The following is a 55,012-nucleotide window of genomic DNA, read 5'->3' as shown; positions in this document are numbered from 1 at the left end:
AGGCGCGACTTCGTAAGAGCGGACAGGAAAGCGATCGGCGCATACGACATGAACAGGAAGTGATCCCGGATGTTCTGCGTGAAATGCTGCATCGACTTGTCGTCCTTGTCCACCGCGTCCCACTTGTTGACGACGAAAATGGAAGCCTTGCCGGCTTCATGGGAATAACCGGCTATATGCTTGTCCTGCTCGATGATGCCTTCCTCGGCATTGATCAGGATCAGAACGACATCCGCCCGCTCGATCGCCTTGAGCGATCTCATGACGCTGTATTTCTCCGTCGTTTCGTACACTTTGCCGCGCTTGCGCATGCCGGCCGTATCGATAAGAACATAACGCTGGCCGTCCTTCTCAAACGGGGTGTCGATCGCGTCGCGGGTCGTTCCCGCCACATCGCTGACGATAACGCGCTCTTCGCCGAGCAGCGCGTTGACGAGCGAGGACTTGCCGACATTCGGCCTGCCGATCAAGGCGACCTTGATGACATCCTCGTCGTAATGATCTTCTTCCAGTTCGGGAAGCTTCGATACGGCTTCGTCCAGAAGGTCGCCGATGCCGGTGCCATGGGAACCGGAAATGGCGATCGGGCTTCCGAAGCCGAGTCCGAAGAACTCATAAATGTCTTCCATCCGGCCCTGATTGTCCACCTTGTTGACGGCTACGACAACCGGCTTGCGCGAACGGAACAGCATTTGAGCCACTTCTTCATCCGCAAGGGTAAGTCCGGTTTTGGCGTCGACCATGAAGATGATGACATCCGCTTCCTCGACAGCCAGTTCAGCCTGCATCCGGACTGATTTCATGATTTCGTCTTCGCCGTCGATCTCGATGCCGCCTGTATCGACGATGCTGAACGATCTTCCATTCCATTCACCGGTTCCATAGATCCGGTCACGCGTGACGCCAGGTTTATCCTCAACGATAGCCAGGCGGTCGCCTATGACCCGGTTGAAGATCGTGGATTTCCCCACATTAGGCCTGCCCACGATGGCTATAACGGGTCTTGCCATAGTATACACCCTCTCAAAAATACTCACGCCATCCATCATAGCAAAAAACAGCCTGGTTGGCTAACTTTTCAATGGTTTCCTATGGAAACGCAGGGTTCGCCTACCGGCTTCTGTCCACCAGGATGAACGATCCGTTTTTCAGATCATGCGCGGTCGCGTCCATGATCTTCTCCAGGAAAAATGCCGTTTCCTGGGCTTTTTCAGCATCTTTCTCAATAAAGATCGGAGCTCCGCCAGCCACGGATTCATGGCTGGTGCTGATAATGGCGACAATGCTAGCCATTCGATCCGCCCTCCCCCTGGTTGACTCCCGCTTTGGACGGCATTCGGACCGCCATCTCCAGCAGCGGGACACGCCCGGCGATTTCGCACGCCTTGGACAGGTCTCGCTCATGCGGAATGATGAAGACGCCGAGGCAGCCGCTGTCCAAATCCAGCTTGGCCAGAGGCACCAGGGCCGGCTCCCCTGTGTCGCTATGGAGGCCGAGAATCGTGGACAGATCGTAGAGAATCGCCTGCCTCTGTCCAAGATTCGACAAGGTGACCCGGCCGTTGGCGCTGCGGGGCTTGACGATGAGACCAAGGCCATGCTTCGCGATGATGTCCCGATTGCTCTGCAGCCCGACATTCATGATATAGATGTTGTCGACATAGAGATCCGGACCTTCGATCCTGACCTTGCCGGGAATAATATCCGCAATGGCAGAGATCGATTTTCCGGACTTCAATTTCCAAACGATAATTAAGGACAGCAATCCTCCTGCGATCCCGATCCAGAGATTGAAAGCGACGGCGAACAGGCTGGCGGCCATGGCGGCCATGATGACCAGATAATTGCGGCCTTCGAAAACCATAGCGATCCCCTCGATGTACGAAGTCCCTCTGGAGACGATTTCCATGGAATCCATCTTGCTCAGCGTCTCCCTTTCCATATTGCGCACCTCGCGGAACTGCTGGGCGGCAACCGTCAGAAAGGTGAGGGCCGTCAGGTTTTTCTGGTAAAGAGCCGGAACCGCCACCGCTCCAAGCGCCGAGGCGATCACTCCGAGCGAGATATGGATGATCTGGCCGTGCGGGTAAGTGGGATACTGCCTGTAATCCGTGCGCAGCAGCAGGATCCGGGCAAGCAAGCCGAAGGCGATGCCGGCCATCACGCCGACGACCATTCGATGCTCATGCAAGTAATTCGACAAGTCGTCCATCCTCATATATCCCCTTCCCTGTTATCCATCCGCTGAACGAACAAGCGCGAGAATCCGGACGCTGCCGCGGAAATGACAACGGTCAGAAGACGGCATGACGCTGCGGCTGCGGCAAAGCCGTCCCACCAGCCGGCCTTGCCGATGACGGACGCGGCACCAATCGTTGAGGGAAGCCATGCGGGAAAAACCGAGGCGATCCAGTAGCCCACGGCGATAATGACCAATTGATTGGCCGCCCGCAGAGAGAGCAGGGCAGCGAGCATGCCGCATAAGATCGGAATGTCCCAGCCCGCCCTCACGACGGTCAGCAGCGGGCTTGAAGCATACATTGTGTTCATCCATGCCATAAGCAGCCCCAGAAGCAGGGCGCAGCCCGCCGTATAGAAGCGGTCTCCGCGCGGAACTCCGAGCCGCCAGACCGCCAGGCAGGCCAGCAGCAGGGCAGCGGCCGACGCGCTTGCCCTCAAGCCCCATGGCAGATCAACCTCGATCCGGGACAGCATGATCATGCCGGCGATGCCTGCCGCCGCCATCCTCCAGCCCAGTCCTCCAGCCGCTTCCTTGTTCCAGCCGGTCGCAAGCAGGATGAGCCAGACGGCTGCGAGCTCCAATGCCAGAAATCCTTCTTCCATTCCACTCATTGCCTGCACCTCCTACGCGTATTATGCGCGAAGTGCCGAGGTTTGAATCGCGGAGCGGAAGCAAATAAAAAAGCCTTTCCGACCTGAATCGGAAAGGCTTTCGAGCCGATGCGGCCCTAGCGCACGAGAAGCGCGGGGCTGCATCGCCTGGATCACTTGAATTTGCTCAGCTTGTCGCCGAAGCGCTCGCCAAGGTTGAAGCTCATGCTTTGGTTGCTCAGGGAGACGTTCGGGTTGTCGATCTTCTCCTTGAATCCGCCGCGGTCGGAACGCTCGCGCTGAGGACGCTCGGCGCGCGGAGCTTGCTCCGGAGCTTCTTCCGTTTCTTTGATGCTCAGGCTTACGCGCTTCTCGGACGGGTTGAAGTCAAGGATTTTGGCTTGAACTTCTTGGCCTTCCTTGAGCACTTCCTGAGGAGTCGCCACGTGGCGGTGAGCGATTTGGGAAATATGAACGAGGCCTTCCACTCCAGGAGCGATCTCAACGAAAGCCCCGAAGGTTACGAGGCGGCGAACGGTACCCGTTACGATGTCGCCCGTTTTGAATTGGCCGCTTACGGATTCCCAAGGTCCCGGTTGGGCAGCTTTGATGCTGAGGCTGATTTTGCCGGCGTTAGGGTCCAGCTTGAGGACTTTGACGCGGACGGATTGGCCTTCCGTTACGACATCCTTCGGATGCGCAACATGCTGCCAGGACATTTCGGAAACGTGAACAAGACCGTCAACGCCGCCGATATCGACGAACGCGCCGAACGGAGTCAGGCGTTGAACCGTTCCGTCAAGCTCTTGGCCGACTTCAAGGCCGGAAATGACGTTTTGCTTGTTTTTCTCGAATTCCTGCTCCAAGACATCTTTGGCGGAGAGGATGATTTTGTTGTTTTCGCGGTCGATTTCCTTGATCTTGACGTTCAGGGTACGGCCCTTGTAGTCTTTGAAGTCCTCGACGAAATGACGCTCCACCATGGAAGCCGGAATGAAGCCGCGCACGCCTACGTCGACGACGAGACCGCCCTTGACGACGTCAGCCACGGTAACTTCAAGAACTTCGCCAGCTTCGAATTGGGCTTGCAGGGAATCCCAAGCCTTTTCGCCGTCGACGGCTTTCTTGGAGAGAACGAGCTTCTCCTTCTCGTCGTCGATCGTGATGACCTTCAGCGTGATTTCCTCGCCGAGCTTCACCGCGTCATTGGCGCTGTCCAGTTGTACGGAGCTGAGCTCGCGCAGCGGAACGACACCGTCATATTTATAACCTAGGCTTACGGTTGCCTGGTTGTCTTCAACTTTCACAATCGTGCCGGTCACGATGTCGCCCTTTTTGAGGGAAACGATGTTCTCAAGCTCATCTTGGCTAAGACCTTGCTGAGATTCTTGGACAGAGTCCTGGATCTTTGTTTCTTCTGACATTGAAATAACCTCCTCAGTTCATACCCCAACTTTATTTAAACCCATATTGCACCATTGAAACGGAAGGGCGGGAACTTGGGCTCCCGATGGATCCCTACCCTGACAGGAACAAGGGAATAAAACATGCTTACGCTTGCTTGCGCAGTTCTTCGATTCGCATCATGATGGCTCTGGTCACCTGTTCCAGCGCATCTCCGGATGAATTCATGAATTCGGATAAGTCCACTGGCTTGCCGTAGGAGACGACCGTCTTGCGGAACAACTTGTAAGACCCCGAGATGGCGACCGGTATGACGACCGCTCCGCTGCGCATGGCGATCATGGCCGCGCCTTTTTTGGCCGCGTCGCCTCCGCTGTTGCGGCTTCCTTCGGGGAAGATGCCCATGACGCTGCCTTCCTTGAGAAGCGCGATCGCCGTCTTGATGGAGTCCTTGCTCACTCCGCCGCGCTTGACGGGGAATGCGCCCAGAGCCCTGATCAAGGGGCCGAACAGCGGCACGTCGAACAGCTCGGCCTTAGCCATATAGTGGACCTTGCGGCTGAGCTTGATGCCGACAGTCGGCGGATCGAAATTGCTGATGTGGTTGGAGCAGAGAATGACAGGCCCATCGGCTGGTATGTTCTCCAGTCCCCTGGCTTCGAGACGGAACAGCAGGGCGTAGGCGCCTCTCAGGACAGCGCGGCAAAAGGTATAGATCATGGCAAGTTCGCCTCCGCCAGTTTTTTGCGGCTGAGCGATGCGATCGTGTCGATGACCCCGCTGGCAGAAATGCCGGTCGTATCCACCAGAATATGATCCGGCGTGCGGATCAGAGGCGAAACGGCGCGCTGCATGTCCTTGCGGTCCCTCTCCTCGATCTCCTTCTCCAGCTGCTGAAGCGTCAGCCCCGAAGCGGGATCCGTCTCTCGGAACCTTCTGAGCGCCCTTTCCTCGACGCTGGCCGTCAGATAGATCTTGAGCTCGGCATCCGGCAGCACATGCGAGCCGATGTCCCGGCCGTCCATGACGACGCCCTTGCCGTCCGCGAGCTTGCGCTGCTTGTCCGCCAGCAGCATCCGGACCCGATCGTTGGCCGCGACTTGGGAAACATTCAGATTGATGTCCCTCGAGCGGATCAAGGCCGTGATATCCTCTCCGTTCAGCAAGACGATCTGGCCGTCGGGTCCCGGAGCCAAGGAAATGTCCAGCCCCTCCGCATGTTCCGCCAGCGCGCCGTCGTCGCCGATGTCGATGCCGGCGTTACGCGCGCTCCATGTAACTGCGCGGTACATGGCGCCAGTATCGATATAAATATAGCCTAATGCCTCGGCAACGCTCCGGGCAACGGTGCTCTTGCCGGCACCGGCGGGTCCGTCGATCGCGATGTTGATGCGCTCGCCTCCCCCGTCGTGATGGGTACTCAAAGGGCGTTCCTCCAAGCGATGTCCATGAGAATTTCTCGTTCAAAATCAGTAAAAAAGCAGGCTGTGCCTGCCAAATAATTATATCACAGTCGACTGTTGGATGCAAAACAGTAACCGTCTATCGGAATTCCTCCCCCTCCTGGCTGCGGCGGCTGACGATATCCCCCCGGTCGGGAAGCAGGCATGCGGCAGCCTGGACGGCCAGCAAAGCGGCGAACAGAAGAAGAGCGCATGCGGCAAGTCCCCAAGTGACCTTGTCCTCCATCCTCCTCATCGGCCCATCCCTTCCAATCGTAGGAATATAGGCCTATGTTGCCCATTAAAAACTCCGTTATGTATGCCCGGGAACGAGATTACTTCCGGAATTCCAATTGCCGTTCGAAGCAGAAACGGATGATCCTTTGCCGGTCCGGCTCCGAGATCGTCGTGAATTTGATCATCGCCTGCTTCTTGCCCGTCTCCGTCATGTCGACACGGACAATTTCGCCCTTGAAGAAGGCATGCTCAAGCGTCCCGTTCTTGTAGGGCACGAGCAGCCAGCACTCCAGCTCCATTCCCTGCTCGACCGGCTTGGCCTTGTCGCAGAGGAACGAGATGCCACCGCCGCCGATATCGTCCGTCATCGCCACGAACCGGATGCGGCCGCGGATGGACACCGCAAGCTCCAGATCGGCCGGCACCCGCAGGAAGCTGCGCCTCTGGATTTTCGTCATGCTGTCGGGATCGGCCTTGCGGATTCGAACGAGGCGGATGACGTCTTCCCGGAAGCCGAGAACATGGGAGTTGAAATAATGCTTGATGCCTTCCGAGCTGATGACATGGGCCGAAAGCTCGTCCCCGATATAAAGCTTTTTCAGCTTGCGGCTGGGCTCATGAAGCGGAACCTCGATGTATATGGCCTCGGCATCCTCGTCCGCGATCCGGGACTTGAAGACCATCTGAGCTTCTTCTTCGTCGGAAGAAGCCACTTGAATATATAGATTTTCGTTAACCCTAGGCAGCAAAATAGGCTCCCCCTCCCGTAATGCCATGATTATAGCATGTCGGATGATGGGGAGCCATATCGAAAAATGGGCTTTTTTGCCTGGAAGGCGGTCTAGGAGCGGCTCTCTCCAGGCAGTTCCTCCACCGCTTCCTCGAGCCCGCTGTCCGCATTCAGGTAGATGCGGTATTTGGTGCCGTTGCTCTCGCCTTTGAATTCGTAGCAGAGCACTTCCTGATTGTCGTCGTTCTTGATCAGGGCCAGCTTGGCCGGCGACTTTTTCATCGCCTCGCTCAGGCCGCCGCGCACCTTGGCCTCCGTCATCGCCGGCTTGCCGAGCTTGCGCTCCTTGTGCGAGAAGACATAGTCGCTAGCCTGCAGGCCGATCACATCGCCTTTGTCCAACGCGACCTTCACGCTGAGCTTGTCCGGATAGATCAGCACGCCGTTGTCGTTACCTACATAAGTGAATACCGCTTCCTTGCCGTATTCGTCGTAGGTGACGGGCGTCATTTTCTTGTAGCCGTGCTTGTCCAGGAATTCATCGGCTTTGTCGCGGGCTTCCTTCATGCCGATCTTCTTGTCGGCCACATCGCGGGGATGGACGAACCAGATCAGATCGCCTCCGCGGGAAGTAAAGTCCATCGCGATGTTTTTGCCTGTCCCCTTTTCCTTGACGACGGCGGAGAAGGATTTATAGTTGGTGTCCTTGCCGTTCTCGACGACCCGGATGCCTTCCGTCGAAGGCATGTCGAGGAACCTGGCCGCCTTGGTTTTGATCTCCTCGGCGGTAACGGGCCTGCCGCTCAGCATGCTCACGGATCTCTTCTCATACAAGCCGCTTACCGTCGGTCCCCAATCGACCGAAGCCATTTTGTCCATCCGGGAATCGACGTCCTTGAATCCGTCGACGATGACGTTGCCGGATTTCTGCTTGTCGGCGGCCATCGCCAATTCGACATCCATCCAACGGAGCTTGTCCTGGAGCACTTTATCCTGCACTTTTCCGAGCTCGTGGGCGATCTCGGCCGATTTTGCATACAAGGTTTTCATCGTGCTCATCTCGCCGTCGCTCAGCGGCTGCTTCGTCAAATCCCGCATGGATGCCTTGTAGGCGAAATTCGAAATATGCGACAGGAAGTCCTCGGTTTTATTGAAAGGAATCATCCTGACCGGCAGCTGGTTGATCTCGCTCTGCGCCTGGCTGGTCAGTCTCCACACATTGACGAGGCTTTTGCGCTGGTAGCCCTGGGAGGCGGCATTGACGGCCAGCGTGCTGCCGAGCTGGTGATGGAGCTGGTCCACATGATAGCTCAATTCATGGAATGCTTTCTGATACTGGTTCTCCGCCTTGACCAAGACTGAATTCTTCTCTTGATGCTCCTGGTAGCCCCAATAGATCGCGCCGACAAAAAGCAGCGTCATAACGGGAAAAAGCACACGGCTTAAACGTTGGTACATACGGCAAAAGCTCCTTTCTTATGCCAAACCTGGTGTTAGTTTGGTTGAAGGAAAGGAGCTTTATGCATGGGGCTATGACTTTATACCGGCAGCTCTTCGATTTCGAAATCATCGGTATTGCTGCACAGGCATTGCTTGAAGCCGGTATCGACTCTTCCCTGGTCCCTGCGGCCGCGAAGAACGAATTTCTCTCCGCAGAGCCGGCAGCGAATGCTGATCTTCACTCTTGCCTCATCCATATGCTTGCGTCCTCCCGCATTGAGCGTTTGTCTCTACAAGCAAGTATGGACGGAACGGTCAAAGCTTAACCTCTTCCTCCCTGCCCACGATCCGAAACGGAGAGCGGGAATTGGCCCTGCCGATCTTCCGGAGGCCCCAGATCCACAGCACCGCCATGAACGGCACGATGATCCATGCCCATTCCCTCGCTGTCGAGGTCAGGATCCAGTCGTACAAGCCGTGCCACAAGACAGGCAGAATCAAAGACAGCAGCAGGAACCTGCGGATATGGCGCTTGGGAGCGAACTTCGCCTTGCCGAAATAGTAGCCCATCATGATGCCGAACAAGGCATGTCCCGACACGGGCAGCAATGCCCTCAGCATCATCGTTCCGAAAGTGGACGGATAGAATACGGCGTACATGATGTTCTCCAGGGTGGCGAAGCCGAGGGAGACACTGGCCGCATAAACGATGCCGTCATACGGCTCGTCGAATTCCATGTGATTGTAGATGATATGATAAAGGACGAACCATTTGAACAATTCCTCGACGCCTCCGGAGAGGGCGAAGGAGAACAGAAGCGGATGGCTGCCGAGCCAGAGCTCCAGTCCTCTTTGGATGACCATGATCGGCACGACGACCAGCATGCCGGTGACGAACAGCCTGAAGACAAGATGGATGGGCTCGCTGTCGTAACGGTCCTTCAAGTACAAATAGGTGAGCAGCGAGATGCCCGGAGCCACTGCGGCCGTCAAAATTGAGAAAAGCAGCAAGGGATCCCCTGCCTCCTTCTTGTTGATGAAAGTATAGGTTCAGTCCCGTTCAGCACAAAAGAAGAGCATTCCCGATGGATCGCGAATGCTCTTGGCAACTGGGGCTAGGATTTAAAATGATGGCAAAGCCCGCGAACAGCATCGGCCGGCATGACTATCTTGCCGTACTCCTCCAAAACCGCGTAGGTAACCGAGGTCGCGTCTCCAAACTCCGCCAGGATGGCAATCATCGCATTCTGTCCCGCCGGTTCCGCCGAAGCGGTATCGAAAGCGAGAATCCAGCGTCCGTTGTATGCGTACAGTCTTCCTTCTTCCGTCAGTTCCGAGGCCGAAAGCTGCTTGGCTGCGGAGATGACATCCTCGAAATCCTTGAACATGTACATGATCGTGTCGCTGGATTCGAGCGTCACTTCCATCTCGTACATATCCTCGTCCGCATCGTCCTCGTCGGCACGTCCCGCGTCCGAGCTCACATTCATCTTGCCGCGGGTGACGATCACCACCATGCCTTGAGCCGGCATCGCGATGACTTCGACCGCAAGCGGTCCGTTCGCATCGAAGCCGAGTTCCGAATAGGCCTGGTCCATCATTTCGCTGAACAGCTCATGCACTTTCGGTATCTCGCGCCACATGTCGTCCTTCTGGATCCCGCGCTCCAGCAGGTCGTCGAACGTCAGAAAAATGCGAATTTTGTCTTGCCCCAACCGTTCGATCTTCATGACAGGATCCTCCTCTGCAGCATCGGATATAACAGCGTATGAAGCGCAAGCCATAATGTGCGGCATACGTGCCATATAACTATATTACCATCTATGAAGGAGGAATGCACGAGCAGGTCAAAAAAACAGCCGCCTCCCAATATAGGGAAGCGGCCGGGAAGATTCAATGGGCAGCCGGGGACGACGAAGCTTCTGCGATGATCTTTTCCGATTCCTTTTTGACCTCCGGATCGCTGTTCACGAGCGCAGCGATCCGCTCCCAGGAACCGCTGTCCGCGACCCGGCCGGAGCTTTTCGCCGACGAGGATCTTGCGGGGCCGCGGCGCGTCGCCGCGCCGCTTTTGTCTCGGATCATTCCAGACATCGCTCTTCCGGCAGCCTTGGACCACAGCTCTCCGGCAATGCCCGACGCTACCGCTGCCGCCCCCGGCCTTTTGCGGGCAACATACAGGGCTGCCGCCGCTCCAATCAAACTTCCGGCAATAAATCCTCCCAGTTTCATTTCATTCTGCCTCCTAAGCGCCGTATCCGGCTGTTCATGATGGGAGTAGTATGCCCGGCCGACTCCTTCTCATCCATTCCGATTGGGTAAGCGAAGCAAGGTTTAATATGATAAAATGGGTGTCTTGGATCCGTTTTCCCGGTGTAGGGAAGGCTGGATCCCCATGAATACAGCTTTGCTTGTGGAGGTTGAAACGCACATGAAATCCTATGCACTCCAGTCCATCGGACTTGCTGCCGCGGCAGCCGTCCTGCTGTCCGGCTGCGGAGGGAAGACGGACGGCGCAAGCGCATCCGGAACTCCTGCTCCCTCCTCGCCGCCTGCCGTATCGGCCTCTCCTGCGCCGTCGGCGGCAGCGCCTTCGCCGACCTTGTCGCCGTCACCTTCGCCGCAGCCTTCGGCAACCCCGCAGCAGGCCGAAGCCAGATTCAAAATGAGCTCGAAAACATTCCGCTTCTCCCCCGTCGATCCGGAAACGTCGAACAAGGCCGTCCTGCTCACGTTCGATGACGGGCCGAAGGAAAAGGAAGAGCTTACGTCCATGCTCGACACGCTGGACAAGCACGGCGCCAAGGCGATCTTTTTCGTCAACGGGTACAGGGTGAAGCAAAATCCCGAGCTGCTGAAGCTCATCGACGAACGCGGACAGACGATCGGCAACCATTCCTGGGACCATATCGATCTCCATAAAAAAAGCAAAGCCGAGGTGCAAAAGCAGCTCGGCGATGTATCGGATCTGGTTGAGGAGCTGACGGGCAAACGGCCGCAGTTTTTCCGGCCACCATTCGGAACCGGCGGAGATGTCGGCAAGGAAGTCGCCAAGGAAGACGGCATGCTGTACATGACCTGGTCGAACGGTTCCCTTGATTGGGATCTCAAGGCGACGAAGAAAGATCCCCAGCTCGTCATCAAAAACGTGCTGGAGCAGCTGCATCCCGGAGCCAACATCCTGATGCACGAGCTTCCGTGGACGAAGGAAGCCCTCGACAGCCTCCTGACGAAGCTCGAGGAAAAAGGCTACGGCTTTATCGACCCTGCCTCGATCGACTTGGAGCAAGGCTGATTGCCGCGGGTCAGCGACAGCAGATGGATGACAGGCGGACAATTCCAGCGGATCGGCGCTTTTGAAGTGCCGTATCCAGGACTCACCAGCATGCGGACCCTTTCGGGTCCGTTTTTGTCTTGGCCTTTTCCGCGCCAGCCCGCAAGATCGAACCATCCGGACGGAAACCTGCGGACGCTGGCCGTTCTCATCGCGGGTCCGATCCACGGCACGATGATCTGCCCGCCGTGCGTATGCCCGGAAAGAACGAGATCGGCTTCGATCGTAGGATTGCGATGCGCGATGATGGGATCATGGGCAAGCATAATCGTAAATGGAGGATCGGACCGATTGTCGCCTTCGGCTCCCGCTGCATCAAGCGGCGTCTCCAAAGCAGCCTGCAGACGGTCCTTGCCCAAGCGCGGATCATCGACTCCGGCCAGCTTGAACGGCATCGCCCCGACTTGAAGCCATACATAACGATTCACAAGCACGGTGACTCCGCACCGTTCCAACAGCTTCGCCAAGGAGCCGATATCCTCGTCGTAATCGTGATTTCCGAACACCGCGTATACGGGAGCTATCCGAGCGAGCAGACGCATATTGTCCTCCACTCTATCGAGCGGAACGCCTTTCTCCCTCATATCTCCGCCGATCAGCACGATGTCGGCTCCTCCCTCGCCGCGTGCCTGAAGGAGGACTTCTTCATTGAGAATACGCCTGTGGATGTCGCTGATATACAGGATGCGATAGCCATCCAGCGCCTCGGGAAGGCGCTCGAGAGCAACCGTCTCAACTTCGATCCGGCTGCTTGCCGCTTCGGCCATCATCCGTCTGATCAACAGGACTGCCAGCCATGCAGCAGCGGCGGCGAGAATGGACAGCATCAGGTAGAAGCGCAAAGGCAAGCTCCTTTCCATGCTTCTGCCGCATCGTGGGTGCCTTCATGCGGGGCGAACAGGCTGCGTCCCCAGAAAAAGAGCGTGCAGGCCAGGACGATGAACAGCAGCATCAAGGTATTGACAAGCCATTTCGTCAGCTTGGGCTGCAAGGACGGATGTTTTTCCCGCCGCGGAGGGTAACCGTCGCCTTCAAGCTCAACCCCGGCTTCAACGGATGCCGTTTTCTGCTCCTGAGGCCTTCGTCTTCCGAATTTCTCGATCCTGCTCATGGCTGTCTCCTGTAGCGGATGATCATGCCCATGATGAAGTCGACGGCGAAATGGGCGGCGATCGGAGCCAGAAGCGTTCCGGTGCGGATATAGATCCAGCCAAGGCCGTAACTGATGCCGAAGACGAGCGCGGTCGGAATCCAATGCTTCAAATACCGGACGTGGATAGCCGCGAACAGGATGCTGGTCCAATAAGCTCCAAGCGAATGCTGGATCGCGCCCCGGAACAGAAGCTCCTCGCATACGGCGACGACCAGGGACAAAAGGGCGATATGCCAGACCGGCCTGTTGCGGAAGATGCGTTCGTTCACGCCGCCGTCATCGGCCGCCTCCTCTGGCACCCAACGGGAAATGAACAGGTCTACCGCTAGAATAAGGAGGGCGAAACCGAAGCCCCAGTATAGAAAGGCGAGGCTGTCGGGCCAGCGGAACAGCGCAATCGAATTGCGGCCCTGAAAAAAACACCAGACCAAGCCGATAATGAGGGTAATAGCTTGCGTCATGTACAAGTTGAGCAGCAGCATCCGGTCGTCGAGCTCGTCTACCGAAACGCTCCGGACGCGAATGTTGCGGATGTCGAATTTTTTCATGTAGTCCCGCCTGTCTTGAAGGAATCGAAATCCGTTAATCTTTATCATCGAGGAGAAAACAATGGACAAACATCTCAGCCGCTATCAAATGCTATTCAGCCTCGGTTTCATCTTCATGCTCGTTGCTGCGGTAGGCGCATTTTTCGCCGGCGTCGAAGTGGGATCAAGCCGCACGGAATCCAGATACGAGGCCAAGAAGCTGATGGCCTCAGCCGCTTCCGCCAAAACCTCGTACTCCCAGCAAGATCTGGTATCGTTCTATCATACCGTATTTTCGCCTTACCGTGAATTTCAGAACGAATGGCTCGCCATGGAGAAGAAAGTGGAATCCCGGAACATACCGGCTTCCTCCTCTCTACTCAAGGACCTCGGAGATCTCGCGGACGAGAAGCGCAAGGAGATCGGATCGGTGCGCTCCGTCCCGGACACAGGCCTTCTGGCCAGCGCAAGAAACGGTTATCTGGCCAGCCTCGACTCCATCTCGCAGGCTTCGGCTGCGGCGGCCAAGGCGGCATCCGGCCAGCCGGCGGACAGCTTCCTCGCCTCCCTCCGCAAGCAGCCGTCCTATAAGGATGCCGCCCGAAAAGGCTTGGCCGCGCAGAAGGATTATTATTCCTCCATGCTGAAGTGGGCAACCGGCGTCGACGGCAGCATTTCGTCCGAAGCCGTCCTGACCGGCACGGTCCAAACGAGCGCATGGAAATCCTACCCGCTCCTCGTCAAGATCAAGCTGATGGCCGACCTGCTCGAGAAGCGCGGGAAGTGGACGGATTATTATCCCCAGGATCTTGCGGGATCCGTCGACGCCCTCCTTCAATCCGGCGAATCGCAGCGCCTGCATGCGTCGTCCATCAATGAGCTCGCCGATGTCGTTACCGGCACGGGAGCAGTCAGAGGCGGCGACTTCTGGACCATGAAGTCTCGTTTGTACGGCAAGGAGACGCTGCCTCAGCTGCCTTTCTTCCTGCCGCCGGACAACTAGGCCTTAATCATAGCTGAAGCCGAGCTCGGACGCGGCGGCGCTGATGCCCCCCGTCACGTTCACCAGATTGGAAAATCCCTGCTTGCGCATGTAATCCAGGACATATAGGCTCCTTACTCCGTGAGCGCACATGAGGTACCATTCCTGTCCGGCGTCGAGCTCCGGCAGATGCTCCGGTATGGAATTCATCGGAATATGGCGGGAGCCTTCCAGACGGTAGTATTCCCACTCGCCCTCTTCTCTCACATCGATGATCTGATCCATCCGGACGGCTCCGGAACGGACCCTTTCCAGCAGGTCCGAGGGTTGGATTTCCCTAATGGAAGGCTGTTGAAATGCTGACATGGGATGTTCTTCCTCCCCCTAGTGTTGGTAGGAAGAATGATAGCGAAAAAAAGCGCCTCCATCAAGTTTTGTCATTGCAATTAGGACTTCACCGCTTTAGAATAGTAGAGGTCAGCCAGCACCAGCATATGGTTACCAATGACAGGACCAAGGCGATTCCATCCCCGGCCCGCTTCGCAAGGCCCGGGCAGTTCTCCAGAAATTCCCGTCCCGGCTGGGCATTCCCATCGTCGGAACGGGCTTTTTTCTATATTGAACCACGATAGTCTGCATGATGTTCCTGCGCATACGGCTGCCGTCTCCTCGAAGGCGGCGCTGCACAGCGCCGTATGCCTACACCCCATTGCTAGGAGGCAATCCCATGTTCAAAGTGTTAGTATCCGATCCTATCAGCGATTTGGGCATCCAGCAGCTGATGGACGCTCCCGACGTATCGGTGGACAAGAAGCCCGGCCTCAGCGAGGACGAGCTTGTAGCCATCATCGGCGAATATGACGCCTTGCTGGTCCGCAGCCAAACGCGCGTGACGGCCAGAGTGCTTGAAGCCGGCACTTCCCTCAAGGTCGTCGGACGGGCGGGAGTCGGCGTGGACAACATCGATCTTCCTGCCGCTACAGGCAAAGGCATCATCGTCATCAACGCGCCGGACGGCAATACGATTACGACCTGCGAGCATACCTTCGCCATGATGATGGCTGTAGCCCGCCACATCCCGCAGGCTTACGCCAAAACCGTCAACGGCGAATGGGACCGCAAATCCTTCCTGGGGGTAGAGCTGCGGGGCAAGAAGCTCGGCGTCGTCGGCATGGGCCGGATCGGCAGCGAGGTGGCCAAGCGCGCCAAGGCGTTCGGCATGGACATTCTCGGCTACGATCCGTTCCTCACCGAAGAGAAAGCCGACAAGCTCGGCGTCACGCTGGCCAGCGTCGACGATATCGTGCGCGGCGCGGATTTCATGACCGTCCACACCCCGCTTACGCCGGAAACCCGCCACATGATCGGAGCGGAGCAGTTCAAGGTCATGAAGCCGGGCATGCGGATCGTCAACTGCGCCCGCGGCGGCATCGTGGACGAATATGCTCTCGTCGATGCCGTGAACGAAGGCATCGTGGCCGGAGCGGCCTTCGACGTCTTTGAATTGGAGCCTCCTGCAGCGGATCATCCTTTCCTGAACAATCCTAAAATCATCGTCACTCCGCATCTTGGCGCTTCGACCGTCGAAGCTCAAGAGAACGTCGCCATCGACGTGTCGGAGCAGGTGCTTCATATTCTTCGCAGCGAGCCTTTCGTGAATGCGGTCAATATGCCTCCGGTCGCCGCAGCGGTCATGACCAAGCTGCAGCCGTATTTCGAGCTCGGAGAAATGCTCGGCTCGCTGGCCGCCCAGATCACCGAAGGACCGGTCGCCGAAATAACGGTGGGCTATTCCGGCGATCTTGCCGAAGTAGACACCCAGCCTCTAACCCGATATATTATCAAAGGCGTGCTTGGACACCATCTGGGAAGCGACCAGGTCAACATCATCAACTCCCTGCATCTGGCCAAGGAGCGCGGCGTCAACGTCGTCATCAACCAGTCCCATGCCGCCAAGGACTTCACCAATCTGGTCACCGTATCGTTGCGCACCTCCGGCGAAAGCCGCCATGTCGCCGGCACGCTGCTGACCGGATACGGCCCCCGCATCGTGCAGATCGACAACTTCCCGGTTGACGTCGCTCCATCCGGCCATCTCGTCCTGATCTCCCATCATGACCGTCCGGGAATCATCGGCCGCATCGGAACGCTGCTCGGCTCGAACGAAGTCAACATCGCGACCATGCAGGTCGGACGCCAGGCCGAAGGCGGCGCCGCCATCATGGTCCTGACGGTAGACAAAGGCGTTCCGAGGAACGTGCTCGAACAGATGACGCAGCTCGACGAGCTCAAATCAGCCAAGGAAATCACGCTGTACTGATTTCTCCAGGTATAACAGCAACCCCCGGGCAGGCTGCCCGGGGGTTTTTTCCGCTGCTCAATATCCTCTTGGGCCGTTTCACGGGAGAGAAACAAACGTTTGTCCTTCCGCGGCCTATCGTCTCCAGATGCGCTTGGCTCCCTTATATCTTCCTTCCTTTCCGAAGGAAAGCTTATAGATATCCGGCATCTCCAGCCCTCTCCAGAACTCGTAGCCGAAGCTTCCGTACAGGGCGTTCATCATCATCGCCATGATATTGCCATGCGTTCCGACGGCTATGCGGCTTGAACGGGAGCTTGCCAGCACTCCCCTCAGCGCCTCCATCCCGCGGATCGTCGCCATGCGGTTGGATTCCCCTCCGGGCAAGGCATGCTCGGGCTCATCCCATAACCGCCTCACGGAATCCTCGAAATCGCCGACAGGCCCGTCAGAGAGCAGCCGCTCCCTGAAGCCCTCCTGCAGCCGGATGGGCTGCCCGATCCGCTCTGCCAGCTTTTCCACGGTCTGGACAGACCTCAAATAAGGACTGGACCAGATTTCCCCGATTTCTTCTTGCTCCAAAAGATCCGCCACACGCCAGGCATCCGCCTTCCCCGCATCCGACAAAGGCCGGCTGCGCTCGTCGGGAGTATATACAGAATGGGCATGGCGGATCAAATAAACGGTTTTCATTCCAGCTTCCCTCTCCCTCCGTCTGCCATCGGATCCTATTCCGAACTTTCGGCATCCGGCAGGCGTCTCCTCCTATTCGCCTTAAATGTTTCACAAGCAACAAGATTAGAGCCCCGAATTCAACAAAAAACACCCTCGTTGGGAGGGTGTTAAGACATAACGCGATGGCCTTCGACAGGCAGCAGCAGCGTAAAGGATGTTCCGACGCCTTCGGTGCTCTCTGCGCGGATCGTGCCGCCATGGGCGTCCACGATGTTGCGCACGATCGCAAGCCCCAGCCCTGTGCCGCCTCCCGCGCCGCGCTTGCGGGCTTTGTCGGCCTTATAAAAGCGCTCGAAAATATATGGGAGGTCATCCGCCGGAATTCCCTGGCCTTCGTCGGCAACCTTGAGCACGGCAGCTGTGCCGCCGGCATCATGACTTCTTCCGAGCGTAAGACGGATGGCGGATCCGTCGGAGCTGTGCCGCACGGCGTTGTCGAGCAGATTGGTAAGCACCTGCTCCAGCCTGTCCTCGTCGGCCTCCGCCAAGATGACAGCCTCTTCCGGAGAACGGTATTCAATCCTGATGTCCCGGTCCATGCTGTATACCTGGAACTTGTGCACGACACGGCTCACCAGCCCGTCCAGATCCACGCGATTGAAGTTGAGCTCCACATGGCCGGCTTCCATTCGCGCCAGATCAAGCAGATCCTTGACGAGCCTGCCCATTCGCAGAGACTCGTCGTGGATGACTTGAACGAGCTCGCGCCGCTCCTCCGGCGAGCCGGCGATATCGTCGAGCAGCGCTTCGCTGTATCCTTGCAGCATCGACAGCGGCGTCCGGATTTCGTGGGACACATTGGCGACGAAATCCCGCCTCAGCTTCTCCAGGCGATGCTCTTCCGTCACATCTCGCATGACGGCGACGACTCCGCGCACGGTGTCCTCCGACTTGAGAGGGGCCATGACGACCGACCAGACCCCGCTCTGGACCTGCAGCTTCTGGCTGAGATCCCTGCCTTCGATCGAAACCGTGCGGAACAGGTCCCGCAGCGGACGAGGCGCCGACTCCAGGGGAAGCCCTTCCGGATCCTCGTCCTGGTTCCAGTCCACCCTTCTCCAGCGTTCCAGCAGCAGCTCTCCAGGCGGATTCGCCAGCACGACGTTGCCCCCTGCATCCAGCGTGATGACCGCATCCGCCATGCTGCGCAGCACGCTCGAAAGATGCTCCTTCTCATGGTTGAGATCCGTAATGAGCTCATGCAGCTCGGATGCCATCCGGTTGAAGGTTCCTGCCAGCTCGCCGATTTCATCGGAGGAGCGGATCGGCACTCTTGTCCGATACTCGCCCTGTGAAATCAGGTCAGCCGCATCCTTGAGCTGAAGGAGCGGCTGAGTGATTTTGCTGGATAGGAAGAAAGCGAAAAAAGTAGACAGCAGGAACCCGATGATCCCGATATAAACGAACAGCACCTTGACCCGGAATGAATCCTCGAAGGCGATGTCGATGTATTGGAGCAGGAACATGCCCAGGATGATCAGAACGACCGCTACGAGCAGCATGATCGTAATCCAAAGCTTGCCGACGACGCTTCTCCACAGCCATCTCATCTTTATTTCGGAACCTCGAGCTTGTAGCCGACTCCCCAGACGGTCGTTATCATCGAGGCCGCTTCCGGAGACACCTTGTTGAGCTTCTCGCGGAGACGCTTGACATGGGTGTCGACCGTCCGCAGGTCGCCGAAGAACTCATAGTTCCATACATCCTTCAGCAGCTCTTCCCTGGAAAATACTTTATCCGGGCTGACGGCCAGATAATGGAGCAGCTCGTACTCTTTCGGCGTCAGGCTGATCTCCTGCCCGCCGGCGGTTACCCGGTGAGCGTCATGCTCGATGACGAGATGCGGAAATACGATGTTGCTGCTGGCGGACGTTTCCCGCGACAGGAACGCCGTCGCCGAGGAACGGCGCAGGATCGCCTTGACGCGGTAGATGATTTCGCGCGGGCTGAACGGCTTGACGACATAATCGTCCGCCCCGACCTCGAAGCCTTGTACGCGGTTCATTTCCTCGCCTTTGGCCGTCAGCATGATGACCGGCGTCGCCTTGATCTGGCGCAGCCGGCTGCATACCTCGATGCCGTCGATGCCGGGAAGCATGACATCCAGCAGGATGAGATCGAAATCCTGGCTGGAAGCCATGCGCAGAGCCGTCTCCCCGTCATCGGCCTCCTCGATTTGATACCCTTCCTTCTCAAGGTACATCTTGAGCAGGCGGCGAATCCGTTCCTCGTCGTCGACGACGAGGATGCGATGCAAATATTCGTTCACTCCGTATCAGCTCCTTTTGATCCCATAACGAATTGATTAGGCGCCTGCGTAGGAGTGAAGCCCGGCGATGACCAGGTTGACGCCTACGAGCGTAAACATGATGATGAGAAAGCCGATGACGGTCAGCCACGACGAGCGCTTGCCGTGCCAGCCGCGCGACAGCCGCAGATGGAGGTAGGCGCTGTAGTAGAGCCAGGTGATGAGCGCCCATACTTCCTTCGGATCCCAGCCCCAGAAGCGCGACCAGGCGATGCTCGCCCAGATCATGGCGAAAATAAGCGCTCCGAGCGTGAAGATCGGGAAGCCGATCGCGATCGCCCGGTAGCTGATCTCGTCCAGATCGTCGGGATCGATATCCGTCGTGTACGGATGGATGGCTGCCGACAGCGTTCGTCTCAGAACAAGACGCAGGATGCCGTACAGGATCAAGCCTGAAAGGAAGGACCAGATGACGGTGTTCAGCTTGCGGCCGGCATTGATGCCGTTCATCCAGGATGGAGCTTCCAGCACAGGCTGCTTGATGCCGAGGAAGCTGTCCATATGGACGAGCGTGCTGTTGAACGGCTTGACGATCGGAGGCATGGAGTATTTTACGGTCTCCACTTTGGAGCTCTCCTCGCCAGCCTGGCTGACCTGCACGTTCTCTTGGGTGAACTGGGCTTCATATCCCGCCGCCCGGAAAGCGAATACGGTGACGATGAATCCGACGGCGACGACGATCATGAACATCGTCACTTCGATCCAGAGGCGCTCCTTGCGCGAATCTTCGGATTTGCCGGCAAAGTCGATCGTGCGGAGCAGATGAAGCAGCCCTGCGGCGAAGCCGACGGCCAGGAAGGCCTCGCCGAGCGCCGCCGTCGTCACGTGGATCTTGAGCCAGTAGGAGTTGAGCGCCGGGATCAGCGGCTGCACCTCCTGCGGGAACACGGATGCGTAAGCGACGATGATCACGACAAGCGGCAGGGCGAACATGCCGAGAATCGGCTTGCGGTAGATGAGATAAATAATGGTAAAGGCCACCATGATAGCCATGCCCAGGAAGGTCATGAACTCATACATGTTGCTGATCGGAATATGGCCCCCGCCGACCCAGCGGGTGATGAAGAACAGGAGATGGGCGGCAAGTCCGAGCACGGATACGACAAAAGCGATATTCCCCCATCGCTTTTCATGCCGGTCCGGGTTGCCGTGGCTCCATCTGCGGCCGACGATGGCCGTTACGAAAAATAAAAATCCGAAGCAGTAAAGAAAGAAAGCAGCGACGAAAGCAGAGCTGCTGAAATCAAGCCAATTCACGTCCGGTTCCCTCCGTTGTCGAGGCTCTTGGGATCAACCTGGATTCCTGCTGCTTTGAGCGCAGCGGCCAGGTCGGCCCTCATGCCGTACCAGTTTTTGTTCGTATGCGCGCCGATCGTGACGGCATTGCCGTCCAGACGAAGCCAGATGCGGCGATGCTGCCAGTAGGCGCCCATGATCAAGCCGATCATCGAGATGGCCAGGCCGGTCCAGATGTAAGGCATCGCCTTGTCGACCCTGACGTTGAGGAACGTCGTGAACTCGACGAATTTGACGTCCGTCATGCTGCCGACCTTGATTTCGAACCGGTCGGCGATGCCTTTGTTGAGCTTGTCCTGGCTGAACGCGGCTTTGTCCTTCTGCATCGGGAAGTAGATATAAGGCTCCCCTTCCTCCGACAGCCCGGGTCCTTTGATGAGGAAGATGAACGCCGGCGCCTTCGGATCCCTCGACTTGGTGATCGGCTTGCCGTCCTTGCCGATGGCGAACTCCATGAAGTTCTGCCTCAGCTCCAGCTTGTAGGGCCCGAGCTCGTAGCTGGTCTGCGGATTTTTCATCGCCAGCTTGAACGGACCGTACTGCTTGCCGGTCTGCTTGTCGATCAGCATGGGGCTGACCTCGCGCAGGACAGGAGTGCTGTCATAGTCGAACTGGTACAGCTTGAGCCCCTTGTATTCCAAAGGGCTGTTCACCTCGATGTCATGGGAAGCCACCTGCTCCAGCTTCGGTTCCGGCGACGACGGACCGCAGTCCGCCAGGCAGCGGTATAGGACCGCATCGGTCCGGTACAGCTTGGCGCGGTTCGTTCCCCGCAGCTCGGCAGGCAGCTCCTCGTCCTTGTAGTACTGGACCGTGAATTTTTCGTTCTTGACGAAAAAGTCCGTATTCTCGATCCTCACCGTATCCCCTTCCGGCACCGTCACATACTCGTCCAGCTGCCAGCTCGGAATCGCTCTTGCAAGCACCGCCAGCAGAAAAACGATGAGGCCGATATGATTGATGTACGGTCCCCAGCGGCTGAAGCGGCTCTTCTCCGCCAGCAGGGCGTCTTCGGTCCTCGTCACCTTGTAGTGACGCTTCTTGGCCTGCTTCGCGAATAAGGCGATGAATTCCTCTCCGTTGTCGGTTTCCCCCGTATAGACGGCCTTCTGCCGCTGCAGGAACGATTCGTGCTTGCGGATCTGCTGCTTGTTGAGCGCCCGGTATAAAGGCAGTACCCGGTCGAGGCTGCAGATGACGAGCGAGGTGCCGATCATGACGAGCAGCAGGATGAACCACCAGGATTCGTATGTATGCGACAGTCCCAGCTTGTAATAGATGCTGCCGAGCGTTCCGTATGTATCCTTGTAATAGGAAGCCATGTCCATGTTCGAGAGGAATATATCCTCCTGCGGATAGATCGTGCCCAGCGATGCCCCGATCAGCGTGATGATGATCAGATAAACGGCGATCTTGACGGAAGAGAAGAAATTCCAGACCTGGTCGATGATCGATGGATCGGCTTTCTGGGAACGGCGTGCCGCTCCGTCGTAGCGCATCTCCAGCAGGTCGGTGCCGCCGGCTTCCTTCTCGTCGAGCGGCTTGCCGCAAGCCTCGCACAACACAGTGCCGGTCGGGTTTTGATGGCCGCATTCGCATTTGGTGTTTTGGAACACCGATGTATCCCCCTGTCATGAAGCTGTGTGCTGCGAAGCTGCGGCGAATGGACCTCAGTCCTTGAGCAGCCGCTGCACGCGCTCGTCGATGTCCGCTTCCTTCATTCCTCCGGCGTACACTTCCCCGATCTTGCCGTCCGGACGGATGAAGAACGTGGTCGGATACTGCCTGAGCTTGTACCGCCGCTCCGTGTCCTTGTCCACATCTCGCAGGATCGGATAGGTTAGCCCCATGCCGGCGACGAAATTCTGCACGGTCAGATTGTCCTCGCTCAGGTTGACGGCCAGAATTTCCAGGCCTTCTCCCTTCCACTTCTCGTACTGACGCTCGAACTCCGGCATTTCCTTGACGCATGGAGGACAGAAGCTCCCCCAGAAATTGAGCACGACGGGCTTGCCCTTGTACTCCTCCAGGGAGACCGTCCTGCCGTCAAGAGTGGACAGCGTGAAGGCCGGCGGCGTGTCGCCAGGCGACGGCAAGCCTTCCTTCGACGCAAACAGCGTCTTGCCGATGGCGTAACCGCCCAGGAGCAAGACGCCGAGAAGGATTATGATTTGAACGGGTCTGCGGGCAGAGCCCCTCATGATGTTCACCATCCTAATGAAAGCGTTTCTTATCATTCATTATAGCGCGGAAAAGTTTCCAGCAGCAGGCTGCCTCTTACTTTTTATGAACTTTATGTGACTTGCTGTTCGCCGCGTCGATAAGCTCCTTGATTTCGGAGACCGTCAGATGACGGAATTTGCCCCTTTGCATGTTCTCCAGCCCAAGATGGCCGAACTTGACCCGCTTCAGGCGCGTTACGGGATGTCCCACCGCCTCGAACATGCGGCGCACCTGCCGGTTGCGTCCCTCGTAGATCGTAATCTGGACGGTGGACTGCTTGCTGTCCATGTCGACGTCATGATACTCGACCTCCGCGGGAGCGGTCATCCCATCCTCCAGCTTGATGCCGTTCTGCAGCTTCTCCAACGCGGTTCCGTGCGGCACGCCCTTCACGGTCGCCAAATACGTTTTCGGCACGTGGTGGCTCGGATGCGTCAGCAGGTTGGCGAACTCGCCGTCGTTCGTAAGCAGCAGCAGTCCTTCCGTATCATAGTCCAGCCGGCCTACGGGGTATACCCTCTCCTTGATGCCGGGCAGGAAGTCGCTGACGATCTTGCGTCCTTTCGGGTCCGAAGCGCTCGTAATGACGCCTTTCGGTTTGTTGAGCATCAAATAAACTTTTTTTTCGGATGCGATCGGCTTGCCCTTGACGGCAATGATGTCGTTGGCCGGATCGGCTTTCGTGCCGAGCTCCTTGACGACGATCCCGTTGACCTCGACCGCCCCGCTCGTAATGAGCTCCTCGCATTTGCGGCGCGATGCCACGCCGGCAGCGGCCAGGATTTTCTGTAAACGTTCCACTTCCTTCACCTCACCCCTCATCATACCGATTGCAGGACAAAAGCACAAGCCGGGCGGAGCCATGCTGCCCCATGCGCAAAATAGCCTGCCCTCAGGAGGGGCAGGCTTGATCTAGGGTACGCTGGGCGAACGTCGCGGCTCAGTTGAATATGTACAGGCAGATGAACACCGCCGCGAGAAAACCGACCAGATCGGAAACCAAGCCGACTTTCAGGGCATAACGGGTTTTGCGGATTCCGACCGCTCCGAAATAAACCGTCAAGACGTACAGCGTCGTATCCGTGCTTCCTTGAATCGTGGAGGCGATTCTTCCGATCATGCTGTCCGGTCCATAGGTCTGGATCAGGTCGGCCGTGAAGGCGAGCGAGCCGGCGCCGGTAAGCGGACGCAGGAAGGCCAGCGGAAGAACCTCTCCCGGGATGCCGGCCTTTCCGAGCAGAGGCTGGATGAAGCCTACGATGACATCCATCGCTCCCGAAGCACGGAACATGCTGATCGCGACCAGCATGCCGACAAGATGGGGGATGATGCCGATCGCCGTGCCGAAGCCCTCCTTGGCCCCCTCCGTGAACGTCTCGTAGACGGGAACTTTGCGGTAGGCGCCGTAGAGCGGGATGAAGGCGATGATCGCGGGGATCATCCAGGCGGATAGAATATTGATCATCTGCAGCATGGCATGTCTCCCCTTCCCGTTGTTTACGCCGGAGGCCGGGCAGCGCCGGGCGGCGCCGTGCCGGAGGAGCGGCTCCTGCCGCTGGAACGAAGCCCGTTGTCATGCGGATAGGCAGGGGGCATGAGCTCCGCCGGCGGCTGCTTGCGCCTATACCAGCGGTCCAGGGCGATGGCGGCCGCAGTCGCGACAGCGGTAGCGGCCAGCGTCGTCCCGACGATCTCCGCCGGATTCGCCGAGCCGTAGTTCATCCGGATTGCGATCAGAGTCGTAGGCACGAGCGTGATGCTGGATGTATTGAGCGCAAGCAAGGTGCACATCGCCGGGCTGGCCGTGTCCGGCCTCGGATTGAGCTTCTGCAGCTCCTGCATCGCCTTGATTCCCATCGGCGTGGCGGCATTGCCGAGTCCGAGGATGTTGGCGCTCATGTTGCTCATGATATAGCCGAGGGCCGGATGCCCGCTCGGCACATCCGGGAACAGCAGGCGGACGAGAGGGCTGAGCAGCTTGGCCAGCCGTTTCAGCAGCCCAGCGTCCTCGGCAATTCTCATGAGCCCCATCCAGAAGACGAGAATGCTGATCAGCCCGAAACAGATCGTCACTCCGTTTTTGGCTCCGTCGAATGCCGCCTGCGTGACTTGGTCCATCCTGCCTGTGAATGCCGCCGCCGCGATGCTGACCACGATGAAAAACAGCCAGATCCAGTTGACCAACCGGCATCAGCTCCTTCCGCTCTACTTGCCGAACAATACCTCTTCCGTCTTCTTGAGCGCTGCCGCGAATCTCTCGGAGCGGGTCGGGAACATGCCGCCCGGCCGGAACGAACCGGCAGGCCTGTCTGGCATTCCGAGCCTCGGGCTGCCCGCATCATAGACGGGAGACCCGCCGATCGGCTTGCCTTCCAGCGACCATTCCAGCCTGCCTCGTTCTCCGAGAGCATAACGCGTCGGCTGCTTCGCGGAGTCCAGCAGAACAAGCTTCGCGCTCAGTCCGGCTTCCTCGCCCTCGGCAAGCGGGTAGCTGAAGCTTCTCCCGGAAGCCAGGGGATAGCCCTGGACAGCCTCGCCTTTCTTGGCGATCTGGCGCAAAGGGTAATGCTGGAATCCCCAATCGAGCATGTTCTGATGATCCTTCCAATCGTCCCGGTCGTTGAGAGTGACAGCCGCAAGCTGCTGGCCGCCCCGGGTCGCCGAGCTGACCAGGCAGCGCAGAGCTGCTTTCGTATAGCCGGTTTTGACTCCGTCCGCGCCTTCATAGAAGGCCAGCATCTTGTTTTTGTTCGCCCAGCTGTAGTCCCACGGATCGTTGGGGTTCGGAGCTTTGCGGATTCTGGTCTTGACGATGTCCGCGAACACCGGATTGTGCAGGGCATAGGCGGAAAGCTTGGCAAGATCGTTCGCCGTGGAGAGATGGCCCTTCTGGTCCAGTCCATGCGGGTTTTCGAAATTCGAATGCTCCAGCCCGATCCACTCCGCCTTCTCGTTCATCATGCGGACGAAGCCTTCCTCCGAACCTCCGACATGCTCCGCAATCGCTGTGGCGGCATCGTTGCCGGAGCGGAGCATCAGGCCGTACAGCATATTGTGCAGGCTCATTTTCTCGCCCAGGCGCAAATAGATCGAAGATCCTTCCTTGCCGACGGCACGCGGACCTACCGTAACCGTATCCTTGATATTGCCTTCTTCAATGGCGGTGATCGCGGTCATGATCTTGGTCAGGCTGGCGATAAGCATCGGGTCGTCGCCCGACTCGCTGTACAGAATTCTGCCGGACTGCACGTCGATCAGCGCGCTGGCCTTGGCGCTGGTGGACAATGGAGCGGGCTCGGCCGCTGCCGCTCCCGTCTGGACTGCAAGGACAAGAGCGCAGGACATCAGCACCGCGGCCCACGTTTTGAATGCCGATATTTCCTTCAATTCGTACATCCTCCTTGAAAGGATCAGCCAAGGGCCGACTCCCTGTTGATAGATTATGTGTCTTGTCCCTCAATTATGAACAAGCTCTCTTCCAAGAAAAAAAACTGCCCGTCTCGCGGGCAGCGGTAAGGCCTATTGGCCCGGAAATCAAATGAGATGATCGGTGTCGATAAGAGTGCTTTCCACACGCTCTGTCCCGTTGTTGTTGCTGCGGAACATGCCGGTAATCTTCTCGAATGCCTGCGGCACCGAATCGATGACTCTTTCGACCAGATGCGTCTGGTTGTCTAGCGGCACGACGCGGACGCCATGGCTGCCTACGACCAGAAACGCAATCGGCGTGATGGATACCCCGCCGCCGCTGCCGCCGCCGAATGGCAGCGATATGTTCGCCGAGCTTCCCTCCGTGTGGGAATGGGCGCTGTTGTCTGCTCCGTCATAACGGATATCGCTTCCTCCCGCGACAAAACCGAAGCCGACCTTGCTGATCGGCATGATGACGCTGCCGTCCGGCGTCTGCACGGGATCGCCGACGATCGTGTTGACGTCCACCATTTCCTTGATGTTCTCCATGGCGGTTTGCATTAAGCCTTGAATAGGATGTTCTGCCATAGTCTGACGCCTCCTCCCGTTTTCTTCATCCGGACAAGCAGCTGCAGTCCGGCAAGGATAGCATAACCAAAGCGGATTTGGGCTATGCACAAGAAACTCGTTGTGAACCCTGCGCCGCGGTATTCGGGCTGGACCGTGACGGAGGGCTTGGTTTTGAGCCGGGTCAGCTGCGAGAGCGCGCCGAGAAGGGTCGACTTGATGGACCATATCATCCCCGTAGCCATTGCGGTCCATACCGCATCGCCGGTTCCGATGGCGGAATTCCATTCCCATTTCCGCACTTCCACCCTCGAAAGCGTATGGCGGGCAAGTCCGGTCAGATCGTCTGTCTGCCTCAGGATCCGTTTGGCCCGCTCAATCCACTTGTTCACGCTCTCCATCGTAACCTTGCCGTCTCTGCGTGTCTCCGTGTCCAGGACGCCCTCGTCCAGGTTGGTTTGGTTGCGGACATCCACACCGCCGCCGGTCAGGCGGATGAACGGAACGGACCACTTGTAATGGAGAAGCCCGAACAAGGTCCGGAATTCAACGGCGATATTGTCATCCTTGCCTGTTCGTTCGAACTCCGCCCGGATCCGCAGCGGAGCCAGCCAAACAGAGGTGACGGCGATTGCAAGCAGAACGAGCGCCGCAAGCCAGCCATAGGGGTAGCCAAGCATGTTCGCACCACCTTTGAGGGCAGCCTTGGCTGTTCTTCAGCGGCCGCGCCTATGGCTAGCATGCCCAAAAATGACAAAAAAGACCGGCGGAAGCCGATCTTTTTTGTCATTTCCGTCATGCAGTGCCTTCGGACTCCGTATCGTCGATCGTCATCTGGCGCTGCTCAAGCCGATCGAACAGAAGCTGGGTCTGCTCGTCCAGATCCGTATCGGGGCTGACGGAGGAAGGCTCGGGCAGAGACTCCAGGGAAGACAGCTCGAAGTGGTCGAGGAAGGAACGGGTCGTCCCGTACAGGATCGGCCTGCCCATCTGCTCGGCTCTGCCCTTCTCTTCGATCAGGTCCTTGGCGGCCAGAGTCTGAATCGCCTTCTCGCTCTTGACCCCTCTGATCTCCTCGATCTCCACCCTCGTAATCGGCTGGCGGTAGGCTACGATTGCCAGCGTTTCAAGCGCCGCCTGGGACAAGCTCGACCGCGTCGGACTGTAAGCCATCCGCTCGAAGTAGGCCGCATGGCCGGGGTGGGTCGTAAACCGGAATGCCCCGGCCACTTCGGCGATGCGGATTCCCCTCCCCTCCTTCTCCATATCCGCCTGGAGAGAGCGGGCGATGTCCCCCGCGGCCTTGGCGTCGATCTCCATGATATCCGCCAGCTGCCGGGCGTTAAGTCCCTCGTCTCCTGCCATGAACAGGAGTCCCTCAATAATCGATTTCAGTTGCTGATACATCACTTTCAGACGTTTCCCCTCTCCAATGGATGACAATATCGTCGAACAGGCTGTTCTGGAACACGCGGACCTGCTTCATCTTCATCAGCTCCAGAATGGCCAGAAACGTCACGACGATCTCATGGCGCTCCAGACCGCCGCCGATCAGCCGGGAGAAGCGGACGGTCTCATGCTCGCGCAGCAGCTCCGAGATGTCCCGGATGCGGTCCTTCACGCTGATCTCGTCCCTGTGCACCGTAGCGACGGCGCTGCGGCGTACGGCCTTGCGCAGAGCTTTGCGGAAGGCGGCCATGAGGTCGGTTAGGTCAAGCCCTTCCAGAGGATGGGTGTCGTCTTCCTTCAAATAAGGAGTCAGGTCCTCCGGCTCCTTGCTGTACACGAGGCTTCTGGCCATCTCGCGGTCGCGAAGCTGCTCGGCAAGCTGCTTGAACCTGCGGTATTCCACCAGCTTGAGCACGAGCTCATCCCGCGGGTCAAGGCCTTCGTCCTCATCCCAGTGCTCTTCGTATTCCTCCATGACCGGCGGCCTCGGCAGCAGCTGGCCGCTCTTCATCGCGAGCAGGGTGGCGGCCATGACGAGAAACTCGCTCGTCACATCCAGCTCCATCTCCTGCATCGCATGAAGATAGTCCATATACTGGTCCGTAATTCGGCTTACCGGTATGTCGTAGATTTCGATTTCTTCCTTGTCGAGCAAGTGAAGCAGCAGATCCAGCGGCCCTTCAAATGACTCCAGTTTGTAGTGCACGGACATGCCGCTTCACCCTCCGTCTAGTCGTCCCGCTCGTCAGCATGTGTACCGGAAGGCGGAACGTTGCGCCGGCAAGGTCGGTTCCTTGCTCAGCCCTGGATGGATCGGGTCAGATTCGCCATCTCGATGGCTGCTGTCGCCGCTTCCCATCCTTTATTGCCCGCCTTTGTTCCGGCCCGTTCCACGGCCTGTTCGATGGAATCCGTCGTCAGGACGCCGAATATGGTCGGAATCCCGGTCTTGAGATTGATGGCCGCCACCCCTTTGGCTACCTCGCTGCAGACGTAGTCGAAGTGGGGCGTTGAACCCCGAATGACAGCCCCTAGCGTAATGACCGCATCGTACTTGCCGCTTTCCGCCATTTTCTGCGCGATCAAGGGAATCTCGAACGCCCCCGGAACCCAGGCCACTTCCACTTCGTCTTCTCCGGCGCCATGGCGCTTGAACGCATCCAGCGCCCCGCTCAGGAGCTTGCCTGTGATGAATTCATTGAACCTGCCGACGACAACCCCGTATTTAAGACCTTGCGAGACCAGATGTCCTTCATAATATTTCGTCATGGAACCGAACACACCTTTCTATTCTATGATAATCGGCTTAAATTTCAAACTCCAACAGATGGCCGAGCTTCGATTTTTTTGTATTCAGATAGTTCGTATTGCTTTCGTTGCGCTCCATCTGGATCGGCACCCGCTCCACAACGCTCAGTCCGTACCCTTCCAGGCCGCGGATTTTGCGGGGATTGTTCGTCATCAGGCGCATCTCGGCGATGCCGAGATCGCGCAGGATCTGGGCCCCGATGCCGTAGTCCCGCAGATCCGCCCCGAAGCCGAGCTTCAGGTTCGCCTCTACCGTATCCAATCCTTGCTCTTGCAGCTTGTAGGCTTTGAGCTTGTTGATGAGCCCGATCCCTCTGCCTTCCTGCCTCATGTAGAGAAGGACGCCGCTGCCGGCTTCCTCGATCTGACGGAGAGCCGCCGCCAGCTGCGGACCGCAATCGCAGCGGCGCGAATGAAAGACGTCGCCCGTCAAGCATTCGGAGTGGACGCGGACAAGCGTCGGCTTGGACGGATCGATTTCTCCCTTCACGAAGGCTACATGCTCCTTCCCGTCGGTCTCATTGGTATAGGCGACGGCCCGGAAAACGCCGAAGTCGGTCGGCATGTTCACCTCCACTACCCGTTCGACGAGCTTGTCGCGGCGATGGCGGTACTGGATCAGGGCTTGAATCGTAATGAGCTTCAAGCCGTGCTTTTCCTTGAATGCGGTCAGATCGGACAGCCGGGCCATCGTTCCGTCTTCCTTGATGATTTCGCAGATCGCCGCTCCGGGCTTGGAGCCGCAAAGACGGGCCAGATCGATCGCAGCCTCCGTATGTCCAGCCCGGCGCAGCACTCCGCCGTTCTTGGCGATCAGCGGGAAGATATGGCCCGGACGGCGGAAGTCGCCCGCCTTGGCCTTGCCGTCGACGAGCGCCTTGATCGTCTCCGCGCGTTCATGGGCGGAGATGCCGGTCGTCGTGGAGATATGGTCGACGGATACCGTGAACGCCGTTCCGTGATAGTCCGTATTTTGCGACACCATCGGAGGCAGCTCCAGCTCCTCGGCTCTCTCCGCCGTAATCGGCACGCAGACGAGTCCGCGGGCCTCCGTAATCATGAAATTGACGACGGCCGGAGACAGCTTGTCGGCAAGCGCGATCAGATCCCCTTCGTTTTCGCGGTCCTCGTCGTCGACGACGATGATCGGCTTGCCTGCAAGCAGCTCCTGGATCGCTTCCTCGACGGTATCGAACGGTGTCGGTCCTTCTTGATGGTCAAAGTGTTCCACTTCTGTCCTCTCCCTTCAGGCGTCTCAAATAAATCCATTATCGGCAAGGAAGGCGGCGCTTAGACCGCCAGCTGGTCGCGGCGCGGAAGGTCCTGAAACGGAACGGCTGCCGTAATGAAGCAGGTGGTCCACGTATTTTCCGAGAATGTCCCCTTCCAGATTGACGGTGTCTCCGGCTTTCTTATGCTGAAGAACCGTCTGGCCCAATGTGTGGGGGATGATCGATACGTCGAGCCCGCCGCCGTCCGTACCGGTTACCGTGAGGCTGATCCCGTCGACCGTAATGGATCCCTGGGGAATGACATACCGCATAAGCGCGTCGTCATGAGGCTTGATCCGGAACACGACCGCGTTGGCGTCGACCCTGCGCTGCGTGATCAAGCCGGTGCCGTCCACATGCCCTTGAACGATATGTCCTCCGAACCTCCCTCCTGCCGCCATCGCCCGCTCCAGATTGACGAGGCTGCCGGCCGGTAGGTCCTTCAGATTCGTATGGCGGTACGTTTCCGGCATGACGTCGACGCTGAAGCTTCGACTGTCCCAGGAAGTAACCGTCAGGCACACTCCATTGACGGAAATGCTGTCCCCGAGGCCGACGCCTTCCAGAACTTTGGAGGCTCCAATAGTGAGCAAGAGCGCCTCGCCTCTCTGGGACACCCGATGCAGAGTGCCTATTTCTTCGATCAAGCCGGTGAACATGGCTCAGCCTCCTCCTCTTTCGTACAGCGGCACTCCGGACAAGCACCAGTCGTCTCCGAACCGCTCCAGCTCCGTATCCGCGAGAGTTATCGCCTCTTCCATCCGCAGGAACCCGCCGAAATCAAAGCTTCCCGGCGAAGCGGCTCCCCCGCCGATGATTTTCGGAGCGAAAAACAGCCGGATCCGGTCGACGAGCCGCCTCTCCAGCATGGCGCCGTTCAGCCTGCCCCCGCCTTCGAGAAGGATGGAGCCAATCTCTCTTTTGCCGAGCAGCTTCATCCCCTGCTTCAAGTCGACCGTACGGCCATTGCCGCAAAGGATCACCTCGGCGCCGGCAGCTTCCAGAGCCGCCCGCTTTGCCGGGTCGGCAGCGCCGGACGCCAGCACGATGACCGGGGCGGATCCATCCATCAGCTTCGCATTCGGCGGAAGTCTCAGCGTCGAATCGACGACGATTCGGACCGGCTGGATCGCCGGCACGGGCAGTCTTGCGCTGAGCGACGGGTCGTCGGCCAGCACGGTACCGATCCCGACCATGATGCCTTGATGGCGATGCCTAAGCGCATGGACCGCCTCGCGTGATTCCGGTCCGGTAATCCACCGGCTGTCTCCGCTTTTCGCTGCGATTTTGCCGTCCAGCGTCGAGGCCGTCTTGAGCGTGACGAACGGAAGCCCGGTCGTAATGAACTTGTTGAACGCTTCATTCAGACGTCTGGATTCCGCTTCGCGGACTCCGGCGACGACCTCGATGCCGGCCTCGCGAAGCTTGCGGGCTCCGCTTCCCGCGACGGCGGGATTCGGGTCGATCGCCGCAATTACGACCTTGGCCGCGCGGGCGGCAATGATCCGGTCGCAGCACGGCGGCGTCCGGCCGAAGTGGCTGCATGGCTCAAGCGTCACATAGACGGTCGAGCCTTCCGCTTCTTCGCCGGCCATATTCAGCGCATGAACCTCGGCATGGCCTTCTCCCCGTTTCAAGTGCGCTCCGATGCCGACGATGCGGCCGTTGTTGACGACGACGCAGCCGACGACCGGATTGACCGAGGTCTGTCCCGTCGTCCTTGCGGCCATCTCCAAGGCCAGATCCATATAAAATCCGTCGTCCATCACTTCCATAACGCAAAAACACCCCCGACGCTAAACCTTCGGGGGTGAGGATGGCAAACCGAGTCCGCTTAGGATGATCACGCCGGCAAGAAACGATGAGGTTTCTTGCCGGAGTAGGGGAAAGCAGACGGGCACCCGTCGCTGTTCCTACATGCAAGCCTTCGTACAAGCGGGAATCTTTGGCCAACCGTTCGCGAATAAGCCGGTCATCCTCCATAACGGGGGATGGCCTTCGCAGACGGATGCCAAATAGACGCCTTTGAACAAGGCATGGCGAGCATCAAAAGCGGCTCCTTCTCCCATCCAGACTGTACTGTCGGTCCTGGAATCTCACCAGGTCCACCGCTTGCCTTGCGCCGCAGGCTCTCGAGAGCTTGGGGGAAATGGCAATCGGGTCACGGACTTGCCGCGCTGCGGAGGCGGAGCATGTGCTCTGGCGCTCGCAGGCGGATCACCGCCGGTTGGGACTTTCACCCGACCCCGAAGGAAACCGCTGTATTTGGTTCAAACCTGTCGAACGGTCATGCCGGCAGTAAACTGTATCCGGAATGATAACTGTTCTTTCTGCATCTTACCTTGCCTCCATCCAAATTGCAAGTCGGCGGCTTGGAATTGAAGCCGTACCGCCCTCGCGGCATCGGACAAGAGGAAAAGAAAAAAGCCGGCAGAGGGTTCTCCCTCCGCCGGTCTATTCGGGCAAAGCCTTCCTTAAGCCTCGGAAACTTCGACTTTGGCCATTTTCGTGCCGTTGTTGAACGCATCGACATACTCCATGCCTTTGGCAACTTTGCCGAAGACCGTATGCTGTCCGTCCAGATGCGGCTGCGGCTGGTAGCAGATGTAGAACTGGCTGCCGCCCGTATTGCGTCCCGCATGCGCCATCGCGAGGGAACCGCGCTCATGCTTGTTCGGGTTGATTTCGCAGTTGATCGTATAGCCAGGGCCGCCGGTGCCGGTGCCGTTCGGGCAGCCGCCTTGAGCGACGAATCCCGGAATGACGCGGTGGAAGCTCAGGCCGTTGTAAAAGCCCTCGTTCGCGAGCTTTTCAAAGTTGGCAACCGTGTTCGGAGCGTCCTTTTCGAACAGGTCCAGAACCACTTCTCCGCCGTTTTCCAGCGTAATTTTTGCTTGTTTTGCCATGATAGTCACTCCTTGTCCTCTAACGGTATGTACGGATTCTATCATACACTACGGCAGCATTCCAAGCAAAACGGCCGCTGGCCCGTATTATGGACAGCTCCGTTTGCGCAGGAGAAGAGAGAAGCCGCGGGTTTGGCACGGATTTTATTCTCGAAAAGCAAAACGGCCGCTTTTCCTTACTGTGGACAGCTCCGTTTGCTCAGGAGAAGAGAGAAACCGTACGCTTCTTGCGGTTCTGTTCTCGAAAAGCAAAACGCCGCTACCCCTTACTTCGGACATCTCCGTTTGCACACGAGTAGAGAGAAACCGCGCGTTTGGCGCGGATTCTATTCTCGAAAGCAAAACGGCCGCTGGCCCTTACTGTGGACAGCTCCGTTTGCGCAGGAAAAGAGAGAAACCGCGCGTTTGGCGCGGATTTTATTCTCGAAAAGCAAAACGGCCGCTGGCCCTTACTGTGGACAGCTCCGTTTGCGCAGGAGTAGAGAGAAACCCTTTGTATCCGTCCTTCAATTCGTTGGATAAGTTCGTCAATCACTGTGTTCATCCAACTGTTTAAAATTAGACGCCCATCTCAATCCTGTTCATTTGAGTTAGACGAAAAATTCGTCTTATTCACTCCTGTTCACCCTAAATCCATTGAATAAGACGAAAAATTCGTCTTATTCGCTCCTGTTCACCCTAATTCCATTGAATAAGACGAAAAATTCGTCTTATTCGCTCCTGTTCTCCCTAAATCCATTGAATAAGACGAAAAATTCGTCTTATTCACTCCTGTTCACCCTAAATCCATTGAATAAGACGAAAAATTCGTCTTATTCGCTCCTGTTCACCCTAATTCCATTGAATAAGACGAAAAATTCGTCTTACTCCTTCCTCTTCACCCTAAATCCATAGCAGTAGACGAAAAAATCGTCTACTTCGCTCACTGCCGAAGAGCCTCGGAGAACTAGAGGCGAACGGAAACAAAAAAAGAGAAGCCCGACGTTAAACGCGGGTTTCTCCGAAGGGCTTTGCTTTCTTTTACGAACTAGGATTGGACGCCAGCCTTGCGCAGACGCTCCGGCAGAAGGTCGTTTCTGGAGATGTCTTCCAGCGATTCGCGCTGAACGGCGAGGTCGGACTGGCCGTCCTTGACAAGGACGACGGCCGGACGGCGGATGCGGTTGTAGTTGCTCGCCATCGCGTAGTTGTAGGCGCCTGTGCAGAATACAGCCAGCAGATCGCCGCTTTCCGCCTTCGGCAGCTCGAGGTCCCAGATGAGCATGTCGCCGCTCTCGCAGCATTTGCCCGCTACGGAAACCGTCTCGCTCGCAGGCTCGGAAGCGCGGTTCGCAAGCACGGCGTCGTACTTGGATTCATACAGCGCAGGGCGCGGATTGTCGGTCATGCCGCCATCGACGGCAACATACTTGCGCACGCCGGGAATTTCCTTGAACGTGCCGACGGTATACAGCGTCGTGCCGGCATCGCCGACGATGCTGCGGCCCGGCTCGATCCAGATCTCGGGCAGCGGATAGTCGGCTGCGGAGAAGTTGGAGCGGATCGCATCGGTGATCGCGGCGATATAAGTTCCGGCCGGAAGCGGGGCATCCCCTTCCGTGTAACGGATGCCGAAGCCGCCGCCGAGGTTTATGACGCGGAAAATATGGCCCAGCTTGTCTCGGACTTCGACAGAGAATTCAGCCGCTTTGGCAGCTGCCATGCGGAATCCTTCCACTTCGAAGATTTGGGAGCCGATATGGGAGTGAATGCCCAGGAGCACGAGATTTTCGAGCTTGGACGCTTCCTCTACGGCACGATAAGCGGCACCGGCCGCAAGATCGAAGCCGAACTTCGAATCCTGCTGTCCCGTGGAGATATAGTCATGGGTATGCGCTTCTACACCCGGGGTGATCCGCAGCAGAATGTTGACTTTGCGGTTTTTGGAGCCGGCGATCGCATTCAGCAGCTCAAGCTCGGTGAAGTTGTCCACAACGAAGCAGCCGATGCCGGCGTCGATGGCCATCTCGATCTCGAAAGGCGTCTTGTTGTTGCCGTGGAAGTGGATGCGCTCAGCCGGGAAACCGGCTTGCAGCGCCGTGTGCAGCTCGCCGTCCGATACGACGTCGAGCGACATTCCTTCCTGCTCGGCAATCGCGCACATCGCGACGGTGCTGAACGCCTTGCTTGCGTAGGCGACCTGGAATTTGAATCCGGAAGCCTTGAACGCGTCGACATATTCCCTTGCACGCTGACGCACAAGAGCCTCATCCACAATATAGAGCGGAGTGCCGTACTGTTCCGCCAGATCCTTCGTATCGCAGCCGCCGATTTCCAGGCGGCCCTGTTCATTTACTTGGGCTGTTCCGTGCAAATACATGAAAAGAGCACCTTCTTTCCGCCCTCCGCCGGAGGGAATCGTTTTTCATTGTGATCCAAGTATAAACGACCCCTGTTTGGAGGAGAAATGGATTTTGTGTCCTTTCATTTGCATTTGTTGCATTCCTGGCCGGCTCCGTGAAGCGGCAGCTCTTCAGCCGCCCTCCGCATCGGGCATTTTGTCCCGCTGCTGCGGACGAAGCAGGTTGGGACGCTTTTTGTTTTTCATGACCGGCATCCTCAACATAATATTGACCATCCCTTTGGGATCGAACGGGATGAACGGCCACATGTAGGGCCGGTTGAACGAACGCTGCATGACGAGCAGAACGAACACCGCCGTCCATCCCAGCACAAGCCCGGGAATATGGAAGGCCGCCACCAGACAGATCAGCAGCAGCCGCACGATCCGGTTGGCAAGGCTGAGCTCGTAGCTCGGCGTGGCGAACATGCCGATGGCGGCGATGGCCATGTACAGAATGACCTCGTTGATGAAAAGGCCGGTCTGGACGGCGATATCCCCGACCAGTATCGCGGATACGAGCGAGATCGCCATCGCCAGCGGCGTAGGCGTATGGATCGCGGCCATCCGCATGAGGTCGATGCCCGCTTCCGCCAGCAGGAACTGGACGAACAGCGGCAGCTTGCCGAGCTTGGCCGGTCCGATGAACGCAAGGGACGGCGGGAGAAGATGCGGATTCATGGCGAACAGCAGCCAGATCGGGACGAGAAACAGGGAAGCCATGATGCCGAAAAACCGGAGCCATCTCAAATACGTTCCGATGAACGGCGTCTGCCTGTTCTCTTCCGCATGCTGGACCAGATCGAAAAACGTCGTCGGCAGGATCATGACGCTCGGAGAGGTGTCGACGAATACGGCCACATTGCCTTCCAGCAGATGCGCGGCGACCACATCCGGGCGCTCCGAATACCGGACAAGCGGATACGGGTTCCATCCGCGCTTGACCGTCGCTTCTTCCAGCTGCTTGTCCGCGAGCGGAATGCCGTCGAGCTTGACGGCCGTGATTTTATCGCGGATCGACTCAACGAGCTCCTTGTCCGCGATGTCTTCAATATAAGCGACGCAGACGTCGCTCCTCGTCCGCTCTCCGACCCGGATGTTTTCCAGGCGGAGCATCGGGTCCCGCAGCCTGCGGCGCACTAGAGACACGTTCATCAGCATCGTCTCGACGAATCCGTCGCGAGAGCCGCGGACGACGCGCTCCAGCGAAGGCTCCTCCGGGCCGCGCATCGGGAACATCTTCGTGTCGATGATGAGCATCGTCGATTCCCCGTCGATATACATGCCTGTCGAGCCGCTCAGCACGCCCGTCATCATCATGTTCCAGTCCTTCTCCTGCTCGACCTGCACAGCCGGAACGAAGAGGTTCATGAACGATTCCAGCGCATGCGACGTCACCGCGTCCGCCTGCAGGAAGGTGAGACGTTCGAGGATCTCGGTCATGAGCTGGCCGCTTGAAAGTCCGTTGAGCATGAAAAAAGCCGTTTTTTTGCCTCCTAAAGTCATCTGCCGGACAATGACGTCGAAGCTCGTTTTGTAGCCGGCCTCCTCCTTTAGGCGCTCGACGAATTCCTCGATATCGTCCGGAATCGGCTCCAGCGCATCTCCGTTCGTTCCGGGGGCGGAGTTGTTTCCGGCTTGCCTGCCCTTGCCGGATTTGCCCTTTCCGGACTTGCCCTTCTCCGGATTCCCTTTGCCGGAACCCGCTTCTTCAGAATCCCCTTTGCCGGGCCCGCCCTGGCCCGACCTGTTTTTCCAGGACCTGTCTTCGCTTGGCCTGTCTCCGTCGGACTTGTCTTCCCTCGACCTGTCTCCGTCGGTCCTGCCTTCAATGAACCTGTCTTCACCGGAACTATCTTCTTCGGATCTGCCTGCGCCGGACCTGTCCTCGGATGAATCGGCGGCATCCGGCCTGCCGCGATCCGTCCTGCCCTTGGAAACGGGCACGATTCCGGCATCCGGGCCGGCAAAAGGAGCCTCCGTTTCCTCATGCTTCTCTAATGCTGCCAGCTCTTTCCGTTCATGGCCGCCGAAATAATCAGCCGACTCTCCATGATGAAGCGGCTTGCCGCTGTTTCCTTCAAAAGGATTGGACGGGTCCGCCGGCACGGATTTATCCTCCTCGGCCAGCAGGCTGGCCCAATCCTCGTCTGCGGAATCGGCAACGCCCCTGCTTGCCGGACGATCCGCCGAAGTCCTGAACGATTCGGCCCGATTCGGCGCTTCAGTGACGAGCGCTGCGGCCAGATCCTCCTCCCCAGCCCCGTTCCGCTCTCCGAGATCTCCCGAGCCCTCCAGCAGGAAAGCTTCCATCCAGTCCTCGTCGATGGAAAAATCCCTTTTCTCCCCGCGGCTCTCCGCCGGCTTTTCCTTCTCTCCGCCGATCCGCTTCACTCGCTGCCATTTCGTCATAATGCAATCACCGCCGTGTCATGATGTTGATCGTTCACAATGAAGGAAATGCACGCCTTGCACGGGCAAGCTACCACTGATAAACGAGCCAGTCGAACAACGAACCCGCCGTCTTGCCGATCACCATCGCCATGACCAGCGCGCCCATGAATGCGGTCAGCCGCAGCCGCTTGGCCAGAATCGGGAGCACATTCATCACTTCCGTCAAGGCGGCGGCCAGCATCCCGATGAAGATGCCGCATAACAGTCCCGGCAATGGAAGGGCCAGAATAACCGGCAGGCGCATCCGCCACTCGAAGAAATCCGCCCAGGTCCAGAACACCGAGCCGCCGACGACAGCCGATTCGAATACGGCGGCTTTGCTGAACGCGCGGGCAAGCTGAGCCAGCCTCGGAATCAGATCGAAGACAATCAGCAGCGCCACCATGCCGCTCCCGACCGCGATGCCGCCGGCCAAGCCGAGCACGCCCATGAATATTCCCGCGAACAGGTCAGCCATCGCTTTTCTCCTCCACTCTCCCCGCTTTCTTCCGCATTTCATCGGCAATGACGTAGGCGTTTATATTTTCCTGATAGGTGTACATTTCAAGCTCCAGCGGATTGGGCTCCTCGTTGAACCGCCGGCGGAAAATACGGTTGAAGAAGATGATCATCCCCAGTCCGACGCCGAACGAATACGGAATCTGGAACCAGAGCGGATGGATCGTCTCCTTGCCGGTAAGCAGGAAGGCTAGCCGCTGATGGACTTCTTTCATGCTGACATCCGTATGGAAGTTCATGATGGCCAGACCCGCTCCGAAAAAAAGCAGCAGCCAGGCGGCGACCAGAACGGCGGCGCGCGGCGATGCCGATGCCCCGTTCTCCTCGACCATGATCAGCACCTGGGGATCGCCGTATGTCTCCACCATCGTGGCCGGGGCTTTCTCCCGCAGCGTCTTGATGATCTGCAGCACGTCGATGACGACCCGGTTGCCGTCTTCCTTGCGGTGGGTGTAGAGCGGCAGCTGCTGCAGCCGCTCCAGCAGCGGCGGCTCGGCGAGCAGCCGTGCGACCGCTCCGAGGCGGACCGTGCTTCCGGGCGGAACCGTTATTCTTTTCTTCATCCGGAGGTAGACCTTCGTCTCCTTCGGATCATCCGGCTTGCCCTTCATTCTCCCGCCTCCTTCCGCCTTTGCCTGTGCATGGATAGTATGGGACAGGATGATTGAGGTTACTCGTCCCGGGACAAATCGACTCCGCATTCCTCCGGCAGGTCCGCCCGGCAAAAAAAAGGCCAGGCCGCCCTATTGGGCGATCTGGTCCTTGATGGATTGCAATATTTTCTTCTCGAGCCTCGATACCTGCACCTGGGAAATGCCGAGCCTGCCGGCCACCTCGGACTGGGTCTGATCCCGGTAATAACGCAGGTACACGATCAGGCGCTCCCTCTCGGTCAGCCCGCCGATCGCTTCGTTGAGCGCCAGCCGGTCGAACCATCGCTCGCCGGACTCGTCGGCGATCTGATCCATGAGCGTGATGGGATCCCCGTCATTTTCGAATACCGTCTCGTGGATCGACGTCGGAGGCTTGTTGGCCTCCTGGGCGAAAACGACGTCCTCCGGCGTAATGCCGAGAAATTCGGCCACCTCGGAGATGGTCGGCAGCCTGCCGAGCGTCTTGGACAGCTCGTCCTTCGCCTTGCGCACTTTGTTGGCCGTTTCCTTGAGGGAGCGGCTTACTTTGAGCGTGCCGTCATCCCGCAGGAAGCGCTGGATTTCGCCGATGATCATCGGAACGGCATAAGTGGAAAATTTGACGTCATAGCTGAGATCGAACTTGTCGACGGATTTGAGCAATCCGATGCAGCCGATCTGGAACAGGTCCTCCGCCTCGTAGCCGCGGTTGATGAAGCGCTGGACGACCGACCAGACCAGACGGATATTGCAGCGGGCCAGCGTATCCCTGGCAAGGGAATCTCCGGATTGGCTCAGAGCGATGAGCCGCTTGACTTCCGAATCGTCCAGGTAAGGACCCGCGTTTTTCTTCAACTCGGCATCCATGATTCAGCCCCTATGCGCTCTAATTGTAGAGCGCCTTTTTGGATTCGATTCGCTTGGTCATGGCGATCTGGGTACCGCGACCGGGCTCGCTGGTAACCTCAAAGCTGTCCATGAAATTTTCCATGATCGTGAAGCCCATGCCTGAACGCTCCAATTCAGGCTTGGATGTATACAGCGGCTGCCGCGCCAGCTCCAGATCCTCGATCCCGCTTCCTTCATCGGAAATGATGATGGTCACGGAATCGCCTTCAATGGAGGCCTCGATTCGAACCATCTTGGATTCGTCGCAGTCATAGGCATGGATGATGGAGTTGGTAACCGCCTCGGAAATGACCGTCTTGAGGTCGTTGAGCTCCTCCATCGTCGGATCGAGCTGGGAGACGAACGCCGCCACGCTGACCCGCGCGAAGGCTTCGTTCTCGGAACGGGCGCTGAAGCTGAGCTGCATGGCATTGGACCGGGACGCATTCATAGGGCAACCTCCAGGCTTGAGAGCGCGTCGCGCTCATTGTCGTGAATCGGCATGATCTTGAACAGGCCTGAGAGCTCGAACAGCCTGTACACTCCAGGACTGACGTCGCAGATGACCATTTTGCCTCCCCGGCTCTTCAGCAGCTTGTAACGTCCGAGGATGACTCCGAGCCCGGAGCTGTCCATGAAGGCCAGCTCCTTGAGGCTGAGGATGACATGGGTGCTGTTTCCCCTAAGGATCGCATCCTCCATCCTCGCCCTGACCTCATCCGCCGTATGGTGATCCAGCTCTCCCTGCAGGCGGACGATCAGGATATGGCGCTGATGTTCCAGATCGACATGAAGACTCATTGCTCTGCACACTCCTCCCGTTGAATGACAGAGGGATTCTCCATGGCGGAGCGCCTTTCCTGCCTGACGACAAAACTAGAAGCAGGGCGCTAGGTTATGACATTTCTCGCTCAGGAGAACAGGCTTCCGGTCGAGCGCTTGAACAGCTTCCACCATCCGGCGCGTTCAACGGATACCGGCATGTCGACCGGGAATTCCTTGATCACCTTGTCTCCCTGATAGACGATCAGCTTGCCGACGGGATCGCCGATTTTGACCGGAGCTTTGACAGGGCCGTCGATTTTGAGCTCGAAGCGGATATCCTTGGCCGCGGCGCCCTTCTTCATCAGGATGCTGTAATTGTTTTGCGCGGTCAGCGGAAGCTTGCTCTTCACGCCTTTTTCGATCGTCAGCATCCCCATGCTTTCGCCTTTTTTCAGAATCGGGTAGTTGGCGTACTGCGCAAAGGAATAATCCAGCAGTCCCGACACTTCGGCATTGCGCGTCTTCGTGTTCGGCTCTCCCATGACGACCGCGACGACCCTCATGCCGTCGCGGACGGCCGTCGCCGACAGGCAGTACTTCGCTTCCGTCGTGTAGCCGGTCTTGAGGCCGTCGGCGCCGTCATAAAACCGCACCAGCTTGTTCGTGTTGACGAGCCAGAACGGCTTGGCCGAATCCTTCCGGAGATAGTCCTGGTATTGGCCGGTATATTTGGTGATGTCGCCGTACTTGAGCAGTTCCCTGGACATGACGGCGATGTCGTGGGCGGATGAGTAATGATCCGCGGCCGGCAATCCGTTGCAGTTGGCGAAATGCGTATCCTTGAGGCCGAGCTGGGCAGCCTTGGCGTTCATCATCGCGACGAACTCCGCCTCTGTTCCTCCCAGCTTCTCGGCCATCGCGACTGAAGCGTCGTTGCCTGACGCCATCGCGATGCCCTTGAGCATATCGTTCACCGTCATTTCTTCCCCAGGCTCCAGGAAGATCTGGGAACCGCCCATGGAAGCCGCATAATCGCTCGTCCGCACCTTGTCGGTCAGCTTGATCTTGCCGTCCTTCAAAGCCTCCATCGTCAGCAGCATCGTCATGATTTTGGTGATGCTTGCCGGAGGAAGCTTGTCGTGGCTGTTCTTTTCATAGATGACGGTTCCGCTGTCCGCATCCATGACGATGGCCGAACGGGCGGAAGGAGCCAGGTCGGAGCCTGTCGATGACGCAGGGTTGGCCGCAGAATCGGCTTCAAGCGCCTCTGCCGTCCCCGGCGTCAGCGGCTGAAGCGCAGGCACGGCGGCTGCCGCGGCCGGCAAGGCCAGAATCAGCTGCAAGCCTAATATGATCGCTACCCATTTCTTACCGGTTCGTTTCAATTCGTTTCCCTCCTAATAGGTCTGGCGGCCTGTCCTGGCATGCAGGCAGGATGGCGCACAACATTCTTCCAGTATCACCCATTTAAGAGAAAGATATTCTATCGCTCAACACAAATAGCGGGTCATGCGGCGATCTCCGAAGACATTTCTCCGGTGAATGGCCCGCATGGCCCGCTTGCGATTGGCAGCCCGGCCCCGTTCGACAGGTCCGAAAACTGCTAGTATTTGCGACTCTTGGTCATCCGCTCTTCCTGTACCTGCACGATGAGCCGGTCCAGAGACTGGCTGATCCGCAGCACTTCGCGGTGCAGAAGCGTATTCCGGGCTGCAGCCGACTGCACCATTTGACCGCGCAGCCGTTCGATCTGTTGATTCAGGGGAACCCTCTCGTTCATACATTCCTCTCCAAATTTCATGATTTATCACGGTCATCATACGCCACGCAAACTAAAAATGCTGTCGTGCCGCGTCGAGCCGAAAGAATCATTTTTGGAAGCGGGAAGGGACTAAAGGCGCGGAATGAGAGCCTGCACAAGTCCAAGGAAACGAGATTTGACGCGTTCTGTCGTTTCAATGACCTCTTCATGCGACAAAGGCTGGTCCAAAATGCCTGAAGCCATGTTCGTGATGCAGGAAATCCCGACCGTCTCCATGCCGCAATGCCGCGCCGCGATGACCTCGGTGACGGTCGACATTCCGACGGCGTCCGCTCCAAGCGTACGCATCATGCGGATCTCGGCGGGCGTCTCATAGGATGGGCCGAGAACGGCCAGGTAGACGCCCTCGCGCAGGGCGAAGCCTTGCTGGGAAGCGATCTCCTTCGCGACGGCGCGCATTCTGCGGCTGTAGCCTTCGGACATGTCGGGGAAGCGGACGCCGATCGAGCTGTCGTTCGGTCCGATGAGCGGGTTGCGTCCGGTAAAGTTGATCTGATCGGAAATCAGCATCAGATCGCCCGCTTCATAATTCGTGTTGATTCCGCCTGCCGCATTCGTGACAAGCAGCTTGTCCGCTCCAAGCGCTTTCATGACGCGGACCGGGAAAGCCGTCAGCTCGGCTCCATAGCCTTCATACATATGGAAGCGCCCTCTCATGAGAATGACGCTCACGCCTGACAGCTTGCCGACGAGCAGCTCTCCGGCATGGCCTTCTACGGTCGAGATCGGGAAATGGGGAATGTCGCTGTAATGGATCGTGACCGCTTCTTCGATATAATCCCCGAGAATGCCGAGGCCGGATCCCATGATGAGGCCGACCTGCGGTTTGATCGAAGTTTTGGAGGCGATATAATCCGCCGCCTCCCGGATATGTACGGCTGTCGGTGCTGCTGTCGTCATTGTTCATCTTCCTTTCTTGTCTCAAAAACCGTCTGTGGGATTGCCTGCGCGCGGATGCGCTCTTTCGTATACGTCCTTCACCCGAGGCCTTTCCGTGCCGGCATAACGCTCCGTGGACACGATTCCGGCATGTCCCATCATCTCCTGCACGGCGCGCATGTCGGCGCCCCGCTCCAGCAGATGGGCGGCAAACGAGGTCCGCAGCGAATGCGGCGTTATTTTCTCGGGATCGTCGATTCCGGAATGGCGCGCATGCTTCTTGATCAGCTTCCAGAAACCCTGTCGGGACATTCTTTCCCCGGCCGGATTGAGAAACAACGGCGCTTCCTCCTCCCGGTCGCGAACGTCGGGCTTCCGCCTTGAACGTCCGTCTCCGGCTTCCGCCTGCTCCGCCAGCCTCGGCCTGCCTTCCCGCAAATAAAGCCCCATCCAGCCGGAGGCGATATGGCCGAGCGGAACGATCCGCTCCCTGGACCGGGGAGATACGACTCGTACGTAGCCCATGCCGGTATTCGCATCGGACACGCTCATGGCGAGCAGCTCCGACACCCGGATGCCGGAGCCGTAGAGCAGCTCCAGCATCGCCTTGTCCCGGAGACCTGACGGAGAATCGGTCTCCGGAGCGTTCATCAGCAGCTCGACCTCGTCGAGCGTCAGGGGCACGGGTCTCGGCAGCTCGCTGCGGGACAGCTCCACATGCATGGAGGGATCGCGGTCGGTATAGCCGACCCGCGTCAGGAAGCGGTAGAAGGAACGAATCGAAGCGAGCCGTCGCAAAACGGTGGACTGGCGGCAGCCCTCCTCCTTGATGCGCTGCAAATAACGCACGAGATGATGCTTCTGGACGCTCCCGATGGACGAGAGGCCCTGCCCCTCCAGATACGCCAGCGCATGCTCCAGGTCGCGTCGGTAGGCATCATAGGTGGATGCCGATACTCTTCGGCCGTTTTGCAGCTCTTCCAGATAGGCGAACAGGCATTGATTCAGCTCCATTCCAACCTCCCCCTCGCTTGTCAGTATAGACGGTCAACCCCCTTTACGGCAAACGGCGGAGGAGCCGGCATCCTGCCGGCTCCTCCGCCGTTCCCCAGTCATTCCCCGTTATAGTAGAACCAGCGCAGCCTGTCGGCGATCGTGCCGCCCTCCGGCGGCGCCCCGTGATGCTCGAATACTTTGAGGGCAGGCCCTCGGGGCAGCGCATAAGGATCGACCGGAGCGACCCAGCTTTCCGCCAGTCGGCAGCCTTCGTAGAACACGACGGTAAGGGCGGCGAACAGCGCGATGAAAGCCAGCCGCGCCACCCAGCTTCGGATGGAGAGAATCATGGACAGGCGCCTCCTTTACAGTGACAACCTATGCTCGCCAATCGCGCTTTATGCCCATTGTCTGCTGTCGCAAGGCAGGCGCCGCCCCGGCTGCTCCGCCGCCTTCATACAATGGCAGGCACAAGGACAGCCGCAGGAGGAATGAAACGATGATGTCGGCAGGATCTTGCTTGTATTCATGCGCAGCACGCGGACCCGGGCCGGGAACGGCCAAGAGTATCATCGTCTTGACCGGCAGCAGGCAGTATGACCGGGCGCTGGACCATCTGAGGCGGAAAGGAATAACTCCGGTCAAGGCCGTGCGGGGAAGCCGGATGCTCTGCCTCCATCTCCATGCCTCGTCCGACTGGAGCCGCATCAAGCGCCATCCCCATATAGCTTCATTCGTAAAGGATGTCACCATCCGGGCTCTCGGCACAAGCCGCAGGCGCGCGGGCGGCGCTGGGCCAGGCATCCGGCTGCCCGGCGCTTCCGGAAGCCGAAAGGGCTCCCTTTCCCTGCTTCCCTGGAACATCAGACAGGCCGGCGCCCCGGCAGCTTGGCTCCGCACGCTCGGAGGCGGGGTGCGGCTCGCCGTCATCGACACCGGGTCCGGTCCCCATCCGGATCTGTCCATCCGGGGAGGCGTGAACGTCATTGGCGGCGCATCGTACCGGGACGACAACGGACATGGCACGCATGTGGCCGGAATCGCCGCCGGCAAAGGACGCTCCGGAGGTCCGCCAGGCGTCGCCCCGGCCGTGTCCCTCTACGCCGTCAAAGCGCTGGATGGCGAGGGCTACGGCCATCTGTCGGATATCATCGAGGCGATCGACTGGTGCATCGCCAAACGGATGCATGTCGTCAACATGAGTTTTGGACTATCTCCGGGATCTCGCAGCAAGGCGCTGCACGGAGTCATCCGGCGAGCCAGCCGCTCCGGAATCGTGCTGGTCGCCGCAGCCGGCAACATGGGCCGGGACAGCGGCGGACTCGATCTTCCAGCCGCGTATCCGCAAACGATCGCCGTCGCTGCCTCGACGAGAAAAGGACGGATCGCTCCCTTCAGCTCGCGCGGAAAAGGACTCGGCCTGACCGCTCCCGGCGACAGAATCCGCTCCGCCTGGCTGAACGGCAAGTATGCGGTCGAATCCGGCACGAGCATGAGCTCCCCTCATGTCGCCGGCGGCGCAGCCCTGCTGCTCGCAACCTATCCCGGCCTCCCGCCCTCAGGAGCCGCATCGGTGCTCAAGCGCTGGGCGCGCAGGCTGCCGGGCTACGGAAGCCGCTCCCAAGGAGCCGGCCTGCTCCGGCTCGGCAAAATCGGCTCCTTCTGTCTGCCGGCGGCATAGTCCCGCCCCGCCGCTGTCGGCTGAAAAGCAGAAACAGCTCTGCCATTCCATTCCCCTCCCCCGTCGGGGGCCGGAAACGAATGCAGAGCTGTCATGGCTTTTTTGCGTCGCTCAGGTCTCGGCAGCGCCTGCAGATCCCTTGAAAATCAAGCCGGTGGTCCAGAACGGAAAAACCGTACTCGGCTTCGAGACGCTCTTCCAGAGGTCCGAGCCAGTCGTCCTTGATCTCCTCCATGGAGCCGCATTGCACGCAAATCAGATGATGATGGTGATGCTTGCTGTTGTCCGTTCTGAGATCGTAACGGGCTACGCCGTCTCCGAAGTTCATCTTCTCCACGACGTGAAGCTCGCTGAGAAGCTCAAGCGTGCGATAGACGGTGGCAAGGCCGATCTCGGGAGCCTTATCCTTGACGAGCATGAACACATCCTCGGCGCTGAGATGATCCTCTTCATTCTCAAGCAGGACGCGAACGGTCGCTTCGCGCTGCGGGGTCAACTTGTAGCCCTGCGACTGGAGCTGCTGCTTAATGGCATCAATGCGGGATTCCATAATTCCCCCCTACTACAAGAAAGCCGGCTTGCCGCCGGCGCTTATGAATCTATTATAGTTGGAAAACTTCTAGGAAGTCAATGATTCAGGCTTGCCGCCGCCCAGTCCGCTGCCCATCTCATCAAGGACGGAGACAGCCAGGCGTCGACCGCCGAAGCGGCCGCCAGCACCAGGAACATCGCGGCAGCCGTGCCGGCAAGCGCCGCCGCGGGAGGCAGCAGGGAGCCCTTCCTGCGGATGAACCGGTTGCGGATCACATAGAGGGAGAACGCCAACGATGCGCTGCTGACGGCCAGGTAGGCCGGGACGCCGATCAGATTCGGAGGAACGACGGACAGCAGGGAGAAGGCGAAGCCTCTCCACGACAGCTGGCTGACGAGCGTTCCGATCGCGAATCCGACCAGAACGCCCTTGAAGAAATCGAGCGCCAGGATGAACGGCATCCCGACTACGGTCAAGCCGAGCAGCCAGATCGCGAGCAGCCAGCGGCCATGCAGCCACAGCGCGCTCCAGAAGGCAGCCGCGGGCTCCGGGCCCGAGCCGGAGGAGAGCGAGCCCATGAAGGCGCTCAGCTCTTCGCCGAGGCTCTCCTGCTGCCCGGCGGGAAGCGAGCTTGCCAGTACGGTGCCGAATAAGACTCCTACAGCAAAAAGCACCGCGACGAACAAGAGCAGCATCCTGCTCTCCCTGTCCGGTGCCTTGAAGATGCCAAGCATTCGCCTACCTCCTTCCAGGCTTGTCCGCGTATGGACAATCTATGCCCGGTGAAGCCGGTTCATGCCAATGACGCTACTCCCCGCTCCGAAGCCCCATCACTCCGGTATGCAGATAGAGCTTCCACAAATACACGGCCATAAGGGTCTTCGCATCTCCGATGACGCCCTCCCGGATGTAAGCCTCGGCCTGTTCCATCGTCAGCGCTTCGACATGCAGCTCTTCATCGTCGTCAGGCTGGCTCTCGCCTTGGCTGAGTCCTTCGGCGGCGTAGAGATACACCTTCTCGTCGGCGAACCCCGGCGAAGTGTAGAACGCATCCACCAGCTTCATCTCCGAGGCGGTTACCCCCGTCTCCTCGCGCAGCTCGCGCGCGGCGCATGCCGCAGGGTCCTCGCCGGGATCCAGCTTGCCTGCGGGAATCTCGACCTGGTATTTGTCCATCGGCTTGCGGTATTGGCCGACCGTCAGCAGCTTGCCGTCCAGCAGGGCGATCACGGCCGCGGCGCCGGGATGGCGCACGATTTCCCTGGATGCCATCTTGCCGCCGGGAAGCTTGACCTGATCGACCTGCAGCGTGATGATGCGGCCTTCGAAGATCGTTTCGGATGAAACGGTCGTCTCCGCGCCGGGAAGCTTTTTAGGTCCGTCCGATTGGTTCATTTCCATCAGCCTCCTGTTCGTTTGGAGCCGGCCTGCAGACGCTCCGGAATAACTTGTCCCATCTCTTCATATGCTCAGGCATAACCTTTGCGATAAGGATGTGTGTATCCATGAAAATGTACGTTGGAGCCAAGGAGCTCAGGCTGGTCGGAAAAGCATGGGAGATCCGCCATACCCTCCGCAAGCTGAGCCGCGGCGCCGGCCGGCCGGATGATAAGAGCCTGGAAAAGTTCCTCGCCAGGCGTTCCTGACGGCAAGCCGCTTGTGATTCGCACTTGATGGAGAGCGGCTTAAACGCATGCGTTCCCGACAGCAAGCCGCATGGAAGGTTATCCTCTCCCCTTGCCCATCTCCATCCCGCTTCCTGGGAAAGCGGAGCGGAGGCACTCCCTGCTACGCTTGGGCGCTCAAGCGGATGATGGCCGTCACGAGCTCCGCCAGCTTCGCGATGTCGTCGGCTTTGATCTGCTCCTTGGTCGTATGGATATGCTCGTAGCCGACCGCGAGATTGGCCGTCGGCACGCCCAGTCCGTTGAAGATGTTGGCGTCGCTGCCTCCGCCGGAGCGGAAGGTCGACGGGGACAGGCCGATCGAACGGATCGCCGCTGCGGCAGCCTGCACGACGGCGGAATCATCGGCATGGAGATAGGACGGGTAGATCAAGCTGTCCTCGAGCGACGCTGTCGTCCCGTAATCGGCAGCCGTCGCTTCGACCGCTTGCCTCATGGCGGCGATCTGCGCCTGCAGCTTGGCGCCGTCGATGCTGCGGGCTTCGGCCTCCAGGCGAACGTAGTCGCAGACGACATTCGTGGCGCTGCCGCCCTCGAACCGGCCGATATTGGCCGTCGTCTCATGGTCGATTCGTCCCAAAGGCATGCGCGAAATCGCCTTGGAGGCGACTTGGATGGCACTGATGCCGTCTTCCGGATTGACGCCTGCATGCGCCGAGCGGCCGTTGACATGGATGAAGATTTTTGTCTGGGCCGGAGCCGCTACCGCGATGCCCCCGACCGGTCCGTTGGAATCGAGCGCATAGCCGTATTCGGCGCGCAGCTTGCTGCGGTCCAGCGCCCTGGCTCCGGCGAGGCCCGTTTCCTCTCCGATCGTAATGACGAACTGGACTTCTCCATGCGGAATTCCGTTCTCCTGCAGCAGCCGGATCGCCTCCAGCATCGCGGCCAGGCCCGCCTTGTCGTCGCTTCCGAGAATCGTCGTGCCGTCGCTGCGCAGATAGCCGTCGTCGTCCAGACGGGGCTTGATGCCGATGCCCGGCTTCACCGTATCCATATGGGAGGTGAAGAAGATGACAGGCGCCTCGACGCCTGGCGAAGCCTTCAGCGTAGCGAACAGATTGTTCGCGCCATAACCGGTGGCGGCGGCCGCATCGTCCTCCTCGATTTCAAGTCCAAGCGCGGAAAATCGGTTTTTCAGCTCCTGGCTGATCGCGCCTTCATTGCGGGATTCGCTGTCGATTTGGACAAGCTCCATGAACTCTTGTACAACCCTGTCTTTATGGACCATTTTCCGAACGCTTCCTTTCGATCTGCTTCCGAATCCGTTACAATAGCGGTATGGGTTGTCCCCCTCATGCGGAGGGCAGCCGCCCCGGAAGGAGAAGAGCTGATGAACAATCCCAACCGCATCATGAAGGTCATCGTCTACGTCGTGTTGATTACTTTGCTCGTCACGACCGTCCTGTCCAGCATCGGCTGGCTGCTTTGACGAAGCGGCCGGCCTGGCCGGCCGGCTCCCTTCATCCCCTCATTCCCCGGCTGCAGACGCCGGATCGAAGCCGAACCTGCCCATGAAGTGGGGCAGGATTTCCCTGGCCGCCCTCTCGAGACTCATCTCGATGCCGGTCAGATCCTCGAACGAGGTTACCCCGTACTCCTGAATGCCGCACGGAATGATTCCGCTGAACCCCTGCTCCGCAATGCCCGCCTTGATGTTCAGGGCGAATCCGTGACTGGTCACGAACCCTCTGCGTTTCCTTGCTTTGTTGAATTTAATGCCGATGGCGGCGATCTTCTCATCGCCGACCCATACTCCCGTATACTCGGGCTTGCGTCCGCCTTCGATTCCGTAATCGGCAAGCCAGTCGATGATGACCTGCTCCAATTCCCTTAGAAAGCCGTGCAGATCAAGTCCTCTTGCATCGAGATACATAAGCGGATAGCCGACAAGCTGACCCGGACCATGGTACGTAATATCGCCGCCGCGATCGATTTCGAACACGCCGATGCCTTGCTTGCGGAGCTCTTCCGGGCTCAGCAGCAGATGCTCCGGATGGCGGTCCGTACCAAGCGTATAGGTGGGCGGATGCTGAAGAAGGAGGAGCGTCTCCGCTCTCTCCCCCCGGTCGATTTCCGCTACGTATTCCTTTTGCAGCTCCCATGCTTCTCCATATTCTATGAAGTCGATATACCGAGCCAGGAGCGGCCTGCCGGATGGCTGCCTGTTGTCCATGGGATCCTCCCCGTCGTGGAATTCGTTCGTTCTAGTACAAATGCGTCTCGGAGCTGAAGCTTTCCAGGTTCTCCTTGACCCGCTGCAGGAAGCGTCCGCAGATGACGCCGTCCAGAATCCGGTGGTCGAGCGACAGGCAGATGTTCGCCATGGAACGGACGGCGAGCATGTCGTTGATGACGACGGGCCGCTTGACGATGGATTCGAACGTGATGATGGCGGCTTGCGGATAGTTGATGATCGGCTGGGTCAGGATCGCCCCGAACGAGCCGGTGTTGTTGATCGTGAAGGTGCCTCCCTGGACGTCGTCGACACGCAGCTTTCCTTCGCGGGTTTTGCGCGCGAGGGTGTCGATCTCGTGGGCGAGGCCGGCGATGTTTTTCTGGTCGGCGTTCTTGATGACCGGCGTGATGACGGAATCCTCCGTGCCGACCGACATCGAGATGTTGATGTCGCGCTTGACGATGATCTTATCGACGGCCCATACCGAGTTGATGATCGGGAAATCCTTGATCGCATTGACGACCGCCTTGATGAAGAACGCCAGATAGGTCAGATTCGTCCCTTCGCGCTTGCGGAAGTCGTCCTTGATCTTGCTCCGCAGCACGACCAGATTCGTCACATCCACCTCGATCATCATCCAGCCATGCGGAATCTCCGTGACGCTTTGGCGCATCCGGGTCGCGATCGTATTGCGGATGGGAGTTACGTCGATGAAATATTCGCCGCGGCCCGGAATCGCATGGCCTTCGATTTCCACCGAAGGAATGCGGGGCGTCTCGCCGAGATGAAGACCGGAGGAACGCACGGGACCGCGCGATTCAACGATCCGGTCGCCAGGCTCAAGTGCAGGCGCGGAGGCGGATGTCGGCGCGGAGGCCGACGCCTGCCCCTTGGAGGATGCTTCGGCATGGGCCAGAATGTCCTTGCGGGTAACCCGTCCGCCCGTCCCCGTGCCTTGAACGTCGGCCGGGTCGATTCCATGCTCGGCGGACAGCTGGAGGACAGCCGGCGAATAACGGCCGCGCATCGCTCCGGCAGGGCGAGCCTGCTGCTGCCCAGGGGATGCCGCCGCGGCGGATCTCGCCTCTTCCGCTGGAGCAGCTGCGGCGGCAGTCGATTCTGCTTCGGCCTCGGTCTCGATCAGGCAGATCGGAGTTCCGACCTCGACGGTCTCTCCCGTTCCGACCAGAATCTTGACCAGCCTGCCTGCGATCGTGGACGGAATCTCCGCCCCGACTTTGTCCGTAATGATTTCGCATACCGGCTCCCACATGCCGATCTGCTCGCCCGGCTGCTTCAGCCAGCGCTCGATCGTGGCGCTTACGACCGATTCGGCCAGCTTGGGCATCACGATTTCTTGTACGGTCACTTTCATCATATCGCTCCTTGCCTGGCCCCTGCTTGGAACAGGGACCTCATGGCTCGTAATCGCAAAGCATCGGGATCAGTAAAGAGCAAGCTCTCTCATGGCCTCGAGCACTTTGTCCTTGTTCAGCATGAAGAACTTCTCTCCGGGAGGATTGATCGGCATCGCCGGCACGTCCGGACCGCACAGTCTGCGGATCGGGGCGTCGAGCTCGTAGAGCATCTCTTCGGCGATGATTGCGGAAACCTCCGCGCCGATGCCGCCGGTTTTGTTGTCCTCGTGAATGATCAGCACTTTTCCCGTGCGGCGGGCCGCTTCGAGAATGCCTTCCTTGTCAAGCGGCTGAAGGCTGCGCAGATCCAGAATATGGGCGCTGATCCCTTCCGCGGCGAGCTCCTCGGCTGCCTGCAGGGCGAAATGAAGAGGCAGGCTGTAGCTGATGACCGTAATGTCGTCGCCTTCCCGCAGCACGTTGGACTTGCCGATCGGCACCGTATAGTCGCCTTCCGGCACGGAGCCGTTCACGAGCGTATAACATTTTTTGTTCTCGAAGAATAAGACCGGATCAGGGTCGCGGATAGCGGCCGTCAGCAGGCCCTTGGCGTCCGCAGGCGTATAAGGGGCGACGATCTTGAGCCCCGGCGTTCCGAAGAAGACCGATTCCGGGCATTGCGAATGATAGAGGCCACCGAAGATGCCGCCGCCGATCGGCGCGCGGATGACGAGCGGGCAGGACCAGTCGTTGTTCGAGCGGTAACGGATTTTGGCCGCCTCGCTGATGATCTGGTTCGTCGCCGGGAACATGAAGTCCGAATACTGCATTTCCGCGATCGGCTTCATGCCGTACATGGCCGCTCCGATCGCGACTCCGGCGATCGCCGATTCCGACAGCGGAGTGTCCATGACGCGGGTCTCGCCGAACTGCTGCTGAAGGCCTTTGGTCGTCGTGAATACGCCGCCCTTGACGCCTACATCCTCACCGAGCACGAATACATCCGGATCGCGCTCCATTTCTTCTTTCATGGCAAGCCGGATCGCCTCTATATAGTCGAGTACTGGCATCGGTTACTTTCCTCCTTCGCTTCCGTCCGCGTACACATGGAGCAGCGTGCTCTCCGCTTCCGGGAAAGGCGCTTCATCGGCATATTTCGTCGCCTCGTCGAGCTCCCGGCGGATCGCTGCCGTCAGCTCCTCGTCCTTTTCCACGCTCCAGGCGCCGGCATCGATCAGATACTGGCGGAAGCTGAGCACGCCGTCTTTGGCGCGGTTCTCATCCACTTCCTCCTTGGTCCGGTAAGCAAGATCGTTGTCCGAAGTGGAGTGGGGCGACAGCCGGTACATCATCGCCTCGACGAGGGTCGGCCCTTCGCCGGCAAGCGCGCGGCGATGCGCTTCCTTGACGACGCCGTAGACTGCAAGCGGATCGTTGCCGTCTACACGCAGGCCGGTGAAGCCGTAACCGATGGCGCGGTCCGCCACCTTGCCGCCCAGCTGCTTATGGACCGGCACCGAGATGGCATACTGGTTGTTCTCGCACATGAGAATGACGGGCAGCTTGTGGACGCCCGCAAAGTTGCAGCCTTCATGGAAATCGCCCTGGTTGCTCGAGCCTTCCCCGAACGTCACAAAGCTGACTCTCTGCTCGCCTTTCATCTTGGCGGCCAGAGCGATGCCGACCGCATGGGGAACCTGGGTCGTCACGGGTGAAGAACCGGTGACGATCCGCAGCCGCTTGTGCCCGAAGTGGCCCGGCATCTGCCGGCCGCCGCTCGTCGGATCCTCGGCTTTGGCGAAAACGGACAGCATCAGCTCGCGCAGCGTCATGCCGACCGAGAGGACGAAGCCGTAATCGCGATAATAAGGAAGAAAATAATCCCGGTCCCGGTCAAGAGCCCAGGCTGCGGCTACTTGAGCGGCTTCCTGGCCGATTCCGGATACGTGGAAATTGATTTTGCCGGCACGCTGCAGCAAGAGGACTCTCTCGTCGAACATTCGGGCCGTGCGCATTTTCGCATACATTTGAACAGCATCTTCATCCGACAATCCGAGCTCGCGGTGACGGGACAAGCTGCCTACAGGTGGTTGGTTCATGGGATGAACCTCCTTCTGCTCCTAGTTTTAATACCAGGTACTAATACTTGATCATACTCATTATAACTCGGTCTCGGGCAAAAGAAAACTCCAGCCGCTCAAAAGCGGCTGGAAGGTCAGAAGGCGAACGATTTGCCGTCCACGGCCAGCATGGCTTCCCCTAACGCTTCCGATAGGGAAGGATGAGGATGGATGCTCGCTCCGACTTCCCACGGCACGGCGTCAACGAGCTGCGCGAGCGCCGCTTCGGCAATGAGCTCCGTCGCATGAGCGCCGATGATATGAACCCCTAGCAAGTCTCCTGTCGTCG

General features: G+C 58.6%; 64 protein-coding genes and 1 riboswitch (2 of these 65 cut by a window edge). Of the genes, 6 read left to right on the top strand and 58 right to left on the bottom strand.

Annotation, left to right across the window (positions count from 1 at the left end):
• From der to VE23_RS02485, 14 genes are all read right to left on the bottom strand, one after another.
• Positions 1-1,010 carry the 5' portion of a ribosome biogenesis GTPase Der gene (gene der / locus VE23_RS02540; protein ID WP_048745527.1) on the bottom strand. It extends 313 nt beyond the left edge of the window, so the window shows 1,010 of its 1,323 coding nt (coding positions 1-1,010); it begins with the start codon at positions 1,008-1,010; the stop codon falls past the left edge of the window.
• A 100-nt stretch (positions 1,011-1,110) separates the two neighbouring features.
• Entirely contained in the window at positions 1,111-1,293 is a 183-nt protein-coding gene (locus VE23_RS02535; RefSeq protein WP_049867222.1) for a capping complex subunit for YIEGIA, read from the bottom strand.
• Positions 1,286-2,212, bottom strand: a complete 927-nt coding sequence (locus tag VE23_RS02530; protein ID WP_048745523.1) for a YIEGIA family protein — start codon at positions 2,210-2,212, stop codon at positions 1,286-1,288. Before VE23_RS02530 ends, VE23_RS02535 begins: the two co-directional genes overlap by 8 nt.
• Positions 2,213-2,214: 2 nt before the next feature.
• A complete protein-coding gene (locus VE23_RS02525; RefSeq protein ID WP_049867221.1) occupies positions 2,215-2,853 on the bottom strand; it encodes a YphA family membrane protein in 639 nt (212 codons plus the stop codon).
• 152 nt (positions 2,854-3,005) lie between these two features.
• Positions 3,006-4,256 (bottom strand): 30S ribosomal protein S1, encoded by a 1,251-nt coding sequence (gene rpsA, locus VE23_RS02520; RefSeq protein WP_048745518.1) that lies wholly within the window; start codon positions 4,254-4,256, stop codon positions 3,006-3,008.
• Between the two features lie 127 nt (positions 4,257-4,383).
• A complete protein-coding gene (locus VE23_RS02515; RefSeq protein ID WP_048745515.1) occupies positions 4,384-4,956 on the bottom strand; it encodes a lysophospholipid acyltransferase family protein in 573 nt (190 codons plus the stop codon).
• On the bottom strand, positions 4,953-5,660 hold the full coding sequence (cmk, locus tag VE23_RS02510; RefSeq protein ID WP_048745513.1) for a (d)CMP kinase: 708 nt from the start codon (positions 5,658-5,660) through the stop codon (positions 4,953-4,955). Before cmk ends, VE23_RS02515 begins: the two co-directional genes overlap by 4 nt.
• A gap of 118 nt (positions 5,661-5,778) precedes the next feature.
• A complete protein-coding gene (locus tag VE23_RS26310) occupies positions 5,779-5,934 on the bottom strand; it encodes a hypothetical protein (RefSeq protein WP_157053894.1) in 156 nt (51 codons plus the stop codon).
• A 79-nt stretch (positions 5,935-6,013) separates the two neighbouring features.
• Positions 6,014-6,664: a flagellar brake protein gene (locus VE23_RS02505; protein ID WP_174806338.1), complete on the bottom strand. Its 651-nt coding sequence runs from the start codon at positions 6,662-6,664 to the stop codon at positions 6,014-6,016.
• 92 nt (positions 6,665-6,756) lie between these two features.
• Positions 6,757-8,103, bottom strand: coding sequence for a germination protein YpeB (gene ypeB, locus VE23_RS02500; protein ID WP_048745510.1), 1,347 nt, complete (start codon positions 8,101-8,103; stop codon positions 6,757-6,759).
• A gap of 80 nt (positions 8,104-8,183) precedes the next feature.
• A complete protein-coding gene (locus tag VE23_RS26915; RefSeq protein WP_021878400.1) occupies positions 8,184-8,342 on the bottom strand; it encodes a hypothetical protein in 159 nt (52 codons plus the stop codon).
• A 58-nt stretch (positions 8,343-8,400) separates the two neighbouring features.
• On the bottom strand, positions 8,401-9,096 hold the full coding sequence (gene prsW / locus VE23_RS02495; RefSeq protein WP_048745508.1) for a glutamic-type intramembrane protease PrsW: 696 nt from the start codon (positions 9,094-9,096) through the stop codon (positions 8,401-8,403).
• 104 nt (positions 9,097-9,200) lie between these two features.
• Complete coding sequence (locus tag VE23_RS02490; RefSeq protein ID WP_021878398.1) at positions 9,201-9,815, bottom strand: genetic competence negative regulator; 615 nt, start codon at positions 9,813-9,815, stop codon at positions 9,201-9,203.
• A gap of 163 nt (positions 9,816-9,978) precedes the next feature.
• Positions 9,979-10,317: a hypothetical protein gene (locus VE23_RS02485; RefSeq protein WP_049867220.1), complete on the bottom strand. Its 339-nt coding sequence runs from the start codon at positions 10,315-10,317 to the stop codon at positions 9,979-9,981.
• 199 nt (positions 10,318-10,516) lie between these two features.
• On the opposite strand from VE23_RS02485, the gene VE23_RS02480 reads away from it, so the two are divergent.
• Entirely contained in the window at positions 10,517-11,380 is an 864-nt protein-coding gene (locus tag VE23_RS02480) for a polysaccharide deacetylase family protein (protein ID WP_048745506.1), read from the top strand.
• Here the strand turns inward: VE23_RS02480 and VE23_RS02475 are convergent.
• Genes VE23_RS02475 through VE23_RS02465 form a run of 3 tightly spaced genes read right to left on the bottom strand, consistent with a single transcriptional unit; the run spans position 11,335 to position 13,120 of the window.
• Entirely contained in the window at positions 11,335-12,261 is a 927-nt protein-coding gene (locus VE23_RS02475) for a metallophosphoesterase (protein ID WP_049867219.1), read from the bottom strand. The two genes, VE23_RS02480 and VE23_RS02475, sit on opposite strands and share 46 nt — an antisense overlap.
• Complete coding sequence (locus tag VE23_RS02470; RefSeq protein ID WP_021878395.1) at positions 12,246-12,530, bottom strand: hypothetical protein; 285 nt, start codon at positions 12,528-12,530, stop codon at positions 12,246-12,248. Before VE23_RS02470 ends, VE23_RS02475 begins: the two co-directional genes overlap by 16 nt.
• Positions 12,527-13,120 (bottom strand): CPBP family intramembrane glutamic endopeptidase, encoded by a 594-nt coding sequence (locus VE23_RS02465; RefSeq protein ID WP_048745504.1) that lies wholly within the window; start codon positions 13,118-13,120, stop codon positions 12,527-12,529. Before VE23_RS02465 ends, VE23_RS02470 begins: the two co-directional genes overlap by 4 nt.
• Before the next feature lie 61 nt (positions 13,121-13,181).
• Here VE23_RS02465 and VE23_RS02460 point away from each other — a divergent pair, with 61 nt between their 5' ends.
• Positions 13,182-14,102, top strand: coding sequence for a hypothetical protein (locus tag VE23_RS02460; RefSeq protein ID WP_049867218.1), 921 nt, complete (start codon positions 13,182-13,184; stop codon positions 14,100-14,102).
• Between the two features lie 3 nt (positions 14,103-14,105).
• On the opposite strand, the gene VE23_RS02455 is transcribed toward VE23_RS02460, so the two are convergent.
• The gene (locus VE23_RS02455; protein WP_048745503.1) at positions 14,106-14,447 is read right to left on the bottom strand and encodes a rhodanese-like domain-containing protein; all 342 of its coding nucleotides are present in this window, start codon (positions 14,445-14,447) and stop codon (positions 14,106-14,108) included.
• A 361-nt stretch (positions 14,448-14,808) separates the two neighbouring features.
• Between VE23_RS02455 and serA the strand changes: the two genes are divergently transcribed.
• Positions 14,809-16,401 carry a phosphoglycerate dehydrogenase gene (gene serA / locus VE23_RS02450; protein ID WP_049867217.1) on the top strand — a complete coding sequence of 531 codons (1,593 nt, stop codon included), beginning with the start codon at positions 14,809-14,811 and terminating at the stop codon, positions 16,399-16,401.
• A 114-nt stretch (positions 16,402-16,515) separates the two neighbouring features.
• Here serA and VE23_RS02445 read toward each other — a convergent pair whose 3' ends face one another.
• From VE23_RS02445 to VE23_RS02300, 31 genes are all read right to left on the bottom strand, one after another.
• A complete protein-coding gene (locus tag VE23_RS02445; RefSeq protein ID WP_049867216.1) occupies positions 16,516-17,073 on the bottom strand; it encodes a histidine phosphatase family protein in 558 nt (185 codons plus the stop codon).
• Between the two features lie 149 nt (positions 17,074-17,222).
• Positions 17,223-18,665 carry a sensor histidine kinase gene (locus tag VE23_RS02440; RefSeq protein ID WP_048745499.1) on the bottom strand — a complete coding sequence of 481 codons (1,443 nt, stop codon included), beginning with the start codon at positions 18,663-18,665 and terminating at the stop codon, positions 17,223-17,225.
• A 2-nt stretch (positions 18,666-18,667) separates the two neighbouring features.
• Positions 18,668-19,384, bottom strand: coding sequence for a response regulator transcription factor (locus VE23_RS02435; protein WP_021878388.1), 717 nt, complete (start codon positions 19,382-19,384; stop codon positions 18,668-18,670).
• A 36-nt stretch (positions 19,385-19,420) separates the two neighbouring features.
• Entirely contained in the window at positions 19,421-20,680 is a 1,260-nt protein-coding gene (ccsB, locus tag VE23_RS02430; RefSeq protein ID WP_048745498.1) for a c-type cytochrome biogenesis protein CcsB, read from the bottom strand.
• The gene (gene resB / locus VE23_RS02425; protein WP_049867215.1) at positions 20,677-22,335 is read right to left on the bottom strand and encodes a cytochrome c biogenesis protein ResB; all 1,659 of its coding nucleotides are present in this window, start codon (positions 22,333-22,335) and stop codon (positions 20,677-20,679) included. Before resB ends, ccsB begins: the two co-directional genes overlap by 4 nt.
• A gap of 54 nt (positions 22,336-22,389) precedes the next feature.
• The gene (locus VE23_RS02420) at positions 22,390-22,920 is read right to left on the bottom strand and encodes a redoxin domain-containing protein (protein ID WP_048745497.1); all 531 of its coding nucleotides are present in this window, start codon (positions 22,918-22,920) and stop codon (positions 22,390-22,392) included.
• Between the two features lie 76 nt (positions 22,921-22,996).
• Positions 22,997-23,743 (bottom strand): pseudouridine synthase, encoded by a 747-nt coding sequence (locus tag VE23_RS02415; RefSeq protein WP_049869604.1) that lies wholly within the window; start codon positions 23,741-23,743, stop codon positions 22,997-22,999.
• A gap of 139 nt (positions 23,744-23,882) precedes the next feature.
• Complete coding sequence (locus VE23_RS02410; RefSeq protein ID WP_021878382.1) at positions 23,883-24,416, bottom strand: spore maturation protein; 534 nt, start codon at positions 24,414-24,416, stop codon at positions 23,883-23,885.
• Between the two features lie 23 nt (positions 24,417-24,439).
• On the bottom strand, positions 24,440-25,126 hold the full coding sequence (locus VE23_RS02405; RefSeq protein ID WP_049867214.1) for a nucleoside recognition domain-containing protein: 687 nt from the start codon (positions 25,124-25,126) through the stop codon (positions 24,440-24,442).
• 21 nt (positions 25,127-25,147) lie between these two features.
• Complete coding sequence (locus tag VE23_RS02400; RefSeq protein WP_084781680.1) at positions 25,148-26,287, bottom strand: D-alanyl-D-alanine carboxypeptidase family protein; 1,140 nt, start codon at positions 26,285-26,287, stop codon at positions 25,148-25,150.
• 189 nt (positions 26,288-26,476) lie between these two features.
• Entirely contained in the window at positions 26,477-26,941 is a 465-nt protein-coding gene (gene ytfJ, locus VE23_RS02395) for a GerW family sporulation protein (RefSeq protein WP_049867212.1), read from the bottom strand.
• On the bottom strand, positions 26,914-27,600 hold the full coding sequence (locus tag VE23_RS02390; protein ID WP_049867211.1) for a DUF2953 domain-containing protein: 687 nt from the start codon (positions 27,598-27,600) through the stop codon (positions 26,914-26,916). The genes ytfJ and VE23_RS02390 overlap by 28 nt, the downstream gene beginning before the upstream one ends.
• A 115-nt stretch (positions 27,601-27,715) precedes the next feature.
• Positions 27,716-28,330: an SMC-Scp complex subunit ScpB gene (gene scpB, locus VE23_RS02385; RefSeq protein ID WP_049867210.1), complete on the bottom strand. Its 615-nt coding sequence runs from the start codon at positions 28,328-28,330 to the stop codon at positions 27,716-27,718.
• Positions 28,299-29,081, bottom strand: a complete 783-nt coding sequence (locus VE23_RS02380; protein ID WP_049867209.1) for a segregation and condensation protein A — start codon at positions 29,079-29,081, stop codon at positions 28,299-28,301. The genes scpB and VE23_RS02380 overlap by 32 nt, the downstream gene beginning before the upstream one ends.
• Positions 29,082-29,167: 86 nt before the next feature.
• Complete coding sequence (gene ribH / locus VE23_RS02375) at positions 29,168-29,638, bottom strand: 6,7-dimethyl-8-ribityllumazine synthase (protein WP_048745486.1); 471 nt, start codon at positions 29,636-29,638, stop codon at positions 29,168-29,170.
• A 37-nt stretch (positions 29,639-29,675) separates the two neighbouring features.
• A complete protein-coding gene (locus tag VE23_RS02370; RefSeq protein ID WP_048745484.1) occupies positions 29,676-30,908 on the bottom strand; it encodes a bifunctional 3,4-dihydroxy-2-butanone-4-phosphate synthase/GTP cyclohydrolase II in 1,233 nt (410 codons plus the stop codon).
• Between the two features lie 24 nt (positions 30,909-30,932).
• Positions 30,933-31,607 (bottom strand): riboflavin synthase, encoded by a 675-nt coding sequence (gene ribE, locus VE23_RS02365; protein WP_049867208.1) that lies wholly within the window; start codon positions 31,605-31,607, stop codon positions 30,933-30,935.
• Positions 31,608-31,610: 3 nt separating this feature from the next.
• Positions 31,611-32,723 carry a bifunctional diaminohydroxyphosphoribosylaminopyrimidine deaminase/5-amino-6-(5-phosphoribosylamino)uracil reductase RibD gene (gene ribD, locus VE23_RS02360; RefSeq protein WP_049867207.1) on the bottom strand — a complete coding sequence of 371 codons (1,113 nt, stop codon included), beginning with the start codon at positions 32,721-32,723 and terminating at the stop codon, positions 31,611-31,613.
• A gap of 278 nt (positions 32,724-33,001) precedes the next feature.
• A riboswitch (FMN riboswitch) is annotated at positions 33,002-33,206 on the bottom strand.
• Positions 33,207-33,422: 216 nt separating this feature from the next.
• Positions 33,423-33,854: a peptidylprolyl isomerase gene (locus tag VE23_RS02355; protein WP_048745482.1), complete on the bottom strand. Its 432-nt coding sequence runs from the start codon at positions 33,852-33,854 to the stop codon at positions 33,423-33,425.
• Between the two features lie 1,027 nt (positions 33,855-34,881).
• A complete protein-coding gene (gene lysA, locus VE23_RS02350) occupies positions 34,882-36,213 on the bottom strand; it encodes a diaminopimelate decarboxylase (RefSeq protein ID WP_048750025.1) in 1,332 nt (443 codons plus the stop codon).
• Positions 36,214-36,366: 153 nt separating this feature from the next.
• Positions 36,367-38,067 carry a spore germination protein gene (locus VE23_RS27725; RefSeq protein ID WP_084781679.1) on the bottom strand — a complete coding sequence of 567 codons (1,701 nt, stop codon included), beginning with the start codon at positions 38,065-38,067 and terminating at the stop codon, positions 36,367-36,369.
• Positions 38,068-38,716: 649 nt separating this feature from the next.
• Positions 38,717-39,145 (bottom strand): stage V sporulation protein AB, encoded by a 429-nt coding sequence (locus tag VE23_RS02340; RefSeq protein WP_049867206.1) that lies wholly within the window; start codon positions 39,143-39,145, stop codon positions 38,717-38,719.
• Positions 39,138-39,797: a stage V sporulation protein AA gene (locus VE23_RS02335; RefSeq protein ID WP_049867205.1), complete on the bottom strand. Its 660-nt coding sequence runs from the start codon at positions 39,795-39,797 to the stop codon at positions 39,138-39,140. Before VE23_RS02335 ends, VE23_RS02340 begins: the two co-directional genes overlap by 8 nt.
• Before the next feature lie 132 nt (positions 39,798-39,929).
• The gene (sigF, locus tag VE23_RS02330) at positions 39,930-40,685 is read right to left on the bottom strand and encodes an RNA polymerase sporulation sigma factor SigF (protein WP_049867204.1); all 756 of its coding nucleotides are present in this window, start codon (positions 40,683-40,685) and stop codon (positions 39,930-39,932) included.
• Between the two features lie 19 nt (positions 40,686-40,704).
• Positions 40,705-41,157 carry an anti-sigma F factor gene (gene spoIIAB / locus VE23_RS02325; RefSeq protein WP_021881421.1) on the bottom strand — a complete coding sequence of 151 codons (453 nt, stop codon included), beginning with the start codon at positions 41,155-41,157 and terminating at the stop codon, positions 40,705-40,707.
• Positions 41,154-41,507 carry an anti-sigma F factor antagonist gene (gene spoIIAA / locus VE23_RS02320; protein ID WP_048748177.1) on the bottom strand — a complete coding sequence of 118 codons (354 nt, stop codon included), beginning with the start codon at positions 41,505-41,507 and terminating at the stop codon, positions 41,154-41,156. Before spoIIAA ends, spoIIAB begins: the two co-directional genes overlap by 4 nt.
• Positions 41,508-41,617: 110 nt before the next feature.
• Positions 41,618-42,856, bottom strand: coding sequence for a D-alanyl-D-alanine carboxypeptidase family protein (locus VE23_RS02315; RefSeq protein WP_021881419.1), 1,239 nt, complete (start codon positions 42,854-42,856; stop codon positions 41,618-41,620).
• A 218-nt stretch (positions 42,857-43,074) separates the two neighbouring features.
• Positions 43,075-43,251: an aspartyl-phosphate phosphatase Spo0E family protein gene (locus tag VE23_RS25645; RefSeq protein WP_021881418.1), complete on the bottom strand. Its 177-nt coding sequence runs from the start codon at positions 43,249-43,251 to the stop codon at positions 43,075-43,077.
• Positions 43,252-43,362: 111 nt separating this feature from the next.
• On the bottom strand, positions 43,363-44,193 hold the full coding sequence (locus VE23_RS02310) for a purine-nucleoside phosphorylase (RefSeq protein ID WP_021881417.1): 831 nt from the start codon (positions 44,191-44,193) through the stop codon (positions 43,363-43,365).
• A 21-nt stretch (positions 44,194-44,214) separates the two neighbouring features.
• Positions 44,215-45,186: a tyrosine recombinase gene (locus tag VE23_RS02305; protein WP_049867203.1), complete on the bottom strand. Its 972-nt coding sequence runs from the start codon at positions 45,184-45,186 to the stop codon at positions 44,215-44,217.
• Positions 45,187-45,284: 98 nt separating this feature from the next.
• Positions 45,285-45,518 carry a DUF4227 family protein gene (locus tag VE23_RS02300; RefSeq protein ID WP_021881415.1) on the bottom strand — a complete coding sequence of 78 codons (234 nt, stop codon included), beginning with the start codon at positions 45,516-45,518 and terminating at the stop codon, positions 45,285-45,287.
• A 149-nt stretch (positions 45,519-45,667) separates the two neighbouring features.
• Between VE23_RS02300 and VE23_RS02295 the strand changes: the two genes are divergently transcribed.
• The gene (locus VE23_RS02295; protein WP_049867202.1) at positions 45,668-46,849 is read left to right on the top strand and encodes a S8 family peptidase; all 1,182 of its coding nucleotides are present in this window, start codon (positions 45,668-45,670) and stop codon (positions 46,847-46,849) included.
• Between the two features lie 91 nt (positions 46,850-46,940).
• Here VE23_RS02295 and fur read toward each other — a convergent pair whose 3' ends face one another.
• The 3 genes from fur to VE23_RS02280 all read right to left on the bottom strand — a co-directional run bounded on the left by fur (position 46,941) and on the right by VE23_RS02280 (position 48,776).
• Positions 46,941-47,399, bottom strand: coding sequence for a ferric iron uptake transcriptional regulator (fur, locus tag VE23_RS02290; RefSeq protein WP_048746300.1), 459 nt, complete (start codon positions 47,397-47,399; stop codon positions 46,941-46,943).
• Between the two features lie 77 nt (positions 47,400-47,476).
• A complete protein-coding gene (spoIIM, locus tag VE23_RS02285) occupies positions 47,477-48,115 on the bottom strand; it encodes a stage II sporulation protein M (protein ID WP_049867201.1) in 639 nt (212 codons plus the stop codon).
• A gap of 73 nt (positions 48,116-48,188) precedes the next feature.
• Complete coding sequence (locus VE23_RS02280) at positions 48,189-48,776, bottom strand: NUDIX domain-containing protein (RefSeq protein ID WP_049867200.1); 588 nt, start codon at positions 48,774-48,776, stop codon at positions 48,189-48,191.
• A gap of 110 nt (positions 48,777-48,886) precedes the next feature.
• Between VE23_RS02280 and mciZ the strand changes: the two genes are divergently transcribed.
• Positions 48,887-49,027 carry a Z-ring formation inhibitor MciZ gene (gene mciZ / locus VE23_RS25640; protein WP_021880391.1) on the top strand — a complete coding sequence of 47 codons (141 nt, stop codon included), beginning with the start codon at positions 48,887-48,889 and terminating at the stop codon, positions 49,025-49,027.
• A 142-nt stretch (positions 49,028-49,169) separates the two neighbouring features.
• On the opposite strand, the gene VE23_RS02275 is transcribed toward mciZ, so the two are convergent.
• Complete coding sequence (locus tag VE23_RS02275) at positions 49,170-50,297, bottom strand: M20/M25/M40 family metallo-hydrolase (protein ID WP_049867199.1); 1,128 nt, start codon at positions 50,295-50,297, stop codon at positions 49,170-49,172.
• A 102-nt stretch (positions 50,298-50,399) separates the two neighbouring features.
• Between VE23_RS02275 and prli42 the strand changes: the two genes are divergently transcribed.
• The gene (gene prli42 / locus VE23_RS26300; RefSeq protein WP_157053892.1) at positions 50,400-50,498 is read left to right on the top strand and encodes a stressosome-associated protein Prli42; all 99 of its coding nucleotides are present in this window, start codon (positions 50,400-50,402) and stop codon (positions 50,496-50,498) included.
• 39 nt (positions 50,499-50,537) lie between these two features.
• On the opposite strand, the gene lipB is transcribed toward prli42, so the two are convergent.
• From lipB to lpdA, 5 genes are all read right to left on the bottom strand, one after another.
• Positions 50,538-51,242 carry a lipoyl(octanoyl) transferase LipB gene (lipB, locus tag VE23_RS02270; RefSeq protein ID WP_049867198.1) on the bottom strand — a complete coding sequence of 235 codons (705 nt, stop codon included), beginning with the start codon at positions 51,240-51,242 and terminating at the stop codon, positions 50,538-50,540.
• Positions 51,243-51,273: 31 nt separating this feature from the next.
• Positions 51,274-52,620, bottom strand: a complete 1,347-nt coding sequence (locus tag VE23_RS02265; RefSeq protein ID WP_049867197.1) for a dihydrolipoamide acetyltransferase family protein — start codon at positions 52,618-52,620, stop codon at positions 51,274-51,276.
• Between the two features lie 69 nt (positions 52,621-52,689).
• On the bottom strand, positions 52,690-53,673 hold the full coding sequence (locus VE23_RS02260) for an alpha-ketoacid dehydrogenase subunit beta (protein ID WP_021880394.1): 984 nt from the start codon (positions 53,671-53,673) through the stop codon (positions 52,690-52,692).
• A 3-nt stretch (positions 53,674-53,676) separates the two neighbouring features.
• Complete coding sequence (locus tag VE23_RS02255) at positions 53,677-54,702, bottom strand: thiamine pyrophosphate-dependent dehydrogenase E1 component subunit alpha (protein WP_049867196.1); 1,026 nt, start codon at positions 54,700-54,702, stop codon at positions 53,677-53,679.
• A 116-nt stretch (positions 54,703-54,818) separates the two neighbouring features.
• Positions 54,819-55,012, bottom strand: the final stretch of a protein-coding gene (gene lpdA, locus VE23_RS02250; protein ID WP_049867195.1) for a dihydrolipoyl dehydrogenase. Its footprint extends 1,234 nt past the window's final position; only the last 194 of its 1,428 coding nucleotides appear in the window; the start codon falls outside the window, past its right edge; the stop codon is at positions 54,819-54,821.

This window comes from Paenibacillus sp. D9, assembly GCF_001188365.1.
GTDB lineage: Bacteria > Bacillota > Bacilli > Paenibacillales > Paenibacillaceae > Paenibacillus_O > Paenibacillus_O humicus.
Note: the sequence above shows the minus strand (reverse complement) of the source record. Positions and strands in the feature narration are given on the sequence as shown.

What these genes read in the sequence shown, in the direction of transcription:
- VE23_RS02535 (WP_049867222.1), bottom strand. Translation starts at nt 1,293, where the DNA reads ATGGCTAGCATTGTCGCCATTATCAGCACCAGCCATGAATCCGTGGCT.
- VE23_RS02530 (WP_048745523.1), bottom strand. Translation starts at nt 2,212, where the DNA reads ATGGACGACTTGTCGAATTACTTGCATGAGCATCGAATGGTCGTCGGC.
- VE23_RS02525 (WP_049867221.1), bottom strand. Translation starts at nt 2,853, where the DNA reads ATGAGTGGAATGGAAGAAGGATTTCTGGCATTGGAGCTCGCAGCCGTC.
- rpsA (WP_048745518.1), bottom strand. Translation starts at nt 4,256, where the DNA reads ATGTCAGAAGAAACAAAGATCCAGGACTCTGTCCAAGAATCTCAGCAA.
- VE23_RS02515 (WP_048745515.1), bottom strand. Translation starts at nt 4,956, where the DNA reads ATGATCTATACCTTTTGCCGCGCTGTCCTGAGAGGCGCCTACGCCCTG.
- VE23_RS26310 (WP_157053894.1), bottom strand. Translation starts at nt 5,934, where the DNA reads ATGAGGAGGATGGAGGACAAGGTCACTTGGGGACTTGCCGCATGCGCT.
- ypeB (WP_048745510.1), bottom strand. Translation starts at nt 8,103, where the DNA reads ATGTACCAACGTTTAAGCCGTGTGCTTTTTCCCGTTATGACGCTGCTT.
- VE23_RS26915 (WP_021878400.1), bottom strand. Translation starts at nt 8,342, where the DNA reads ATGGATGAGGCAAGAGTGAAGATCAGCATTCGCTGCCGGCTCTGCGGA.
- VE23_RS02490 (WP_021878398.1), bottom strand. Translation starts at nt 9,815, where the DNA reads ATGAAGATCGAACGGTTGGGGCAAGACAAAATTCGCATTTTTCTGACG.
- VE23_RS02485 (WP_049867220.1), bottom strand. Translation starts at nt 10,317, where the DNA reads ATGAAACTGGGAGGATTTATTGCCGGAAGTTTGATTGGAGCGGCGGCA.
- VE23_RS02480 (WP_048745506.1), top strand. Translation starts at nt 10,517, where the DNA reads ATGAAATCCTATGCACTCCAGTCCATCGGACTTGCTGCCGCGGCAGCC.
- VE23_RS02470 (WP_021878395.1), bottom strand. Translation starts at nt 12,530, where the DNA reads ATGAGCAGGATCGAGAAATTCGGAAGACGAAGGCCTCAGGAGCAGAAA.
- VE23_RS02465 (WP_048745504.1), bottom strand. Translation starts at nt 13,120, where the DNA reads ATGAAAAAATTCGACATCCGCAACATTCGCGTCCGGAGCGTTTCGGTA.
- VE23_RS02460 (WP_049867218.1), top strand. Translation starts at nt 13,182, where the DNA reads ATGGACAAACATCTCAGCCGCTATCAAATGCTATTCAGCCTCGGTTTC.
- VE23_RS02455 (WP_048745503.1), bottom strand. Translation starts at nt 14,447, where the DNA reads ATGTCAGCATTTCAACAGCCTTCCATTAGGGAAATCCAACCCTCGGAC.
- serA (WP_049867217.1), top strand. Translation starts at nt 14,809, where the DNA reads ATGTTCAAAGTGTTAGTATCCGATCCTATCAGCGATTTGGGCATCCAG.
- VE23_RS02445 (WP_049867216.1), bottom strand. Translation starts at nt 17,073, where the DNA reads ATGAAAACCGTTTATTTGATCCGCCATGCCCATTCTGTATATACTCCC.
- VE23_RS02440 (WP_048745499.1), bottom strand. Translation starts at nt 18,665, where the DNA reads ATGAGATGGCTGTGGAGAAGCGTCGTCGGCAAGCTTTGGATTACGATC.
- VE23_RS02420 (WP_048745497.1), bottom strand. Translation starts at nt 22,920, where the DNA reads ATGAGGGGCTCTGCCCGCAGACCCGTTCAAATCATAATCCTTCTCGGC.
- VE23_RS02410 (WP_021878382.1), bottom strand. Translation starts at nt 24,416, where the DNA reads ATGCTGCAGATGATCAATATTCTATCCGCCTGGATGATCCCCGCGATC.
- VE23_RS02400 (WP_084781680.1), bottom strand. Translation starts at nt 26,287, where the DNA reads ATGTCCTGCGCTCTTGTCCTTGCAGTCCAGACGGGAGCGGCAGCGGCC.
- ytfJ (WP_049867212.1), bottom strand. Translation starts at nt 26,941, where the DNA reads ATGGCAGAACATCCTATTCAAGGCTTAATGCAAACCGCCATGGAGAAC.
- VE23_RS02390 (WP_049867211.1), bottom strand. Translation starts at nt 27,600, where the DNA reads ATGCTTGGCTACCCCTATGGCTGGCTTGCGGCGCTCGTTCTGCTTGCA.
- VE23_RS02380 (WP_049867209.1), bottom strand. Translation starts at nt 29,081, where the DNA reads ATGTCCGTGCACTACAAACTGGAGTCATTTGAAGGGCCGCTGGATCTG.
- ribH (WP_048745486.1), bottom strand. Translation starts at nt 29,638, where the DNA reads ATGACGAAATATTATGAAGGACATCTGGTCTCGCAAGGTCTTAAATAC.
- ribE (WP_049867208.1), bottom strand. Translation starts at nt 31,607, where the DNA reads ATGTTCACCGGCTTGATCGAAGAAATAGGCACTCTGCATCGGGTGTCC.
- ribD (WP_049867207.1), bottom strand. Translation starts at nt 32,723, where the DNA reads ATGGAAGTGATGGACGACGGATTTTATATGGATCTGGCCTTGGAGATG.
- VE23_RS02355 (WP_048745482.1), bottom strand. Translation starts at nt 33,854, where the DNA reads ATGGCAAAACAAGCAAAAATTACGCTGGAAAACGGCGGAGAAGTGGTT.
- lysA (WP_048750025.1), bottom strand. Translation starts at nt 36,213, where the DNA reads ATGTATTTGCACGGAACAGCCCAAGTAAATGAACAGGGCCGCCTGGAA.
- VE23_RS02340 (WP_049867206.1), bottom strand. Translation starts at nt 39,145, where the DNA reads ATGGCTGACCTGTTCGCGGGAATATTCATGGGCGTGCTCGGCTTGGCC.
- VE23_RS02335 (WP_049867205.1), bottom strand. Translation starts at nt 39,797, where the DNA reads ATGAAGGGCAAGCCGGATGATCCGAAGGAGACGAAGGTCTACCTCCGG.
- sigF (WP_049867204.1), bottom strand. Translation starts at nt 40,685, where the DNA reads ATGGATGCCGAGTTGAAGAAAAACGCGGGTCCTTACCTGGACGATTCG.
- spoIIAB (WP_021881421.1), bottom strand. Translation starts at nt 41,157, where the DNA reads ATGAATGCGTCCCGGTCCAATGCCATGCAGCTCAGCTTCAGCGCCCGT.
- spoIIAA (WP_048748177.1), bottom strand. Translation starts at nt 41,507, where the DNA reads ATGAGTCTTCATGTCGATCTGGAACATCAGCGCCATATCCTGATCGTC.
- VE23_RS25645 (WP_021881418.1), bottom strand. Translation starts at nt 43,251, where the DNA reads ATGAACGAGAGGGTTCCCCTGAATCAACAGATCGAACGGCTGCGCGGT.
- VE23_RS02310 (WP_021881417.1), bottom strand. Translation starts at nt 44,193, where the DNA reads ATGACGACAGCAGCACCGACAGCCGTACATATCCGGGAGGCGGCGGAT.
- VE23_RS02305 (WP_049867203.1), bottom strand. Translation starts at nt 45,186, where the DNA reads ATGGAGCTGAATCAATGCCTGTTCGCCTATCTGGAAGAGCTGCAAAAC.
- VE23_RS02300 (WP_021881415.1), bottom strand. Translation starts at nt 45,518, where the DNA reads ATGATTCTCTCCATCCGAAGCTGGGTGGCGCGGCTGGCTTTCATCGCG.
- VE23_RS02295 (WP_049867202.1), top strand. Translation starts at nt 45,668, where the DNA reads ATGATGTCGGCAGGATCTTGCTTGTATTCATGCGCAGCACGCGGACCC.
- fur (WP_048746300.1), bottom strand. Translation starts at nt 47,399, where the DNA reads ATGGAATCCCGCATTGATGCCATTAAGCAGCAGCTCCAGTCGCAGGGC.
- spoIIM (WP_049867201.1), bottom strand. Translation starts at nt 48,115, where the DNA reads ATGCTTGGCATCTTCAAGGCACCGGACAGGGAGAGCAGGATGCTGCTC.
- VE23_RS02280 (WP_049867200.1), bottom strand. Translation starts at nt 48,776, where the DNA reads ATGAACCAATCGGACGGACCTAAAAAGCTTCCCGGCGCGGAGACGACC.
- mciZ (WP_021880391.1), top strand. Translation starts at nt 48,887, where the DNA reads ATGAAAATGTACGTTGGAGCCAAGGAGCTCAGGCTGGTCGGAAAAGCA.
- VE23_RS02275 (WP_049867199.1), bottom strand. Translation starts at nt 50,297, where the DNA reads ATGGTCCATAAAGACAGGGTTGTACAAGAGTTCATGGAGCTTGTCCAA.
- prli42 (WP_157053892.1), top strand. Translation starts at nt 50,400, where the DNA reads ATGAACAATCCCAACCGCATCATGAAGGTCATCGTCTACGTCGTGTTG.
- lipB (WP_049867198.1), bottom strand. Translation starts at nt 51,242, where the DNA reads ATGGACAACAGGCAGCCATCCGGCAGGCCGCTCCTGGCTCGGTATATC.
- VE23_RS02265 (WP_049867197.1), bottom strand. Translation starts at nt 52,620, where the DNA reads ATGAAAGTGACCGTACAAGAAATCGTGATGCCCAAGCTGGCCGAATCG.
- VE23_RS02260 (WP_021880394.1), bottom strand. Translation starts at nt 53,673, where the DNA reads ATGCCAGTACTCGACTATATAGAGGCGATCCGGCTTGCCATGAAAGAA.
- VE23_RS02255 (WP_049867196.1), bottom strand. Translation starts at nt 54,702, where the DNA reads ATGAACCAACCACCTGTAGGCAGCTTGTCCCGTCACCGCGAGCTCGGA.